The 57,671-nt window shown below is 68.7% G+C and carries 53 protein-coding genes (1 of these 53 cut by a window edge); 26 read left to right on the top strand and 27 right to left on the bottom strand.

Going from position 1 to position 57,671, the window contains the following annotated elements; all coding sequences use genetic code 11:
- Window positions 1–529 carry the final stretch of a glutamate--cysteine ligase 2 gene (locus G6N60_RS22630; protein ID WP_163744389.1) on the top strand. Its footprint begins 587 nt before the window's first position, so only the last 529 of its 1,116 coding nucleotides appear in the window; the start codon falls outside the window, past its left edge; it ends in the stop codon at window positions 527–529.
- Here the strand turns inward: G6N60_RS22630 and G6N60_RS22625 are convergent, their stop codons facing one another.
- Genes G6N60_RS22625 through G6N60_RS22600 form a run of 6 tightly spaced genes read right to left on the bottom strand, consistent with a single transcriptional unit; the run spans window position 530 to window position 5,924 of the window.
- On the bottom strand, window positions 530–1,258 hold the full coding sequence (locus G6N60_RS22625) for an anti-sigma factor (RefSeq protein WP_372510977.1): 729 nt from the start codon (window positions 1,256–1,258) through the stop codon (window positions 530–532).
- Complete coding sequence (locus G6N60_RS22620) at window positions 1,255–1,836, bottom strand: sigma-70 family RNA polymerase sigma factor (RefSeq protein ID WP_163741455.1); 582 nt, start codon at window positions 1,834–1,836, stop codon at window positions 1,255–1,257. Before G6N60_RS22620 ends, G6N60_RS22625 begins: the two co-directional genes overlap by 4 nt.
- On the bottom strand, window positions 1,833–2,618 hold the full coding sequence (locus G6N60_RS22615; RefSeq protein WP_163741452.1) for a DUF1295 domain-containing protein: 786 nt from the start codon (window positions 2,616–2,618) through the stop codon (window positions 1,833–1,835). Before G6N60_RS22615 ends, G6N60_RS22620 begins: the two co-directional genes overlap by 4 nt.
- Complete coding sequence (locus G6N60_RS22610) at window positions 2,615–3,886, bottom strand: class I SAM-dependent methyltransferase (RefSeq protein WP_163741450.1); 1,272 nt, start codon at window positions 3,884–3,886, stop codon at window positions 2,615–2,617. The genes G6N60_RS22615 and G6N60_RS22610 overlap by 4 nt, the downstream gene beginning before the upstream one ends.
- Entirely contained in the window at window positions 3,883–4,623 is a 741-nt protein-coding gene (locus G6N60_RS22605) for a DUF1365 domain-containing protein (protein WP_163741448.1), read from the bottom strand. Before G6N60_RS22605 ends, G6N60_RS22610 begins: the two co-directional genes overlap by 4 nt.
- Complete coding sequence (locus tag G6N60_RS22600; protein WP_163741447.1) at window positions 4,617–5,924, bottom strand: NAD(P)/FAD-dependent oxidoreductase; 1,308 nt, start codon at window positions 5,922–5,924, stop codon at window positions 4,617–4,619. The genes G6N60_RS22605 and G6N60_RS22600 overlap by 7 nt, the downstream gene beginning before the upstream one ends.
- Before the next feature lie 84 nt (window positions 5,925–6,008).
- On the opposite strand from G6N60_RS22600, the gene G6N60_RS22595 reads away from it, so the two are divergent.
- The 3 genes from G6N60_RS22595 to G6N60_RS22585 all read left to right on the top strand — a co-directional run bounded on the left by G6N60_RS22595 (window position 6,009) and on the right by G6N60_RS22585 (window position 9,582).
- A complete protein-coding gene (locus G6N60_RS22595; protein WP_163741444.1) occupies window positions 6,009–7,625 on the top strand; it encodes an amidohydrolase in 1,617 nt (538 codons plus the stop codon).
- Window positions 7,626–7,632: 7 nt separating this feature from the next.
- Complete coding sequence (locus tag G6N60_RS22590; RefSeq protein ID WP_197746959.1) at window positions 7,633–8,985, top strand: APC family permease; 1,353 nt, start codon at window positions 7,633–7,635, stop codon at window positions 8,983–8,985.
- 174 nt (window positions 8,986–9,159) lie between these two features.
- Window positions 9,160–9,582 (top strand): STAS domain-containing protein, encoded by a 423-nt coding sequence (locus G6N60_RS22585; protein ID WP_163741440.1) that lies wholly within the window; start codon window positions 9,160–9,162, stop codon window positions 9,580–9,582.
- On the opposite strand, the gene G6N60_RS22580 is transcribed toward G6N60_RS22585, so the two are convergent.
- From G6N60_RS22580 to G6N60_RS22545, 8 genes are all read right to left on the bottom strand, one after another.
- Window positions 9,568–10,629: a poly-gamma-glutamate hydrolase family protein gene (locus G6N60_RS22580; protein ID WP_163741438.1), complete on the bottom strand. Its 1,062-nt coding sequence runs from the start codon at window positions 10,627–10,629 to the stop codon at window positions 9,568–9,570. The two genes, G6N60_RS22585 and G6N60_RS22580, sit on opposite strands and share 15 nt — an antisense overlap.
- Complete coding sequence (locus G6N60_RS22575) at window positions 10,630–11,856, bottom strand: Nramp family divalent metal transporter (protein WP_163741436.1); 1,227 nt, start codon at window positions 11,854–11,856, stop codon at window positions 10,630–10,632.
- A 74-nt stretch (window positions 11,857–11,930) separates the two neighbouring features.
- A complete protein-coding gene (locus G6N60_RS28320) occupies window positions 11,931–12,290 on the bottom strand; it encodes a hypothetical protein (RefSeq protein ID WP_179969726.1) in 360 nt (119 codons plus the stop codon).
- Window positions 12,291–12,319: 29 nt separating this feature from the next.
- The gene (locus G6N60_RS22565; RefSeq protein ID WP_163741434.1) at window positions 12,320–13,396 is read right to left on the bottom strand and encodes an NAD(P)H-dependent amine dehydrogenase family protein; all 1,077 of its coding nucleotides are present in this window, start codon (window positions 13,394–13,396) and stop codon (window positions 12,320–12,322) included.
- 7 nt (window positions 13,397–13,403) lie between these two features.
- Entirely contained in the window at window positions 13,404–14,195 is a 792-nt protein-coding gene (locus G6N60_RS22560) for an SDR family oxidoreductase (RefSeq protein WP_163741432.1), read from the bottom strand.
- A gap of 114 nt (window positions 14,196–14,309) precedes the next feature.
- Window positions 14,310–15,251 carry a non-homologous end joining protein Ku gene (ku, locus tag G6N60_RS22555; protein WP_163741430.1) on the bottom strand — a complete coding sequence of 314 codons (942 nt, stop codon included), beginning with the start codon at window positions 15,249–15,251 and terminating at the stop codon, window positions 14,310–14,312.
- A 13-nt stretch (window positions 15,252–15,264) separates the two neighbouring features.
- On the bottom strand, window positions 15,265–16,188 hold the full coding sequence (locus G6N60_RS22550) for a carbohydrate kinase family protein (protein WP_163741428.1): 924 nt from the start codon (window positions 16,186–16,188) through the stop codon (window positions 15,265–15,267).
- The gene (locus tag G6N60_RS22545) at window positions 16,185–17,600 is read right to left on the bottom strand and encodes a mannitol dehydrogenase family protein (protein ID WP_163741426.1); all 1,416 of its coding nucleotides are present in this window, start codon (window positions 17,598–17,600) and stop codon (window positions 16,185–16,187) included. The genes G6N60_RS22550 and G6N60_RS22545 overlap by 4 nt, the downstream gene beginning before the upstream one ends.
- Window positions 17,601–17,841: 241 nt before the next feature.
- Here G6N60_RS22545 and G6N60_RS22540 point away from each other — a divergent pair, with 241 nt between their 5' ends.
- The 7 genes from G6N60_RS22540 (at window position 17,842) to G6N60_RS22510 (ending at window position 26,753) form a co-directional block, all read left to right on the top strand.
- Window positions 17,842–18,798: a sugar-binding transcriptional regulator gene (locus G6N60_RS22540; RefSeq protein ID WP_163744384.1), complete on the top strand. Its 957-nt coding sequence runs from the start codon at window positions 17,842–17,844 to the stop codon at window positions 18,796–18,798.
- 20 nt (window positions 18,799–18,818) lie between these two features.
- Entirely contained in the window at window positions 18,819–20,189 is a 1,371-nt protein-coding gene (locus G6N60_RS22535; RefSeq protein WP_163741424.1) for an ABC transporter substrate-binding protein, read from the top strand.
- On the top strand, window positions 20,189–21,163 hold the full coding sequence (locus G6N60_RS22530; RefSeq protein ID WP_163741422.1) for a carbohydrate ABC transporter permease: 975 nt from the start codon (window positions 20,189–20,191) through the stop codon (window positions 21,161–21,163). The genes G6N60_RS22535 and G6N60_RS22530 overlap by 1 nt, the downstream gene beginning before the upstream one ends.
- Before the next feature lie 2 nt (window positions 21,164–21,165).
- A complete protein-coding gene (locus G6N60_RS22525; protein WP_163741420.1) occupies window positions 21,166–22,035 on the top strand; it encodes a carbohydrate ABC transporter permease in 870 nt (289 codons plus the stop codon).
- 13 nt (window positions 22,036–22,048) lie between these two features.
- Complete coding sequence (locus G6N60_RS22520; RefSeq protein ID WP_163741418.1) at window positions 22,049–23,125, top strand: ABC transporter ATP-binding protein; 1,077 nt, start codon at window positions 22,049–22,051, stop codon at window positions 23,123–23,125.
- Window position 23,126: 1 nt separating this feature from the next.
- On the top strand, window positions 23,127–24,389 hold the full coding sequence (locus G6N60_RS22515; RefSeq protein ID WP_163744382.1) for a DUF4032 domain-containing protein: 1,263 nt from the start codon (window positions 23,127–23,129) through the stop codon (window positions 24,387–24,389).
- A gap of 102 nt (window positions 24,390–24,491) precedes the next feature.
- Window positions 24,492–26,753 (top strand): ATP-dependent DNA ligase, encoded by a 2,262-nt coding sequence (locus tag G6N60_RS22510; RefSeq protein WP_163741416.1) that lies wholly within the window; start codon window positions 24,492–24,494, stop codon window positions 26,751–26,753.
- A 5-nt stretch (window positions 26,754–26,758) separates the two neighbouring features.
- On the opposite strand, the gene G6N60_RS22505 is transcribed toward G6N60_RS22510, so the two are convergent.
- Window positions 26,759–27,337: a TetR/AcrR family transcriptional regulator gene (locus G6N60_RS22505; RefSeq protein ID WP_163741414.1), complete on the bottom strand. Its 579-nt coding sequence runs from the start codon at window positions 27,335–27,337 to the stop codon at window positions 26,759–26,761.
- Window positions 27,338–27,568: 231 nt separating this feature from the next.
- Between G6N60_RS22505 and G6N60_RS22500 the strand changes: the two genes are divergently transcribed.
- Genes G6N60_RS22500 through G6N60_RS22490 form a run of 3 tightly spaced genes read left to right on the top strand, consistent with a single transcriptional unit; the run spans window position 27,569 to window position 31,746 of the window.
- Window positions 27,569–28,003, top strand: coding sequence for an MmpS family transport accessory protein (locus G6N60_RS22500; protein WP_163741412.1), 435 nt, complete (start codon window positions 27,569–27,571; stop codon window positions 28,001–28,003).
- Window positions 28,000–30,909, top strand: coding sequence for an MMPL/RND family transporter (locus G6N60_RS22495; protein WP_163741410.1), 2,910 nt, complete (start codon window positions 28,000–28,002; stop codon window positions 30,907–30,909). Before G6N60_RS22500 ends, G6N60_RS22495 begins: the two co-directional genes overlap by 4 nt.
- A gap of 9 nt (window positions 30,910–30,918) precedes the next feature.
- Window positions 30,919–31,746 carry an SDR family NAD(P)-dependent oxidoreductase gene (locus tag G6N60_RS22490; protein ID WP_163741408.1) on the top strand — a complete coding sequence of 276 codons (828 nt, stop codon included), beginning with the start codon at window positions 30,919–30,921 and terminating at the stop codon, window positions 31,744–31,746.
- Between the two features lie 6 nt (window positions 31,747–31,752).
- On the opposite strand, the gene rnhA is transcribed toward G6N60_RS22490, so the two are convergent.
- From rnhA to G6N60_RS22470, 4 genes are read right to left on the bottom strand one after another with little or no spacing between them, the layout of a single operon-like run.
- Window positions 31,753–32,220, bottom strand: coding sequence for a ribonuclease HI (rnhA, locus tag G6N60_RS22485; protein WP_163741406.1), 468 nt, complete (start codon window positions 32,218–32,220; stop codon window positions 31,753–31,755).
- Window positions 32,217–32,849, bottom strand: a complete 633-nt coding sequence (locus tag G6N60_RS22480) for a VOC family protein (protein WP_163741404.1) — start codon at window positions 32,847–32,849, stop codon at window positions 32,217–32,219. Before G6N60_RS22480 ends, rnhA begins: the two co-directional genes overlap by 4 nt.
- Window positions 32,846–33,565 carry an alpha/beta fold hydrolase gene (locus G6N60_RS22475; RefSeq protein WP_163741402.1) on the bottom strand — a complete coding sequence of 240 codons (720 nt, stop codon included), beginning with the start codon at window positions 33,563–33,565 and terminating at the stop codon, window positions 32,846–32,848. The genes G6N60_RS22480 and G6N60_RS22475 overlap by 4 nt, the downstream gene beginning before the upstream one ends.
- Complete coding sequence (locus G6N60_RS22470) at window positions 33,562–34,956, bottom strand: NAD(P)-binding protein (protein ID WP_163741400.1); 1,395 nt, start codon at window positions 34,954–34,956, stop codon at window positions 33,562–33,564. Before G6N60_RS22470 ends, G6N60_RS22475 begins: the two co-directional genes overlap by 4 nt.
- A gap of 45 nt (window positions 34,957–35,001) precedes the next feature.
- Here G6N60_RS22470 and G6N60_RS22465 point away from each other — a divergent pair, with 45 nt between their 5' ends.
- Window positions 35,002–35,739 (top strand): acyl-[acyl-carrier-protein] thioesterase, encoded by a 738-nt coding sequence (locus tag G6N60_RS22465; RefSeq protein ID WP_163741398.1) that lies wholly within the window; start codon window positions 35,002–35,004, stop codon window positions 35,737–35,739.
- A gap of 97 nt (window positions 35,740–35,836) precedes the next feature.
- Here the strand turns inward: G6N60_RS22465 and G6N60_RS22460 are convergent, their stop codons facing one another.
- The gene (locus G6N60_RS22460; RefSeq protein ID WP_163741396.1) at window positions 35,837–37,066 is read right to left on the bottom strand and encodes an MFS transporter; all 1,230 of its coding nucleotides are present in this window, start codon (window positions 37,064–37,066) and stop codon (window positions 35,837–35,839) included.
- 135 nt (window positions 37,067–37,201) lie between these two features.
- Between G6N60_RS22460 and G6N60_RS22455 the strand changes: the two genes are divergently transcribed.
- Complete coding sequence (locus G6N60_RS22455) at window positions 37,202–38,395, top strand: ROK family transcriptional regulator (RefSeq protein ID WP_163744380.1); 1,194 nt, start codon at window positions 37,202–37,204, stop codon at window positions 38,393–38,395.
- Here G6N60_RS22455 and G6N60_RS22450 read toward each other — a convergent pair.
- Window positions 38,379–39,254 carry an LLM class flavin-dependent oxidoreductase gene (locus G6N60_RS22450; RefSeq protein WP_163741394.1) on the bottom strand — a complete coding sequence of 292 codons (876 nt, stop codon included), beginning with the start codon at window positions 39,252–39,254 and terminating at the stop codon, window positions 38,379–38,381. The two genes, G6N60_RS22455 and G6N60_RS22450, sit on opposite strands and share 17 nt — an antisense overlap.
- A gap of 75 nt (window positions 39,255–39,329) precedes the next feature.
- Complete coding sequence (locus G6N60_RS22445) at window positions 39,330–40,568, bottom strand: diiron oxygenase (protein WP_163741392.1); 1,239 nt, start codon at window positions 40,566–40,568, stop codon at window positions 39,330–39,332.
- Between the two features lie 117 nt (window positions 40,569–40,685).
- Between G6N60_RS22445 and G6N60_RS22440 the strand changes: the two genes are divergently transcribed.
- The 6 genes from G6N60_RS22440 (at window position 40,686) to G6N60_RS22415 (ending at window position 47,149) form a co-directional block, all read left to right on the top strand.
- Window positions 40,686–41,084 (top strand): phage holin family protein, encoded by a 399-nt coding sequence (locus tag G6N60_RS22440; protein ID WP_163741389.1) that lies wholly within the window; start codon window positions 40,686–40,688, stop codon window positions 41,082–41,084.
- Window positions 41,085–41,129: 45 nt separating this feature from the next.
- Window positions 41,130–41,723: a (2Fe-2S)-binding protein gene (locus G6N60_RS22435; RefSeq protein WP_372510976.1), complete on the top strand. Its 594-nt coding sequence runs from the start codon at window positions 41,130–41,132 to the stop codon at window positions 41,721–41,723.
- A 4-nt stretch (window positions 41,724–41,727) separates the two neighbouring features.
- Complete coding sequence (locus tag G6N60_RS22430; protein WP_163741384.1) at window positions 41,728–42,705, top strand: FAD binding domain-containing protein; 978 nt, start codon at window positions 41,728–41,730, stop codon at window positions 42,703–42,705.
- A complete protein-coding gene (locus tag G6N60_RS22425) occupies window positions 42,702–44,870 on the top strand; it encodes a xanthine dehydrogenase family protein molybdopterin-binding subunit (protein WP_372510975.1) in 2,169 nt (722 codons plus the stop codon). Before G6N60_RS22430 ends, G6N60_RS22425 begins: the two co-directional genes overlap by 4 nt.
- 9 nt (window positions 44,871–44,879) lie before the next feature.
- A complete protein-coding gene (locus tag G6N60_RS22420; RefSeq protein WP_163741382.1) occupies window positions 44,880–45,746 on the top strand; it encodes an Fpg/Nei family DNA glycosylase in 867 nt (288 codons plus the stop codon).
- Window positions 45,747–45,859: 113 nt separating this feature from the next.
- Window positions 45,860–47,149, top strand: coding sequence for an NtaA/DmoA family FMN-dependent monooxygenase (locus G6N60_RS22415; RefSeq protein WP_163741381.1), 1,290 nt, complete (start codon window positions 45,860–45,862; stop codon window positions 47,147–47,149).
- A gap of 51 nt (window positions 47,150–47,200) precedes the next feature.
- Here G6N60_RS22415 and pgi read toward each other — a convergent pair whose 3' ends face one another.
- On the bottom strand, window positions 47,201–48,868 hold the full coding sequence (pgi, locus tag G6N60_RS22410) for a glucose-6-phosphate isomerase (RefSeq protein ID WP_163741380.1): 1,668 nt from the start codon (window positions 48,866–48,868) through the stop codon (window positions 47,201–47,203).
- 49 nt (window positions 48,869–48,917) lie between these two features.
- Here pgi and G6N60_RS22405 point away from each other — a divergent pair, with 49 nt between their 5' ends.
- Entirely contained in the window at window positions 48,918–50,366 is a 1,449-nt protein-coding gene (locus tag G6N60_RS22405) for an NAD-dependent succinate-semialdehyde dehydrogenase (RefSeq protein WP_163741379.1), read from the top strand.
- 76 nt (window positions 50,367–50,442) lie between these two features.
- Here G6N60_RS22405 and G6N60_RS22400 read toward each other — a convergent pair whose 3' ends face one another.
- Complete coding sequence (locus tag G6N60_RS22400; protein WP_163741378.1) at window positions 50,443–50,748, bottom strand: chorismate mutase; 306 nt, start codon at window positions 50,746–50,748, stop codon at window positions 50,443–50,445.
- Between the two features lie 252 nt (window positions 50,749–51,000).
- Here G6N60_RS22400 and pcrA point away from each other — a divergent pair, with 252 nt between their 5' ends.
- Entirely contained in the window at window positions 51,001–53,322 is a 2,322-nt protein-coding gene (gene pcrA / locus G6N60_RS22395; protein ID WP_163744376.1) for a DNA helicase PcrA, read from the top strand.
- Between the two features lie 40 nt (window positions 53,323–53,362).
- Here pcrA and G6N60_RS22390 read toward each other — a convergent pair whose 3' ends face one another.
- Together G6N60_RS22390 and G6N60_RS22385 are read right to left on the bottom strand one after the other, a co-directional pair.
- Window positions 53,363–53,926, bottom strand: a complete 564-nt coding sequence (locus G6N60_RS22390) for a hypothetical protein (RefSeq protein ID WP_163741376.1) — start codon at window positions 53,924–53,926, stop codon at window positions 53,363–53,365.
- Between the two features lie 3 nt (window positions 53,927–53,929).
- Entirely contained in the window at window positions 53,930–54,985 is a 1,056-nt protein-coding gene (locus G6N60_RS22385; RefSeq protein ID WP_163741374.1) for a M23 family metallopeptidase, read from the bottom strand.
- A 232-nt stretch (window positions 54,986–55,217) separates the two neighbouring features.
- Between G6N60_RS22385 and sucC the strand changes: the two genes are divergently transcribed.
- Together sucC and sucD are read left to right on the top strand one after the other, a co-directional pair.
- On the top strand, window positions 55,218–56,381 hold the full coding sequence (gene sucC / locus G6N60_RS22380) for an ADP-forming succinate--CoA ligase subunit beta (RefSeq protein ID WP_163741371.1): 1,164 nt from the start codon (window positions 55,218–55,220) through the stop codon (window positions 56,379–56,381).
- A gap of 12 nt (window positions 56,382–56,393) precedes the next feature.
- Window positions 56,394–57,296, top strand: coding sequence for a succinate--CoA ligase subunit alpha (gene sucD / locus G6N60_RS22375; RefSeq protein WP_163741369.1), 903 nt, complete (start codon window positions 56,394–56,396; stop codon window positions 57,294–57,296).
- Between the two features lie 69 nt (window positions 57,297–57,365).
- On the opposite strand, the gene G6N60_RS22370 is transcribed toward sucD, so the two are convergent.
- Complete coding sequence (locus G6N60_RS22370) at window positions 57,366–57,548, bottom strand: hypothetical protein (protein WP_163741367.1); 183 nt, start codon at window positions 57,546–57,548, stop codon at window positions 57,366–57,368.
- Between the last annotated feature and the right edge of the window lie 123 nt (window positions 57,549–57,671).

The following is a 57,671-nucleotide window of genomic DNA, read 5'->3' as shown; positions in this document are numbered from 1 at the left end:
CGCCGAGTACGACGCCGCCGTCGCGATGCTGCTGCAGACCGAGACGATGCTCGACGACGGCATGGTCTATTGGGACGTGCGACCGTCGGCCAACTATCCGACGGTCGAGGTCCGCGTCGCCGACGTGCCCGCCACGGTTGCGGAGACGGTGCTGTTCGCGACGCTGGTCCGCGCCCTGGTCATGACCGTCGTCGAGGACGAGCACCGCGGTGTGCCGGTACCGACCCCGCCGCCGCACGCGTTGCGGGCCGCCTACTGGCGGGCCGCCCGCGACGGTGTGCAGGGCCACCTGATCGACCTCGCGGACACCCAGAGTCTGCTGCCCGCCCCGGTCGTACTCGACCGATTCGTCGAGCGTCTCGGGCCCGCGCTGACCCGGTCCGGCGACGACGACTACGCGCGGTCGGAGGTGACGCGCATCCTCACCGAGGGCAACGGGGCGGCACGGCAGCGCCAGGCGTGGCACGACCGCCGCGAGGTGGGCGACGTCGTCGCCGCGGCAGCCGCCGCAACGGTCGAAGGGCTCTGATCAGACCAGCGGCAACGCGGCGAACACCGGGCTGGTCGGCGCCGTCGAACCGCCCTTCGGCTCGACCGTGAAGGCCAGCGTCGTGGAGTCGCCGAGGTTGGGCAGCACCGCGGTCGTCGACGGGGAGACCGCCGCGGCGTCCATGATGCCGGCCGACTTCGGACCGTTCTTGTCGACCAGCCACATCTGGTAGACGGTGCCCGGTTTCGGCGGAGCGACGTCGTTCATCACCAGCACTCCCGCGTTGCGGGCATGGGAGAACACGACAGTCGCCGTGCCTCCGGTGGGGATGTCACCGGACACGGTCTTGACGTCGCGGGCGGCGAAGATCTGCTCGGCCTGAGTCGACGTGGGCGCGGGCCGCACGGCGTATCCGATGCCGAACGTCGCCAGTCCGATCGCGACCGCCGCCGCGGCGGCCAGGATCGCGGTCCGCCACCTGGTCGATCTGGGGTGCAGCGTGACGACGTCACCGTCGTTCTCCAGGACGGCCAGCAACCGACCGCGCAGATGCGCCGGCGGCTCCTGCGCCGTCGACGCGGACACCAGCGCCATCGCCTCGCGCACCGCGCGGACCTCGTCGGCGAAGGCGAGCGCCACCGGTGCGGGAGCGGTGGCCAGCTGACGGTCGACGTCGTCGAGCTCCGACTGCGGCATCGCGTGCAGCGCGTATGGCGTGGCCAGGACCATCAGATCGCCGGAACCGTCTCTTCCGGTTGGCTCGGTCACGGAACCCCCAGACACTTGCGCAAACCACGGATGCCATCTCGCATGCGTGACTTAATGGTGGCAAGGTTTGCCGACAAACGCTCGGAAACCTGCACATAGGTCAGGCCTTCGTAATAGGCCAGTTGGATGGCCTCCCGCTGCGGGTCGGTCAGCGATTCCAGGCAGGCCAGCACCTGTCGCTGTTCATCGCGTTGCACGACGGTCTCCGCCACGCGGTCGGCGGGCAGGTCGACGTTGGCCGCGCCGTACCGGGAATCGCGCTGACTCGCCGATTGCTCGGAGCGCACCCGGTCGACGGCTCGGCGGTGGGCGAGCGTCATCAGCCAGGCCAGGGGAGTGCCCGCAGCGGGGTTGTACGACGCCGCCGTGCGCCAAACCTGCAGGTAGACGTCCTGCGTGGTCTCTTCGCTGTAGCCGGGATCGCGGAGCACCCGCAACACCAGGCCGTACACCCTGGCGCGGGTGTCGTCGTAGAAGCTGGCAAACGCTTCGACGTCCTGCTGTGCGACCCGACGAAGCAATGCGTCGAGGTCGGCCGTCACGCCGCGTAGTGTACTGGCGAATTCGAGGGTAGTCACAATTTTGACGATCTGGGCGGCCTGGGCACGAAAAACGATGTGCGAGCGCAGTATTCGCGAAAACCCGGCCGGTCGGCCATGATGCGCTCGGTGAGGCGGGCCCCGGTGGCGTACACCAGGAAGTAGGTCATCACGACCGGCGACAGCACGGTCGCCAGCGACCACCACGCGGCGAGGGTGATCAGCCAGAGGCCCCACCACACCGCCGCATCGCCAAAGTAGTTGGGGTGGCGGGTCCACGCCCACAGGCCGCGGTCCATGACCTTGCCCCGGTTGGCGGGATCGCCCTTGAACGCCCGCAGCTGGTGGTCGCCCACGGCCTCGAAGGCGACGCCGAGCGCCCACGCGGCGATCCCCAGCACCAACACCGGCAGCAGCCCGCGCGGGGTCGGGCCCAGCGCGGCCGACAGCTGCAGCGGCAGCGAGATGAACCACGCGGCGGCCGCCTGGGTCAGGAAGATCTTGCGCAGGACGTTGGCGGCCGAGAAGTCGCCGTGCAGCAGCTCGTCGTACCGCGGATCCTCGCCCTTGCCCGCCGATTTGCCGACCATGTGCCAGGCCAGCCGCAGTCCCCAGACGGCGACCAGCACCAGCAGCAGGAGCCGACGGGTCAGATCGCCGGAACCGATGATCGCCGCTATCGCCGCGACCACGACGAAGCCGGCGCCCCACGTCACGTCGACGACGTTGTAACGGCCGATGCGACGCCCGACGAGGAAGGTGGCCCCGTAGACGACGAGCAGGCCGACCAACGCGGCGACCGAGACGGCGACGACGTTCACGAGGCACCCGTCGGGGCGAAGGTCCACTGGTACACGTCGAGGTAGCCCGAGCGGAAGCCGGCCTCGGAGTAGGCCAGGTACAACTCCCACATCCGCTGGAACACGGCGTCGAACCCCAACGCCGACACCGCGTCTCGGTTGGCGACGAAGCGCTCGCGCCACAGCCGCAGCGTCTCCGCGTAGTGCGGTCGCAGCGACAGCATGCCGACGGTGCGCAGTCGCGTCTCGCGCTCGGTCACGCCGACGATCGCCTCCACCGACGGGATCATCCCGCCGGGGAAGATGTACTTCTGGATCCACGTATAGGTGTTGCGGGACCGCAGCATTCGATCGTGGGGCATCGTGATGGCCTGGATCGCGACCCGACCGCCGGGGGACACCAGCCGGTCCAGGGTGTGAAAGTAGGTGGGCCAGAAGCGGTATCCGACGGCCTCGACCATCTCGACCGAGACGACGGCGTCGTAGCGTCCCTCGACCTCGCGATAGTCCTTGAGCTCGACGTTCACCGCCGCCGACAGCCCCGCGGCCGCGACCCGCTCGCGAGCGAGGTGCTGCTGCTGGGCCGAGAGCGTGATGGAGTCGATCTGCGCCCCGCGGGCGGCGGCGCGGATGCACAGTTCGCCCCAGCCCGTGCCGATTTCGAGGACGCGGCAGCCGGGACCGACCCGCGCCGCGTCGAGCAGTCGGTCGATCTTGCGATGCTGGGCGTCCTCGAGTGCCGACCACCCGGGTTGGGCATCTTCGAACAGCGCGCTGGAGTAGGTCATGCTGGCGTCGAGGAACTGAGCGAAGAGGTCGTTGGACAGGTCGTAGTGCTCGGCCACGTTGTCCCTGGCCTGCGTCAGGCTGTTGACCATCGTCCGCGGGTGTCGCACGACCGCCAGCGGCCGAAGCCATTGCAGCGCAGGGGGAACGAGGTCGGCCATCGAGTCGGCGAAGACGGTGAGCAGTCCCGCCAGGTCGTCGGAACCCCATTCGCCGGCCATGTAGGACTCGCCGAACCCGATCAGCCCCGACCTGCCCACGCGCCGGAACAGCGCGGCGGGCCGGTGGACGTCCATCGTCGGCAGGGTGGGATCGGCGGCGCCGACCACGGTGCCGTCCGGATAGCGCAGGCGCAGCGGCAGTCTCGCGGCCGCGCGCCGCAGGAAGGACTCGGCCACTCTGGCGGTCGCGATGCTGAGGGGCCCGCGCGGAACGCGTGCGACCGACGGCCAGAGGGTCGAATCCACCGCGGCGGTAACGCTTCCGGTGGCGTTGATCGTCACAGTTGATCGACCCTTTCGCGCTCGACCGACGGCGTGCGGGGAACGACGGGCACGCGTCGCGCCCACAGCGTGATGCCCTGAATGCGGATCCACATCGCGCCGGACAGCGGAGCCAGCGGCGAACTCAGCTGCAGCCGCAGGATGTTCAGGGTGGAGGGCTTGCGCCGCACGCCCTGCATGGTGGCGACGAACGCCGGCTTGTTCTCGCGGTGCAGCGAGATCGTCATGTCCAGTGCGACACCGGGTTTGGGCACCCGCACCAGGTAGTAGCCGTCGACGTCGTTGAACGGCGAGACGTAGAGCGCCTTCTTCACGGCGGCGGGCCGACCGCCCGTCGGCGGAAGCAGGTAGGCGTGCCTGCCGCCGTAGGTGTTGTGGACCTCGGCGATGACGTGGCGCAGCACGCCCTGTGCGTCGTGACACCAGAAGACGGTGAGTGGATTGAACACGTACCCGAGGACCCGGGCCTGAAGCAGCGCAGTGACGGTGCCGCCGGGCAGCGCGATGCCGTGCCCGGCGAGGTAGTGGTCGACCCTGGCCCGCAGCGAGTCGTCGTCGGTGCCGGTGGGTGAAAGGTGATCAATAGCTTCGAATCTCGCGAAGGGCTGTAACCACCGCGGCAGCGTCGGCAGGTCGTCGAGGTCGACGTACCAGCTGTAGCCGCGCTGCTCGAAGTAGTGCCGCACCGGTGCCCGCCGCATGTGCGTGACACGCGTGCGATACAGGGCGGTCAGCATGACACCTGCGCCTGACGGGAAGCGGCGGTCCACGCCGCACCGAGCCGTTGCGCGGCGCGCACGCCCGACGCGGCACCGTCCTCGTGGAAACCCCAGCCGTGATAGGCGCCGGCGAAGGCGAGCCGGTCGTCGTCGATGGTCGGCAAGAGCCGTTGGGCGGCCACGGACGCGCGGGTGTAGAGCGGGTGTTGGTAGGTCATCTCGGCGATGACCGAGGCGGGGTCGACGCGGTCGCGGCCACCGAGGGTGACCAGGAAGCGCTCGGGCCCCGGCAATCGCATCAGCCGGCTGACGTCGTAGGTCACCACGACCCCGTCGGCATCCGGTGCCGCCAGGTAGTTCCAGGACGCGCGGGCGCGAGTCCGTCGCGGCAGCACCGACTCGTCGGTGTGGAGCTGAGCGTGGTTGGTGGAGTAGGTGATGGCGCCGAGGACGGCCCGCTGGGCGGCGGTCGGCTCGGTGAGCATCTGCAGCGCCTGATCGGGATGGGTCGCGACGACGGCGGCGTCGAAGTGCCTCGGGGTGGCGGCGGCGGCGGTGACCTCCACGCCGTCGGACGTCCGCCGCACGGCGCGCACCGGCGTCGCCACCGCGATCTCGTCGATCCGCTGCGCGATGGCGTGGACGTAGGTCGCCGATCCGCCCGCCACCGTCCGCCACGTCGGCGAACCGAACACCGACAGCATGCCGTGGTGTCGAAGGAAGACGAACAGGTACCGCGCGGGGTAGGCCAGCGCGTCGGCGGGGGCGCACGACCACACGGCGGCGACGAGCGGGGTCATGAAGTGCTCCACGAAGTACGGCGAGAAGGCGAGCCGCGCCAGGAAGGCGTCGAGTGTCTCGTCGTCGTCCTGGCCGTCGAGCAGTCGCGTCGCCTCACGGTGAAACCGCTTGACGTCCAACAGCATTCGCAGATAGCGCGGACGCACGAGGTTGGTCGGCGCGGGGAACAGTCCGCCGATGCCCCTGGCGCCGGCGTACTCGAGGCCGATTCGGTCGTCGCGGACGGACATCGACATGTCCGTCTCGAGGGTGGCGATGCCCAGCTCGGCGAACAGCCGGCACAGCGTCGGATAGGTCCGGTCGTTGTGCACCAGGAACGCGGAGTCGACGGCGACGACGCGGCCGTCGCCGCGGTCGAGGACGTGGGTGTGGGCGTGGCCGCCGAGCCGGTCGTCGGCCTCGTAGAGCGTCACCCGGTTTCGGGCCGACAGGACGTAGGCCGCCACCAGGCCCGCAACGCCACTGCCGACGACGGCGACGGACCGTCCGCTGAGCACATCACGTTGCACGACAGGCATTCGATGCTGCCGGGACGACGGATGGGTGTCTTTTGCTCCGGTTACGCATTGCGTCGTAGCGGACCCCGCGTAAGGTGCCAACCCGTGGCGAGAACGCTGTTTCACGACGGAACCGTGTGGATGGGTAGCTCGGGGGCAACGGTCGGCGCACTTCTCGTCGAGGGTGACGTCATCGCGGCCGTCGGCGACGCTGCCCTGGCGTCGGCAGCCGAGCACGCCGACACCGTCGAGGTCGATCTCGGCGGCGGCTTCCTGATGCCGTCGTTCGGCGACGGTCACGCCCACCCGCTGCTCGGCGGGCTCGAGTTCGTCGGACCGGCGGTACGGCCGTGCAGTTCGGTCGAGGAGATCGTCGCCGAGGTGCGCAAGTACGCCGAGGCGAACCCCGACGAGGAGTGGATCGTCGGCGCGTCCTACGACGGCAGCCTCGCCGAGGGCGGCCTCTTCGACGCGCGCTGGCTGGACGAGGCCGTGCCCGACCGGCCGGTCGCCCTGCGCGCCTGGGACTACCACACGATGTGGGTCAATTCGGTCGCCCTCGAACGCGCGGGCATCACCGCCGACACCCCCGATCCGGTGCTCGGTGAGATCCCGCACCGCGCCGACGGTTCGGTGCTCGGCACACTGCGGGAGTGGGGTGCCGTCGACCTGGTGACGGCCGTGGTGCCACCCCGCGACGAGGACACCCGGATCGCCGCACTCGGCACCGCCGCCGACTACTACCTGGCCAGGGGCGTGACGTGGGTGCAGGACGCCTGGGTCGAGCCCGGTGACGTCGACACCTACCTCGAAGCCGCCCGACGGGGAGCACTGCGCATCAGGTTCAACCTGGCCCAGTACGCCGATCCGCGGCACTTCGACTCGCAGCTGGACGGGTTCGCCGAGGCGCACCGCCGGGTCGACGAACTCGGCTCACCCTTCCTGACCGCCAACACCGTGAAGTTCTTCGCCGACGGCGTCGTGGAGAACGAGACGGGTGCGCTGCTGGCGCCATACTGCTCGGGACTTCACGAGCACGGCATGCGGGTGTGGGAGGGCGACAGCCTGGCGCAGGCGGCCGCCCGGGTCGATGCCCTCGGCCTGCAGATCCACATCCACGCCATCGGCGACGCCGCGGTCCGCCAGGCGCTCGACGCCATCGAGCATGCGATCGAGAGCAACGGTCCGCGCGACCGCCGCCCGGTGATCGCGCACGTGCAGCTCGTCGACGACGCCGACCTCGCCCGCTTCGCCAACCTCGGCGTGATTCCGTGCATGCAACCCCTGTGGGCGCAGATGGATGCGTTGATGACGGTGCTGACCATCCCGCGCCTCGGCGTCGAGCGCGCGGACCGGCAGTACCGGATGCGGACGCTCGCCGACTCGGGTGCGCCCCTGGCCCTCGGCTCGGACTGGCCGGTGTCGTCGGGGGCGCCGCTGGACGGCATCGCGATCGGGGTCTCGCGGCGCACGCCGGAGGGCGAGCCCGAGGGTGGGTGGACCCCCGAGGAGATCCTCGGCATCGAACGGGCGCTCACCGCCTACACGGCGGGCGTCGCCGAGCAGGCGTTCGCCGAACGGACCTGGGGCCGCCTGGAGGTCGGCGCCAGCGCCGACCTGCTCTGGCTGGAGCGCGATCCGCGCCACGTCCCGCCCCATGAACTCCCCACCGTCCGCGTCCTCGGCACGTACGTGCGGGGCGAACTCGCCTACTCACCCTAGGAAGGGAATGCCAGTGTCGGCAGAAGTGACGACGACGACAGTCGAGACCGAAGGCCATCTCAAGCGCGCGCTCGGGGTGCCTGCCCTGGTGCTGTTCGGCATGGTCTACATGGTGCCGCTGACGGTGTACACCACCTATGGCATCGTCACCCAGCTCACGGGTGGTCGGCTGTCGGTCGCCTACCTGGTGACCCTCGCCGCGATGGTGTTCACGGCGAGGTCCTACGCCAGGATGTCGGCGGCGTTCCCCGTCGCGGGTTCGACCTACGCCTACACCCAGCGCACGTTCGGGGCGCCGGTCGGCTTCCTGGCCGGCTGGTCGCTGCTGCTGGACTACCTCTTCTTGCCGATGCTGAACTACCTGGTCATCGGGATCTACCTGGCGGCGGCGATCCCCGCCGTACCCGCCTGGGTGTTCGTGCTGGCCTCGATCGTCCTGGTGACGGTGCTCAACGTCGTGGGCATCGTGTCGGTGGCGCGGGCCAACTTCCTGCTGCTGGCGGTGCAGATCATCTTCATCGTCGTGTTCGTCGTGATGTCCTTCATGACGATCAACAAGCTGGGCAACGTCAACCTGATGGCCCCCTTCACCGGCGACGGCACGACGGCCGGGATCCAGCCGGTGTTCGCGGGTGCGGCGATCCTGTGTCTGTCGTTCCTCGGCTTCGACGCGGTCTCGACCCTGTCGGAGGAGGCGAAGGACCCGACCCGCAGCGTGCCAAGGGCGATCATGATCGCCACCGTGGTCTGCGGCGTCATCTTCTTCCTGCTCGCCTACGTCTCGCAGCTGGTGTTCCCGTCCAATCACTTCGCCGACGTCGACTCCGGGTCGCTGGACGTCATGACCGCGGCCGGCGGGCAATTCCTCAACACGTTCTTCACCGCGGCCTACATCGCGGGCGCGTTCGGCTCGGCGTTGACCTCGCAGGCGTCGGTGGCCCGGATCCTGTACGCGATGGGACGCGACGGCATCATGCCGCGTCGGGTGTTCGGCCACGTCTCGGCGAGGTTCTCCACGCCGACGTTCGCGATCCTGGTGGTGTCGGTTGTCTCCCTGGCCGCCATCTGGATCAAGCTCGACTTCCTGGCCTCGATCGTGAGTTTCGGTGCGCTAGTGGCGTTTTCGGCGGTCAACCTGACCGTCATCAAGCACTACTTCGTCGACGAGCGTCAGCGGAACGTCGTCAACAACCTGCTCCTGCCACTGATCGGCTTCGCGCTGACCGTGTGGTTGTGGACGAGCCTGACCCCGCTGACACGCGAGGTGGGCCTGATCTGGTTGGCGCTGGGCTTCGTCTGGCTGCTCGTCGTCACCAGGGCGTTCCGGCGCCCGACGCCGGTGCTGGCGATCGAGGAGTAACCACGGCGACGAAATCCGTCGCCGTCTGCCGTTTGCCGGCCCGTATTGACGTCACCGTCGAGCTTTGGTGCTGTTGGCGAATCCGGACATCGAGGTGCGGAATCCGTTGTAGGTTGCCCCTACGTCGAGCACCCGGCGGTCCACATGCCCGTTCTTCGAGGTCAGGGGGTCGCGATGACCACCATTGGCACGTGTCGGCTCTACCGCCCCGATCCCACGTCCGTCGGGGTCGACGAACAGTGGGGTCGAGCAGGCGTCACCGCCGTCCGCGCGCCTCGATCCCTGGTCCTGTGCGTGCATGGGGAGGTCGACGCGAGCAACGCCGGGCGACTGGCCGGTTACGTCGAGCGGCACGTCGCGATCGCGGGCACCCTGGTCCTGGACACCAGCACGGTCGACTTCTTCGGAGCGCCCGCGCTGGCGGTGCTGCACCGCGTCGACCACGGCTGCGCGCGCAACGGCGTGCGCTGGCGGCTGGTGGCGGGTCCGGCGCTGCGACGCGTCATGCGCGCGTGCGGCACGACCGGTCTGCCCCAGTCCGACGACTTGCCGTCGGCACTGAGCGAACTGGGTTCGACGCCGTCACCGCTGCGCTGACGGCCAGGTGCGCGCGGCATCGATCAGGCCGGCGACGAGCGCCGACGTCGCGGCGCACAGCCCGTCGTCGCCGACGGGTCCGCTGCGAGGGCTGATTCCGCGCACCCGCGGCGTCAACTCCAACTGGGCCCCACCCCGCCTGGCGCGGTTGACGGGGTTGTTCGGGTGCAGGCCACGCAGCTCCCTCGGGATGGCGTCGAGGTCGGTGACCACCTCGTAGCCGGGCACGGTCACGTGGGTCGCGAGGTGGGCGGCCAACTCCCGGTTGCCGCCACCGGCCAGCAACTGCATCGTGCGGCCGACGCGGCCGTACCCGTGCAGGGACACCACGACGTCGACGTGGTCCAGGAATGCGTCGAGCAGGTTGGACTCGCCCGCCCGGTACGCCGAGGACGACAGGTGGTGGGGGTAGTCCTTCGGGTGGCGCACGACGTACACCGACGCATCCGCCGCCCGTGCCGCGCGCTCGGCGATCACGTCGGTCATCCGCTCCAAACCGCCGCCGTGGATGGCGAGGAAGCCGAAGCGCGAGCGCAGCGTGCTGTCCTCGACGACGCCCGGCTCGTCGAGCAGCTCCGAAAGCGATTGCGGCGCAGGCAGATCCGTCGGTGGCAGCTGGCGTGGCCAGTGCACCGGGTCCCAGCGGCGGAGGAAGTCGAGCCAGCGCGGCGGCAGCCCGTGATGGCGCGCGCCGTCGATGATGCGCTCCAGATAGCCCTCGCGGGGTGGGCCCGGTTCGACGCGGTGGTCCACGTACACCCAGGCTTCCTGGGGGCCCGCGGCGGTCTGCACCGTCAGCCGGTCGCGGCGGTAGCGCACCGGCACGCCCTCGGCGCTGTCGAGCACGACGAGGTCGTCGTCGCTGACCTGCCACAGGACGCCGTGCACCTCGGCGCCGTCGAGGGGTTCGATGGTGGCGACGCCGCGTTCGTTGATGAGCCAGTCGTGGTCGGCCAGCGTTGCCGGCCGGGGATCCCTGGCGTCGGGACAGCGTCGCGCCATCTGCGTCACGTTCAGGTTCGACCCGTACGCGAAGTAGGGCTGCATTCAGCCGGTGACTGTCAGATAGATGAGGACCACGTTCAGCACACTAATGATTGCGGCGACGATCCATCCGAGGCCGGTGGTGATGCGCCCGTTGACGTCGGCGCCCATCAGCGTCCGGTTGCTGGTCAGCCGGATGAGCGGCACCAGGGCGAACGGTATGCCGAACGACAGCACCACCTGGGAGAGCACCAGCACCCGGCTGGCGTCGACGCCGAGTGCCAGCACGACGAGGGCCGGAACGAGCGTGACGAGCCGCCGCAGCAGCAGCGGGTAGGACCTGTGGAGCAGGCCCTGCATGATCATCGCCCCGGCGTAGGCGCCGACCGAGGTGGAGGCGAGCCCGGAGGCGAGCAGGCCGATGGCGAAGAACAGCGCGACGACGTGGCCGAGGGTGCCCTGCACGGCGGAGTAGGCGCCCTCGATGGAATCCGTGCCGCCCATGCCCTGCAGGTTGGTCGCCGCGACGAGCAGCATGGCCAGGTTGACCGCACCCGCCACCAGCATGGCGAGCCCGACGTCCCAGCGGGTGGCCCGCAGCAACCGCTGTCGCGGGGCGCCCGCCTCGGCGTGGCCATGGCGGTCGCGGGCGAGCGCGGAGTGCAGGTAGACGGCGTGCGGCATGACGGTCGCGCCGAGCATCGCGGTGGCGAGCAGGACGCTCTCCGGACCGTCGAAGCGCGGGACGACGCCGCCCAGCACGTCGCCCGCGGCGGGCGGTTCGACGACCACGCTGGCGAGGAAGCCGATGGCGATGACGAGCAGCAGTCCGGTGACGACGCGCTCGAAGACCTGCTGGCCGCGGCGGTTCTGGATCGCGAGCAGCAGCAACGACACCACGCCGGTGATGACACCGCCGATCAGTAGCGGCAGCCCGAACAACAGGTACAGCGCGATCGCGCCGCCCACCACCTCGGCGAGATCGGTGGCCATGGCCACCAATTCGGCCTGCAGCCAGTAGGCGACCCTGGTGCGGGTGCCGGTGCCCTGGGCGACGGCCTCGGGGAGCGTGCGTCCGGTCACCAGGCCGAGCTTCGCCGACAGGTACTGCACCAGGCCCGCCATGACGTTCGCCACGATGATGACCCACACCAGCAGGAAGCCGAACTGCGCGCCGGCGCTGACGTTCGCGGCCACGTTGCCGGGATCGACGTAGGCGATGGCGGCCACGAAGGCCGGACCGAGCAGCAGCGCGGTGGCGCGTTGCGGTGCCCTGATGGTGAACGCCAACTCCGCCCCTTCTATCCGGTGGGTCGAATAGAAAAGTTAGGTTAGCCGAAACCTAACGGGCGGGCTACTTGGGGCTAGTGATGCCCGCCACCGCCACCGCCACCGGTCGCACCGCCGCCGCCGCCAGCTGCACCGCCGCCGCCACCGCCGTGGAAGCCGCCGCCGTTGCCGCCGATGATGAAGGCCGGACCGAAGAAGTCGTCGTCCCAGGGGTACAGGGACGACGCCACGTCGGGTGCGCCCGCGGTGATCTGGACGTTGCCCGGCGACTGACAGGTCGTGAGGTTGGTGCCGGTGGTCGTGCCGCCGCCCACGCTCGTGCACGGCGGCGGATTGGAGCCGTCGCTGGGGTCGGCCGACGCTGCCGGAGCGGCGGAGAGCGTCACCAGGGCGCCCGTGGAAGCGACCACGACGAGCAGGCGACGCACGCGCATGACGGACCCCTAACTAGGTGAACAGACCATCAATGTCCAGCGTACAACCCATTTCCGGTGACCAGGGGAAGGTCGAGCGTCGTGCGGATTCCGGGGGCTGCGGCGATCACCTCGGGGATGGCGTTGACGACTCTGGCGGCGGTGGCCACCAGGCCCGCGTGGTTGTGGTCGCCGTGCGCGCTGCTCAGCCGGAGGTCGACCGCATAGCTGGGTTCGCCGGTGATCTCGATGCGGTAGGACCCGCCGGGCTGGGCGGGCTGCGGCCACTCCGGGCACAGATCGTCGCGTAGCCGGGTGACGTGTTCGAGCACGACGACGGGGGTGCCGCCGAGCATGCCGCGCACCTCGAAGCGCAGGGCCGCCGCGGTGCCCTCGGCGACGTGGCCCGACGCGATGTCGAAGGCTTCGGGCGCGGGCACGCGGGTGTACACCTCGGTCACCTCGTCGAGCGAAATGCCAAGGCCCGCAGCGAGTTGACGCACGACCGAGCCCCACGCCAGGCTCAGCACCCCCGGTTGCAACAGCATGGGGACTTCGTCCAGCGGCCGGCCGAAGCCCATGACGTCGAACATCACGGTGGCGCTGTCGTAGGTGTCGTAGTTGATGATCTCCATGCAGCGCACCTGCTCGATGCTCTGGCACGTGCCCGCCAGGGCCATCGGGAGCAGATCGTTCGCGAAACCGGGATCGATGCCGTTGACGAAGATGCTGGCCCCACCCTCGGCGGCGGCCTCCTCGATGGGGGCGATCATCTCGGGAGGCAGTGTGCCCCAGGGGTATTGCAGGAACACCGCGGCACTCGCGACGACGTTGACGCCCGCGGCGAGGAGGCGACGGTAGTCCTCGAGCGCCTCGACGAGCCGGTTGTCGGCCATCGCCGTGTAGACCACGCACTCCGGTGTCGCGGCGAGGATGGCGTCCAGGTCGGTGGTCGCCGCGACACCGGTCGAAACCCCAAGTCCGGCAAGCTCTCCCGCGTCCTTGCCGGCCTTGGCGTCCGAGGACACCCACACCCCGGTCAGCTCGAAGCGGGAATCGGTGATCAGCTGGGCCAACGCGTGCTTGCCGACGTTGCCCGTGCCGACGGCGGCTACCTTGATGCTCACGTGGTCCTCACAGATCCGGGATGGGGAAGCCGAAGTTGGGGTGGGTGATGCCGCCGTCGACCTCGAGGGTCTTGCCCGTCAGGTAGCTGCCGGCGGGGGAGGCGAGGTAGACGGCGGCCGCGGCGATGTCGAGCGGATCGCCGAGACGTCGCAGCGGCGTGGCCTCCTCCATCGGCTTTCGCAGCTCGTCGTTGCTGGCCAGGATGTCGAGCGCCGAGGTGAGAATCGAGCCGGGGGCGATAGCGTTCACCCGGATCCGCGGGGCGAGGTCCAGCGCCGACAGCCGGGTGTAGTGCGCGAGTGCGGCCTTCGCGGTGCCGTAGGCGGCAAAGCCCCGGCCGGAGACGCGGCTCATCGTGGAGGTGATGTTGACGATGCTGCCGCCACCGGAGTGCTCGAGCATCAGCGGAACGGCCGCGGTCGTCAGCGCGTGCGCCGTCGCGACGTTGAAGGCGAACGCGTCGCGCAGCTCCTTCGTCGAGGTGTCGAGCAATGGCGCGGGCATGGTCCCGCCGACGTTGTTGACGACGACGTCTAGTCGGCCGAACGCCTCCACCGCCTGCGCGGCCAGCGCGGCGGTGTCGTCCGGGTGCGCGAGGTTGGCCGCCACGACGTGGGCGCGGCGGCCGGTCGCGCGAATCTGTTCGGCCACCTCGTCGAGCTGGGATTGCGTACGCGCGGCGATCAGCACGTCGGCGCCCGCCTCGGCGAAGGCCACCGCCATCGCCGCCCCGAGGCCGCGTCCCGCACCCGTGACGACGGCGACCTGATCGTCGAGCCTGAACCTGTCGAGAATCACGCCGCAGACGCTACTAGAACACGTTCTATTTTTGTCCCGATTCCCCGCGAGCAGTCACAAATGTGCGCGACACGCCGCAGGTTTGCGCACTTTCGCGACTGCTCGCCGGGAGAATTACTTCTTGGCGGCGGCCTTCTTCGCGGGTGCCTTCTTGGCCGCGGTCTTCTTCGCGGGCGCCTTCTTGGCCGCGGTCTTCTTGGCTGCCGTCTTCTTGGCGGGGGCCTGCTCGGCGGGCTCGTCGTCGGCCGTGGAGCCGCCGCCGGCCTGGCGGGCCTTCACGCTGGCCTCGAGCTTGGCCAGCAGGTCGGACACGTCGTCGGTCTCGTCGAGGTTCTCCGGTTCGGGCTCCTCGGTCGTAAACGCTTCGCCGCCTTCGAGTTTCGCCTGCACCAGTTCGTGCAGCTGCTCCTGGTAGTCGTCGCGGAACTGATCGGGGTGGAAGTCGTCGGTCATCGACTCGACGACCTGACCGGCCATCTTCAGCTCGGCGGGCTTGATGTCGACCTTCTGGTCGAGCACGGGGAAGTCGGGGTCGCGGATCTCGTCGGGCCACAGCAGCGTCTGGATCACCATGACGTCGCGCTTGCTGAAGTCCTTGACGCGCAACGCTGCCAGCCGCGTCTTGTTGCGCAGCGCGAAGTGCACGATCGCGACGCGGTCGGTCTCGGCGAGCGTCTTGGCAAGCAGGACATAGGATTTCGACGACTTGGAGTCGGGCTCCAGGAAGTAGCTCTTGTCGTACATCATCGGGTCGAGCTGCTCGGCGGGGATGAACTCGATGACCTCGATCTCGCGGCTGCGTTCCTCGGGCAGCGTCGCGATGTCCTCGTCGGTGATGATCACCGTCTGACCGTCGTCGGAGTCGTACGCCTTGGCGATGTCGCGGTATTCGACCACCTCACCGCACACCTCGCACACCCGCTTGTAACGGATGCGGCCGTTGTCCTTGGCGTGGACCTGGTGGAACTTGATGTCATGGTCCTCGGTGGCGCTGTAGACCTTGACCGGCACGTTCACCAGGCCGAACGCGACGGAACCCTTCCAGATGGAACGCATGACCCAGTATGGCTCACAGCGACGACGCCGACGTGAGCGCGGCGCGATCGGGCAGGTCGGCCCCCGCGCGGGCAACGGTGATCGCCGAGGCGAGGGTCGCCGCGCGCAGCACGTCGGCGACCGTGTCGACGTCGATGCCGGCCAGATCCCTGCGCTTGTCGGCGCCCAGCAGGTTCAGTGACCAGAGCGCGTCGACGAGGCCCGCCATGAAGGAGTCGCCCGCACCGACGGTGTCGACGACCTCGACGTGGCGGGCCTCGACGCGCACCAACCCGGCCGCGCACACCGCGAAGGCGCCGTCGCCGCCCATCGTGACGGCGACGATCGACGGACCGAGCGACTGCCAGGCCGTCGCGACCTGCTCGGGGCTGCGGACCGGGTCGATCCAGCGCAGGTCCTCGTCGCTGGCCTTGACGACGTCGGCCTTCTCGACGAGCCGGTCGATGCGGGCGATGGCCCGCTCGCGGTCGTCGATCAGCGCGGGCCGCACGTTGGGGTCGAACGAGATCGTCGCGCCCAGCCGGTAGGCGTCGATCAGCGCCGCCGTCGCGAGGCAACCGGGGTCGAGGAAGCCGGCGATCGAACCGGTGTGTGCGATGAGCGGGGGAGCCACCTCTGGCGTGCCCGACAGCTGCCAGTCGATGTCGAACGTGTAGGTCGCCGCACCGGTGTCGTCGATCGACGCCGCGGCGGTCGGCGTGCGCTGCGCGCTGATGCTCCCCGGCGCGAGCCGCACGCCGGAGGCCTGCACGTAGTCGACGATGCGGCGGCCGCGCTCGTCGTCGGCGATGTGGGTGAGGAAGTCGACGTCGCGATCGAGCCGGCCGAGGCCGACGGCGACGTTGAGGGGACTGCCCCCGACGTGTTCGCCCTGCACGCGACCCTCGCGCTCGACGATGTCGATGAGCGCCTCGCCGATGACCAGTGCGCGGGTCACGACGTGCCTGCCACCAGTGCTTCGAGCGTCGCGCGGGCGCCGTCGCGGTGCAGCGAGTCCAGTGCCCACAGGTAGGCATCGACGAAGCGCTGCTGCGTGGCCAGGTCACCGAACAGCGCGGTGTTCTCGATGAAGGCGGTGGGGTGCTCGAGCTGTGACTTGGCAAGCGGGACAAGGGTATCCGCGAGCTGGTCCTGCACGTCGATGGGCTCGCCCTGTTCGTCGACGCCCTCGGCGTAGCGTGCCCAGCTGGCAACGACGGCCGCCGAGAGTCGCACGGGCGCACCGCTCTTCAGGTTCTCCCTGATGACGGGGACCAGCCACTGCGGGATGCGGTCCGAGGAGCCGTAGCAGAGCCGGACGATGGTGTCGCGCACGCTGGGGTTGGCGAAGCGGTCGATCGCCGTCTTCTTGAACTCGGGCAGGTCGATGCCCGGCACGGGTCGAAGTGTCGGCGTCGCCTCGTCATCCATGTACTGGCGCAGGAATTCGGCGAACAGCGGGTCGCCGGCGGCGTCGGCGACCAGTCGGTAGCCGGCCAGGTAGGCGAAGTAGCAGAGGGCTTGATGGCCCGCGTTGAGCAGGCGCAGCTTCATCAGCTCGTACGGCGTGACGTCCTCGACGAGGAGCACGCCCACGTCCTCGTACGGGGGACGGCCGTCGGAGAAGTCGTCGTCGAGCACCCAGGCCGTGAACGGCTCCGCGGCGACGGGCCACTGGTCGTCGACGCCGTATTCGGCGGCCAGACTCTCGATCACGTCGGGGGTGGTGACCGGCGTGATGCGGTCGACCATCGAGTTGGGGAAGCGCGTGTGTTCGGTCATCCAGTCGACGAGGTCGGGGTGCGCCGTGGCGGCGTAGGCGGTGAACGCCTGGCGTGCGACGTCGCCGTTGCCCTCGATGTTGTCGCAGGACACGATGGTCGGCGACGGCAACCCGCGCTCCCGGCGCCGCGCGAGGGCCGCGGTCACCAACCCGAAGACGCTGTCCGGGCCTGCGTTGTCGATCACGTAGCCGCCCTCGGTGATCGTCAGCGAGACGATGCGCGTGGTCGGCGCGGCGATCAGTTCGACGACGGACTCGGGATCCGCTGGCGCGTAGCGGTAGTCGACGATGGATCCGATGACGCGCGCGTCGCGGCTGCCGTCGGGGTTCATCAGGATGAGTGTGTAGAGGCAGTCCTGGTCGGCCATGACGTCGGCCATCCTGCGATCACCCGGCAGCACGCCGACCCCGCAGATGCCCCACTCGCGTGCCTTGCCCGCCTCGAGCAGGCGGTCGAGGTACATCGCCTGGTGCGCGCGGTGGAATCCGCCGACGCCGAAGTGGACGATGCCGATCCCGATCTCGCTGCGGTCGTAGGACGGCTTCGCGATGGGGATCTCGGCCAGGGACGCGTTGTCGAGTTTCATGACGGCTGCACCACCGTCGAGACGCTACCCGGCGCCGGGTGCGCGCCGAACGCCGTACCGGCGGCCGCCGCGCGCAATCGACCACGATCTCGTGGGGAAACTGACAGTGTTGTGTGGGTCACATTTAGATGTTAGCGTGATGATCATCTGCACGCACCCCTGAGCATTCGCTCACGATGGGACGGAAGGCGGTGGCGCGACGGTGGCGCTCTCGACCTCGACGACGACGTCGAACGGCCAGGTGGCCGAGTCGGCGGCCGACGCGGGCCCCCAGGGCCGGGTGACACCGGAGGACCTCCGCCTCGCGCTGCGGGCCGCCACCCTCTACTACCTCGATGGGCTGACGCAGGCGGAGATCGCCGGCAAGCTCGGCGTCTCGCGCCCGACGGCCGGTCGGTTGATCGCCAGGGCCAAGGCCAGGGGGCTGGTGCGCATCGAGGTCGTCGTGCCGCCGACGTTGAAGGACGACCTGCACGCCGACGAGGAACGGTTGATCGAAGAGCGGTTCGGTCTGACCGAGGCCGTCGTCAGTGGGCATCTAGGCCGCGCGGCGGGAGCGCTGCTCATGCGCCGCCTCTCCGAGAACGACGTCCTCGGATTCACCTGGGGGCCCGAACAGGTCGCCGCCGTCACCGCGCTCACCCCCGGCGTCGCGAGCTGCCGCACGGTCGTCCAACTCGACGGCGCGATGTCGACCGCCGCCTATCAGACCGGGATGGAGTTCATCCTCAGTCGCGGAGCAGATATGTTGCGCGCCAACGCAATGCGACTGCCCGCGCCGCTCTACGCCGACCCGTCGACGGTGGTGTCGATGCGCAGCGACTCGGTCATCTCGCGGACGCTGGAGGCCGGTCGGCGGGCCGACACCATGCTGTTCGGCGTCGGGTCGGTCAGCACCTCCACGACCCTGTTCGAGGGCAGCTTCCTGGATACCAGGATGCTCGACGAACTGGTCTCACTCGGTGCCGTCGGCGAGATCGGCGGCCGGTTCTTCGACGCCAACGGCGCGCCCGTCGTCACGGAGTTGGCGCACCGCGCGGTGTCGGTGCCACTGGAGGACATCCGCAACTGCGCCAAGACCATTCTGGTGTGCAGCGGACCGCCCAAGCACCAGGCGACCCTGGCTGCGTTGCGCGGCGGGCTGGCCAAGCTGTTGGTATGCGACATCGATTGCGCACGTTGGCTTGTGAATCAGTGATCAGGAGGAGTGGGGTGAAGATGAGAGCGACACGAACGGTGCTACGCAAGCTGGGGGTATGCACCGCCGCCGCCGGTCTGCTGGTGACGGCGGGCTGTTCGGGGGCCGGCAGCCTGGGGACGTCGGCGAACGAGGTGACCATCGCGCTGGTGTCCAACTCGCAGATGACGGATGCGCAGAAGCTGTCACCGGAGTTCGAGAAGGCCAATCCCGGCGTCAAGCTGAAGTTCATCTCGCTGTCGGAGAACCAGGCGCGGGCGAAGATCACCATGTCGACCGCGATGGGGGGCAGCCAGTTCGACGTCGCGATGATCAGCAACTTCGAGACCCCGCAGTGGGCGAAAGATGGCTGGCTGCTTAATCTCTCGGACTACGCGAAGAACACGCCCGGCTACGACCTCGACGACTTCATCCCGTCGCTGCGGGACTCGCTGTCCTACGAGGGCAACATGTACTCGGTGCCGTTCTACGGCGAGTCGTCGTTCCTGATGTACCGCAAGGACATTTTCCAGCAGGCCGGCATCACGATCAATCCGGATCCGAGCTACCAGCCCACATGGCAGGAGGTCGCCGGCTGGGCCGACAAGCTGAAGACGAGCAACCGCGCGGGAATCTGCCTGCGCGGCAAGCCCGGCTGGGGGGAGATCCTGGCACCGCTGGACACCGTCATCAACACCTTCGGCGGACGGTGGTTCGACGACAAGTGGAACGCGCAGCTCAACAGCCCGCAGGTCAAGAACGCCGTCAACTTCTACGTCGACACCATCAAGAAGTCCGGTGAATTGGGCGCGTCGTCAACGGGTTTCCAGGAGTGCGCCAACCTCTTCGGTCAGGGCCAGACGGCGATGTGGTACGACGCGACGTCGGCGGTGTCGGTCCTCGAGGATCCCAAGACTTACCCAGACCTCGTCGGCAAGATCGGGTACCTGCCCGCCCCGATCGTCGAGAAGCCCAACTCGGGTTGGCTCTACACCTGGGCGCTGGGCATCCCCAAGGCGGCCAAGAACCCCGACGGCGCATGGAAGTTCATCTCGTGGATGACCAGCAAGGAGTACATGAAGCTGGTCGGTGAGAAGCTCGGCTGGGCCCGGGTGCCACCGGGCAGCCGGACCTCTACGTATACCCAGTTGCCGCAGTACGAGGCGATCTCGAAGTCCTACGGCCCGTTGACGTTGCAGTCGATCACCAATGCGACGCCGAACAAGCCGACGGTGCAACCGGTTCCGTACACCGGCGTGCAGTTCGTGGGCATACCCGAGTTCCAGGATCTCGGCACCCGGGTCAGCCAGCAGATCAGCGCCGCCATCGCCGGACAGCAGTCGGTCGACGCGGCCATGGATCAATCGCAGAAGTACGCCGAGGTCGTCGGCAAGAGCTATCAGGAGAAGTGATGACACTGACTGCTGAAACCGAATCGGACGCCGGTAGGGGAGCGGTGGCCGAACGGGTCCGCAAGATCCGGGCCGCGCAGGAGGTCGGCGTGAGCCGCGCCGAGGGCTGGCGCCGGCGCGGACCGCTGCTGCCGGCGCTGATCTTCATGATCGCCGTCACGCAGGTGCCCTTCCTGTTCACCCTCTACTACTCGACGCTGTCCTGGAACCTGGTACGTCCCGGGTCGCGGCAATTCGTCGGGTTGAGCAACTACGTCGCCGTGGTCCAGGACAGCCAATTCTGGTCGGTGGCAGGCAATACCGTGATCCTGATCGTCGGCACCGTACTGATCTCGGCGCTCATCGGCCTGCTGGTCGCGCTGCTGCTGGATCGCGCGTTCCTCGGCCGCGGCGTCGTCCGGACGCTGTTGATCACGCCGTTCCTGATCACCCCCGTTGCGGGAGCCCTGATCTGGAAGACGACGATCCTCGATCCCAACAACGGCATCCTGAACTGGCTGCTCTCACTGATCGGCATCAGTCCGGTCGACTGGATCGGCCAGTTTCCGCTGACGATGGTGATGGTCGAATTGATCTGGCAGTGGACGCCTTTCATGATGCTGCTGATCCTGGCGGGCCTGACGTCGATGCCCCGCGACCAGCTCGAGGCGGGTCGGGTCGACGGTGCCACCGCGTTCCAGCTCTTCCGCGAGTTGACGCTGCCCCACCTGCGGCGCTTCATCGAACTCGGCGTCGTGCTCGGCGCGGTCTACCTGGTCAACACCTTCGATGCGATCTTCATGATGACGCAGGGCGGTCCGGGTGTCGCCAGCGCGAACCTGCCGTTCTACATCTACCAGCGCGCGTTCCTCGGCTTCGACATGGGCCAGGCCGCGGCCATGGGCGTGGTGGTCGTCATCTTCACGATGATCATCGCCAGCTTCGCACTCCGGTTGATCTTCAAGTCGTTCAGTGGCAAGGAAGAGGCGGTCTAGACATGACGACGACAGCGCAAAGGGCAACGGCGACAACCGATGCCGCGCCCAAGACCAAGAAGAAGTCGAGGAAGCTCAGTCCGTGGGGGGTGGTGGCCTGGCTCGTCGGACTCGGGTTCTTCTTCCCCGTGTTCTGGATGGTGCTGACGTCGTTCAAGCAGGAGAGCGACGCGGCGACGAACCCGCCGAAGCTGTTCTTCGCGCCGACGCTGGACCAGTACTCCGCGGTGTTCGCCCAGGGCATCGGTCCCGCGATGCTCAATTCGCTCTTCGCCACGGCGATGTCGACGATCCTGGTGCTCCTGCTCGGCGTGCCTGCGGCGTTCGCCCTGTCGCTGCGACCGGTGCGCAAGACGTCGGACGCCCTGTTCTTCTTCATGAGCACGAAGATGCTGCCCGTCGTCGCCGCGATCCTGCCGTTGTACGTGATCGTGTCCAATCTCGGTCTGCTGGACAACATCTGGGCCCTGGTCGTCCTCTACACCTCGATGAACCTGCCGATCGCCATCTGGATGATGCGGTCGTTCTTCCTCGAGGTGCCCGGTGAACTGCTCGAGGCGGCCAGCCTCGACGGCGCGAGCCTGGGGCGGTCGGTGCGCGAGGTGATCCTGCCGCTGGTCTCACCCGGCATCGCGGCGACCGCACTCATCTGCGTGATCTTCGCGTGGAACGAGTTCTTCCTTGCGGTCAACCTGACCGCGGTGAACGCCCAGACCATGCCGGTGTACCTCGTCGGCTTCATCGCCGGTGAGGGGCAGTACTGGGCCGTGCTGTCCGCGGCCGCCACGATGGCCGCGCTGCCCGTCATCCTGTGCGGTTGGTTCGCGCAGAACAAGCTCGTCCGTGGTCTTTCCTTCGGCGCCATCAAGTAAAGGGGTAAACGCAATGGCTGCAATCACGTACAAGAACGCGTCCTGCATCTACGAGGGGTCGGACAAGCTCGCGGTCGACAACCTCAACCTCGACATCCAGGACGGTGAATTCATCGTCCTGGTCGGTCCATCGGGCTCGGGCAAGAGCACGGCACTGCGCATGCTGGCCGGACTCGAGGACATCGACGAGGGCAGCATCGAGATCGGTGGCAAGGACATGACGGGCGTGCCGTCCAAGGACCGCGACATCGCGATGGTGTTCCAGAACTATGCGCTGTACCCCAACAAGACGGTCGCGGAGAACATGGGCTTCGCGCTCAAGCTGCGCGGGGTGCCCGCCGACGAACGGCGCAGGAAGGTCGAGGAGGCCGCCAAGGTCCTCGACCTGACCGAGCACCTGGACCGCAAGCCGGCCAAGCTGTCCGGCGGTCAGCGTCAGCGCGTGGCGATGGGGCGCGCCATCGTCCGTGAGCCACAGGTGTTCTGCATGGACGAGCCACTGAGCAACCTCGACGCCAAGCTGCGCGTGCAGACCCGCACCCAGATCGCCGCGCTGCAGCGCCGCCTCGGCACCACCACCGTCTACGTCACCCACGATCAGGTGGAGGCGATGACGATGGGCGACCGGGTTGCGGTGCTGCGCTTCGGCAAGCTGCAGCAGTTCGCCTCGCCCAACGAGCTCTACGACCGCCCGGCGAACTCGTTCGTCGCCGGCTTCATCGGATCGCCCGCCATGAACCTGTTCACCGCGCCGATCACGTCCGACGGCGTCAAGCTGGGGGACTCGACGTTCGAGCTCGAACGCGACCACCTGTCGACGCTGAGCGGGCTGGGACTGACCGAGGTCACCGTCGGCGTCCGCCCCGAGCAACTCGAGATCGCCGACTCCGGTGGCGTCGAAGTCGTCGTCGACCTGGTCGAGGATCTCGGCAGCGAGGCGTACGTCTACGCGCATGCCAGCGGTGTCGAGCTGGTGGCCCGGTCCAACCCGCGCACGGCGCCCAGGTTGGCCGACACCGTGCGGCTGCGTCGGCACCCCGACGGCGCGGTGCACCTGTTCCACCCGCAGTCGGGTGAACGCATCAACTGACATGCGCCCGCCCGAGTTGCGGCTTCGGGCACCGACCCCGGGTCTGCTCGGATTGCCTTGGGACCGGCCACTTTCGGAGTGGGTGGTGCCCGAGGTGCCGCTGCGGGACATCGCGGTCGGCGCGAGTCGGCACCTGGTGAAGTTCGTCGACGCCGACGGTCTGCTCTGGGCGGTGAAGGACATGCCGCCACGGATCGCGGCCAAGGAGTACGACGTCCTGCGGCGCCTGGAGGAGATGGGCCTGCCCGCGGTACACCCGGCGGGCCTGGTGCTGCAGCCCGAGTTCGAGACGGCGATCCTGGTGACGCGCTACCTCGAGGGGTCCTGGCAGTACCGCCGGCTGTTCATGCGGTTGCCGCCGGACCAGCCGCGCCACCGGGCCCGGCTGCTCGACGCGATGGCCGGCCTGCTGGTGGAGCTGCACCGGCACGGGGTGTTCTGGGGTGACTGCTCGCTGGCGAACACCCTGTTCTCGCGCGACGGCCAGCTGCTGCAGGCCTGGCTCGTCGACGCCGAGACCTCCGAGATCCATCCGACGCTGAGTCGCGGCCAGCGCAGGCACGATCTGGAGATCATGGTGGAGAACGTCGCCGAGGGCCTCGTCGACCTCGCCGAGCGGCTGGGCCTCCCCGAGGAGATGCATCAGACGTTGATCGCGGAGGCCGAACAGGTCCAGGCCCGGTACGAGACGCTGTGGGAGCTACTGCACGCCGAGCCGGTGTTCGGTTTCAACGACCGCTACCGCGTCGAGGGCACCATCCGTCGGCTCAACGAATTGGGTTTCGCCGTCGACGAACTCGCGCTTCGACCCGACGCCGCCGACCCCAGCCGGATGCGGGTGCGCGTCGCGGTCGGCGACCGCCGCTACCACGCCCAGCACCTTCGGGACCTCACGGGTCTGGACGTCGGTGAGGGACAGGCGGCGATCCTGCTCGGCGATCTGCACGCGTATCAGGCGCAGCTGTGCCTCGAGGCGGGCCACGACGTCGACGAGTCGACGGCCGCGCGGCTGTGGGTCATCGAGGTGCTGACCCCGTATGAGCAACTGGCACACCAGGCCGTGCGCCATGCCGGCACCCCGATTCAGGCGTACTGCGATCTGCTGGAAGTGCGCTGGCTGCTCAGCGAGCAGGCCGGCCGCGACGTCGGCACCAACAAGGCGCTCGCGGCGCTGGCCGGCGACGTCATTCCGACCGACTCGGCGGCGAAGATGGCCGTCGCCGAGGTGCCCACCGCGCCGTTCCCGGTACTCGACCCCGATTGACCCCCCGCGAGATCCCCCGCGAGCAGACGTAAACGGCCCTGAAATAGGCCAATCGAGGGCCCTTTGCGTCTGTTCGCGGGGAAGGGGGGGTAATACGGACGGGTGGATCGCTGCGGTCGCGTCAAGCTGACCAACCCCGACAAGGTGCTCTACCCCGCCACGGGCACCACCAAGGCCGAGGTGTTCGAGTACTACGTGGCGATCGCCGACGCCATGGTCCCGCACATCGCCGGGCGGCCGGTGACCCGCAAGCGGTGGCCCAACGGCGTCGGTCAGCCCGACTTCTTCGAGAAGCAGTTGGCGTCGTCGGCGCCGCAATGGTTGGACCGCGCGTCGATCGTCCACGGTTCGGGGACCACCACCTACCCCATCGTCGACACCCGCGAGGGGTTGGCGTGGATCGCGCAGCAGGCGTCGCTGGAAGTGCACGTGCCGCAGTGGCGTTTCGTGGAGGGGGAGCAGGGACCCGCCACGCGCATCGTGTTCGACCTCGACCCCGGTGAGGGCGTGACGTTCCGTCAGCTACGCGAGGTGGCGCACGAGGTCCGCGGGTTCATCGGCGACATCGGGCTGACGACCTACCCGCTCACCAGTGGCAGCAAGGGTCTTCACCTCTACGTCCCGCTGGCCGACCCCATCAGCTCGCAGGGCGCCTCGGTGCTGGCCAAGAGGATCGCCCAGCAGCTGGAGAAGTCGATGCCCAAGCAGGTCACCGCGACGATGACCAAGAGCCTGCGCGACGGCAAGGTGTTCGTCGACTGGAGCCAGAACAGCGCGGCCAAGACCACGATCGCGCCCTACTCGATGCGGGGCCGCGACGAGCCGACCGTGGCCGCGCCGCGTACCTGGGAGGAGATCGAGGATCCGGAGCTGCGGCACCTGCGCTTCGACGAGGTGTTCGAACGCGTCGAACGCGACGGCGATCTGCTGGCCGGTCTCGACGAAACCGTCGTCCTCCCAGACAGATTGACGACCTACCGGAGCATGCGCGATGCGGGCAAGACACCGGAGCCCGTTCCGCAGAAGGCGCCGGCCGTCGGGAACGACGACACCTTCGTCATCCAAGAGCATCACGCGCGGCGGCTGCACTACGACTTCCGGTTGGAGCGCAACGGCGTGCTGGTGTCGTGGGCCGTGCCGAAGAACCTGCCCGAGACCACCTCGGTGAACCACCTCGCCGTGCACACCGAGGACCACCCCCTGGAGTACGCAACCTTCGAGGGCTCGATTCCGAAGGGGGAGTACGGCGGTGGCGAGGTCATCGTGTGGGACTCGGGCACGTATGAGACCGAGAAGTTCAACGACCATCCACCCGACGGCGAGCCGAAGGGCGGCGAGGTCATCGTCACGCTGCACGGCGCGAAGGTCTCCGGGCGCTACGCCCTGATCCAGACCGACGGCAAGAACTGGCTGGCGCACCGGATGAAGGAGCAGCCGGTGCGGACCGCCGCCGACGTCGCGCCGATGCTCGCGACCCACGGTTCGGTGGCGAAACTCACGGCGGGGCAATGGGCGTTCGAGGGCAAGTGGGACGGGTACCGGTTGCTGGTCGACGCCTACCACGGCACGCTGACGCTGCGCTCGCGCAGCGGTCGGGACGCCACCGGTGACTTCCCCCAATTGCAGTCGCTCGCAGCCGATCTCGCCGATCACCATGTCATCCTCGATGGCGAGGTCGTGGCGCTCGACGCCGAGGGGGTGCCCAACTTCGGGTTGATGCAGAACCGTGCGGCCGGGGCGAACGTCGAGTTCTGGGCGTTCGACGTGCTGTCGCTGGATGGTCGATCGCTGGTGCGCGCCAAGTACTCCGACCGTCGCCGGGTGCTCGAGATGCTGGCCGCCGACGGTGCGCTCATCGTCCCCGACCAGCTGCCCGGCGACGGATCGCAGGCGTTGGCGCAGGCGCGGAAACGGCGGTGGGAGGGGGTCGTCGCCAAGAAACGCGACTCGACCTACCAGCCGGGCCGACGGTCCGCGTCGTGGCTGAAGGACAAGCTGTGGCTGACGCAGGAGGTCGTGATCGGCGGATGGCGGGCCGGTGAGGGCGGCCGCTCCAGCGGGATCGGCGCGCTGCTCGTCGGGGTGCCCGACGGCGACGGGCTGGTGTTCGCCGGCCGGGTCGGGACGGGCTTCTCCGACAAGGATCTGGCGAAGCTGAAGCAGACCCTTCAACCCCTGCACACCGACCAATCTCCGTTCACCGCAAGGCTTTCCGGACCGGACGCGAAGGGCGTGACGTTCGTGCGGCCGGAGCTGGTGGGCGAGGTCCGCTACAGCGAGCGCACGTCCGAGGGCCGGCTCAGGCAGCCCAGCTGGCGCGGCATGCGGCCGGACAAGAGCCCGGCCGACGTGGTGTGGGAGTAGGCGCGCTACCCCGCCGCGGGCTCTTCAAGCGGTGCGAGGATTCGGCCCGACACGTCGAGCAGCGCGCCGCGCAATTCGGCGTCCTCGACGTCGGCCAGCTCGGGATCGGTGGCGGCCTTGCCGATTCCGGCGAAGAACACCGAGGAGGCGACCCGGTGGGCGACGTCCGGGTCGGGCCCGTCGAGCAGTTCGCGCAGGCCCACGGAGATGGCCTTGAGGTCGGCATCGTTGAGCACGAGCTGATCGATGGCGGGGTCCTTGTAGAACATCACCGCCAATTGCCGGTTCCTGACGGCCATTTCGACCAATCCGCTCACGGCCACGGCGCGCCGCTGACGCGGATCGGGAAGCGCCTCGGCGATCCTGATGACTCGGGCCGCGTCCTCCATGGACGGACGAATCACCTCGAGGGCGATGTCCTCCTTGGAGTGGAACTGGTAGTAGACCGCGGCCTTGCTGACCCCGATGCGGTCGGCGATCATCTGCAGCGAGGTGCCGTGGACGCCGTGCTCGGCGAACAACGCCAGCGCGGCCTCCAGTACGCGGCCGCGGGCGGCGCCACGCGGTGCCGTGGGTCTGGCCAACCGACCGCCCTCCCCCCGCGCATCGAAGTCGCGACACGAAACAGGCCCCGCGTCCACGATGGGGCTGATCGAACGAGTTGAACGTACATGACATTAGAGTTAGCCGTTCGGCTTGCCCGACACCGGCAGACCACCTAATGTTTGATCGACTAATCAATCGTTTCGCGCCGCGGCGTTCCCACGGCGTCACCTACGCCGCGGCGAGCGCGATCGATGCAACGGAGGGCCTCAGTGGTCGGGATTCTCAAGCGGGGCTGGATACCGCTGCTCATCGTGGTGGTGGCCGCCGTCGCCGTCGTCGTGGTGTACCGCGTGCACGGCTACTTCGGCTCGAACAACGAGGTCACCCGTCCGGGCGCCGGGCTGGCGCAGGACGCCGCGCCCTTCAACCCGAAGGTCGTGACCTATGAGGTCTCAGGAATGGAAGGCGCCGTGGCAACCATCAACTACCTCGACCTGGATTCGAATCCGCAACGGGTCGACAACGCGCCTCTGCCCTGGTCGATCACGCTGACGACCACCAAGCCGTCCGCCGGTGCGACCATCATCGCCCAGGGTGACGGCAGCAGCATCAGCTGTCGCGTCATCGTGGACAACACGGTCCGCGACCAGCAGACGTCGACGGGCGTGAACGCGCAGACCTCCTGCCTGGTGAAGTCGGCATGAGCACGACCGACCCCAGCCTCGACGCCACGTCCCCGGCCGAGGCCACGACCCACCGGGCCCGCATCCCGCACATCCTGCGCATCTTCTGCGTGCCGGTCCTGCTGGGTTGGCTCGCGCTGACCGCACTCCTGAACGTCGTGGTGCCCCAGCTGGAAGTCGTGGGGGCGGCGAACTCGACCTCGCTCACGCCGAACGACGCGCCGTCGCTGCAGGCGACGAAGTTGGTGGGCCAGCTCTTCCACGAGTACGACTCCAACAGCTCGGCGATGATCGTCCTGGAGAGCGACCAGCCGCTCGGTGCGCAGGCCCACCAGTACTACGACGGTCTGGTCGCCGACCTGGAGAAGGACACGACCCACGTCGAGCACGTCCAGGACCTGTGGAGCGACCCGCTCACCTCGTCCGGGTCGCAGAGCGCGGACAACAAGGCGACCTACGTTCAGCTGTACATCGCGGGCAACCAGGGCGAGACGCTGGCCAACGATTCGGTGCAGGCGGTGCGCGACATCGTCGCCAAGCACCCGCCGCCACCGGGGCTCAAGGTCTACGTCACCGGACCCGGACCGCTCAACGCCGACCTGCAGCACGCCGGTGACAAGAGCCTTGCGCTCGTCACCGCGTTGACCTTCGGCGTCATCATCGTGATGCTGCTGCTGGTCTACCGCTCGATCGTCACCGTGCTGTTCGTGTTGTTGATGGTGGTGCTCGAGTTGGCGGTCTCGCGCGGCGTGGTCGCCTTCGCCGGTTACTACCACCTGATCTCGCTGTCGACCTTCGCGGTGAACCTGCTGACCCTGCTCGCCATCGCGGCGGCCACCGACTACGCGATCTTCTTCGTGGGCCGCTACCACGAAGCGCGCAACCTCGGTGACGACCGCGAGACCGCGTTCTACGTCATGTATCACGGCACGGCTCACGTCGTGCTGGGGTCCGGGTTGACCATCGCGGGCGCGACGCTGTGCCTGCACTTCACCCGACTGCCCTACTTCCAGAGCCTGGGCATCCCCCTGGCCATTGGGATGTTCGTGGTGACGATGGCCGCGTTGACCCTGTTGCCGGCCCTGTTGACCGTCGCCTCCAGATTCGGCCTGCTGGAACCGAAGCGCCAGACCAAGACCCGGGGGTGGCGGCGCATCGGGACGGCGATCGTGCGGTGGCCCGGACCCATCCTGGTGGCGTCGACCGCGGTCACCCTCGTCGGTCTGCTCGCTCTGCCGTCCTACACCACCAGCTACGACGACAAGCGCTACATTCCGGCCGACGTCCCGGCCAACGTCGGGTATGCCGCTGCGGCCCGCCACTTTCCGCAGTCCCGGCTCAACCCCGAGGTGCTGATGCTGGTGGCCGATCACGACCTGCGCAACTCCACCGACATGCTGATCATCAACCGGGTCGCCAAGGACGTCTTCCACCTGCCCGGCATCGCCCGCGTGCAGACGATCACCCGGCCGCTCGGCACGCCGATCGACGGCACCTCGATCCCGTACATCGTCGGCCAGCAGGGCGTCAATCAGAAACTGGGACAGTCCTATTCGCAGGCGCGGACCTCCGACCTGCTCACCCAGGCCGCCGACATCGCCAACCAGATCGGGATCCTGCGCCAACAACTGCAGCTGCAAAAGCAGAGCGCCGCCGCCACGCAGGAACAGACCAACGACCTCAAGCAGACGGTCGCCGTCACCAACGACCTGCGGGACAACATCGCCAACTTCGACGACTTCTTCCGCCCCATCCGCGCTTACTTCTACTGGGAACCGCACTGCTACGACATCCCGGTCTGCTACACCATCCGGTCGCTCTTCGACGCGCTCGACGGGGTCGACGAACTGTCCGATCTGCTCCAGCAGACCACGGTCAGTCTCGACAAGCTCAACGCGCTGCAGCCCAAACTGCTGGCGCTGCTGCCGCCGCAGATCGCGAGCCAGGAGACCAACCGCAACCAGATCCTGACCAACTACGCGACGCAGGAGGGCCAGCAGAGCCTGCAGGACCGCCAGCAGTCGGACCCCAACGCGATCGGCCGGGCGTTCGACGACTCCAAGATCGACGACTCGTTCTACCTGCCGCCCGAAGTGTTCGACAATCCCGACTTCAAGAGGGGCCTCAAGCAATTCGTGTCACCGGACGGCAAGGCGGTCCGGTTCATCATCACCCACCAGGGCGATCCCGCGACGCCCGAGGGCATCTCGCACGTCGACGAGATCAAGAACGCGGCGTTCGAGGCGATCAAGGGAACGCCGTTGGAGACCTCGAAGATCTATCTTGGTGGCACCGCCGCGACGTACAAGGACATGCGCGACGGCTCCAACTACGACCTGATCATCGCCGGGATCTCGGCGCTGTGTCTGATCTTCGTCATCATGCTCATCATCACCAGGGCCGTCGTCGCCGCACTGGTGATCGTCGGCACGGTGGCGCTGTCGCTGGCCTCGTCCTTCGGGCTCGCAGTGTTGTTGTGGCAGCACATCATTGGCCTCGAACTGCACTGGCTGGTGCTGGCGATGTCGGTCATCATCCTGCTGGCGGTCGGGTCGGACTACAACCTGCTGCTGGTGTCGCGGTTCAAGGAGGAACGCGATGCGGGCCTCAAGACGGGCATCATCCGCGCGATCGCCGGCAGCGGCAGCGTGGTGACCTCCGCGGGTCTGGTGTTCGCGTTCACCATGATGTCGTTCGCCATCAGCGATTTGAAGGTCATGGCTCAGGTCGGCACCACCATCGGGCTCGGCCTGCTCGTCGACACCCTGGTGATCCGGTCCTTCCTCACCCCGTCGATCGCCGCGCTGCTGGGTCGATGGTTCTGGTGGCCGCAGGTCATTCGGACCCGACCCGCCCGCCGGGTGCGCCCGCTGGTCTCGGCAGCCGGTCCGGGCGCCCGCGACGACGACCCGCCGGGTGCGACCTAGGCTCCGGCGGTGACGCGCGCGACGCTCGACCGGGTCGCCTACGGGCCGTGGGCGCTCGTCGTCGGCGCCTCCGACGGCGTCGGCGCGGCGTTCGCGGAGGCCGTCGCCGGCAGCGGTATCGGCGTCGTCCTGCTGGCCCGTCGTGGCGAGGTGCTCGACCGCGTCGCCGATGGCATCCGGAGTCGCACCGGCGCCGAAACCCGGGTCCTGGTCGTCGATCTCGGCACGCCGGATGCGGCGAAGTCCATCGTCGCCGCCACGTCCGACCTCGAGATCGGACTGCTGATCTACTGCGCGGGCGCCGACACCGACTACCAACCGTTCCTGAGCAATTCGATCGACGCCGCCGAGACGATGCTGCGGCGCAACTGCCTGATCCCCATGCAGCTCAGCCACCACTACGGCCGGGCGATGGCGCAGCGCGGGCGCGGCGGGATCGTCATCCTGAGTTCCGGTGCGGCATTCGTCGGGGCGCCGAACATGGCCGTCTACGGGGCGACCAAGGCGTTCGACATGATCTTCGCGGAGTCCCTGTGGTCCGAACTGCGGGGGCACGGCGTCGACGCCCTCGGCGTCGTGCTGGGGGTGACGGACACGCCGTCGCTGCGCCGCACGCGCGAGCAGCGCGGGCTGGCCGGCGCGGACGAGCCGGTGCCCGGGGCGACCGCGCCCGAGGAGGTGGTCCACGCGGCGTTCGCGGGCCTCGGCAGGGTCCCAACGGTGATGGCGGGCAAGCAGATTCGTCGCGGGGCGCGGTTCATCACGCCGATCCCGCGCAGTCTCCTCGTCCGCATCATGGTGCGGGCGAGTCGCCGCGCGATGGGACCGGACGAGTAAGCACGCTCACCGCGACGCGGCGATCGCCTCCTGCAGGCCGCGGGTCGCGAGGACGTCGGCCAGCTCGTTGTCGGGCACGCCGGAATGCCCCTTCACCCAGAACCATTCGACGCGGTGGCGCGCGCACGCCGCCTGCAGCCGCTGCCACAGGTCGACGTTCTTCACCGGCTGCTTGGCCGAGGTCAACCAGCCGTTGCGTTCCCACCCCATGACCCACTTCGTGATGCCGCTGCGGACGTACACGCTGTCGGTGTAGAGGTGGACCACCACGGGCCGCTTCAGCGCCTCGAGCGCCATGATCGGCGCGGTCAGCTCCATGCGGTTGTTGCTGGTGGCACCGGGCTCGCCGCCGCACATCTCGCGGACGTGCCCGCGCTGGCGCAGCACCGCACCCCAGCCGCCGGGGCCGGGATTGGGGCGGCATCCGCCGTCGGTGTGGATGACCACGGGCTCGTCGAGGGGCTCGGCCGTCATGGGCCGAGGATAGGTGCCGAGATGAACGCCGTCCGAACCGACATGCCGTACTCGCGGTGGTGCAGCGTCATGATGCGGCGCCCCGGCTGCACGGCGTCCTTGACGCGTGTGGCGCGGTCGCCGTAGAACGCGGCCGTGGCGTCGACGTCGGCGACCACGTAGGTGATGCCCCAGAGGTGCGACGGTCCGTCGTCGGCCGCGTCGGGCGAGCCGACCACCTCGACGATCACCTCGCCGAACCGGAAGAAGACCTGGCGGACACCTCGGCCGCCGATCTCGGCGTCCCGGTGGCGCCGCGGCTGGGCGCCGACGCCGGCGAAGGCTCGCAGCGTGCGGTCGAGGTGGGGTGACAGCAGCACGACGTGGTCGATGGCCAGGACGCCGTTCGGGTGGGTGCCCGGCGCGCCCGCATCCGGGTCCGCGCGCAGGGTGGGGATGCCGTCAAGGGTGGTGTCGGACCCGTCCGGCAGACCGCGCAGCGACCAGCCGAGGATGCCGGCGCCGCGACCGGTCGGTCGGATCGCGACGCCGCCGACGCGGCAGAGGTCGGGCGACTCGACGGTGAACCCCGCCGAGGTCCACGCCTGCGCCGGATCGCCGACGTCGATGGCGGTGACGGTGAGGCTCATCGAGCGTCCACGTGCTCGCGCACCAGTCGCGGATAGCGTTCGCGGTCGGGGCGGAAGACGTCGTGGGGAGAGTCCTCGAACTCGACGAGCGTTGCGTCGGGGTAGAGCCGACGGTAGCGCGCCCAGTCGTCGTCGGGGACGATGACGCTGTTGCCGCTGCGCACCGCCAGCAGCGGTATCTGCAAGCGGGCCAACGGTTCCCACAGCTGTCGGTCGCGGGCCTGCCGGAAGGTCTGCATGGCGGCCCCGGCGTCGAGGCGGTCGCGCACGGGCGTGCCACGCCAGCGGCCGTCGACGAGTGTCCGAGCCTGCTCGTCGGTCAGAGTCTTCTCCTCGGGCACGTAGTCGCCGATCGAGATCGTCCTGGCGCGGCCGGGATGCTCCACCGCCCAGTGCACGGCGTAGGTCGTGCCCCGCGAGAACGTGACGACGTGTACGGGGCCGTCGGTCACCGCGTCGACGACGGCGCCGACGTCGCCGCTGCGGTCGGCGAGGGCATACCCGGTCGCGGGTGCGCTGCTGCGGCCGTGGCCGCGCAATTCCACGACGATCGTCCGACGGCCGAAGACCGGCAGGATCTCCGCGTAGTCGGCGGCCACGTCGGTCATGCCGGGCACGAACACGATCGGGGCGCCGCGGTCGTTACCGCCGGAGTCGAGGTAGTGGAGGCGGACGCCGTCGTGGGAGACGTAGCGCGAGAGCGGCGTTGGAGTCATGCCGGACCGGCGGCGGCGAGCAGCGCCTCGAGCTTGTCGTTGGATTCCCGTAGCCCCTTGCCCACCATGCCCAGCAGTCGGTCGCGACTGCGCGGGCGGGCCAGCATCGGTGCGAACATCTCGCGCAGCAGGTTCAGCCGCGACGTCGCGAGCCAGTCGAGCAGTTCGGGGTCTGCGAGCCAACGGATCTCGTTGCGCTGCTCGGCCAGCGTCATCGTCAGCCAATCGAGGTCGGTGCTGGGGTGCGGCACCGGTGCGCACAGTGCGTTGCGCGCCGCGTCGTCGGCGCGGCGGTTCTCCAGATGGGCGATGAGGGCCGCGCTGAACACCTGCTGGCAGCCGCGGACGCTCTGCAGGGTGATGCGGTCGCCATCGAAGACGTCCACGGTGGGGCGGCGCTCGAGGCCGTCGGCCGTGCAGTCGACGTACAGCGCGGCCGGCGGCGCGGAGACCGTGCCGTCGGCGAGTTCGATTGCGCCACCAGCGATTCGGAGGACGTGGCCCAGCCGGACCACGTCGCCGATGGTGCGCAGCCGCGTCAGCTCGGCGCGCGACACCGTCGCGCACCGGTACCTGGTCGGACGCACCGAGGGATCGAGCCGCAGTAGGTTGCCGCTGGCTTCGAGCCGGGCGAATAGATCCTCGATGGAGGTGGCGTCCGAGATGCTCTGCAGCCGAGCGGCGAAGCTCGCCTTGAAGCGGGGGAGGAAGTCCGCTCCGGGCTGGATGTTCTCGCGGTCGAGGAACCAGGAGTCGCGCGGCATCACCCAGGTCAGCCGCTCGGGCGCGATGCCGGCGTCCAGCGCCCACAGGCAGGCGTCGATGCCCGTCTTGCCCGCCCCGATCACGATGACGTGCTCGAAGTCCCCTGCGAGAGTGGGTAATTCGTTGGGTGGCACGCACGTGACGCCCTCGGCCACCTCGTACTCCGGCGGACGCATCGACGGGACGACCGCCTGCAGGCGGGTGGCGTCGACGAGACGGCGCGCCACCACCGCGGTCGTCTCGCCGTCGCGACCGCGGATGCGTCCGTCGCCGAGGTACTCGCTGTCGGGCAGGTAGGTCACGCGCCCGGTGGGGAGGAGGTCGTGGTTCATCACGCGGTCGAAGTACGCGCACACCTCGTCACCGGTGGCCAATTCGTGCAGTCCGGCATTGCCGCCGGACGTGTCGAGCCGGCCGCTGCCGAGGGGGCGCGAGTTGACGCCGTAGTAGGCCGAGGGCTGGTGCAACCGGACGAAGGGATAGGCGCGAATCCAGTGACCGCCGGGACGGGGACCGCGATCGCAGACGACGATTCGCGCGTCGCCTTCGCTGACCAGCGTGTCGGCGAACGCCAGGCCCATGGCCCCCGCGCCCACGACGAGGTAGTCGGTCTCGATGGTCCGCACGTGCGGACCCTATCGAAGACCAGGCCATGCGTTACCGTCGGTTCCGTGCAGGAGCCGCTGAGCCCGGTGCCCGACCAGGGGTACGTCTTCCGAACCGGCTGGCGGTTGCTCACCAGCGACGTCGATGCGAGTCTTCGGTTGCGGCTCGACGGGGTGGCGCGCAACGTCCAGGAGGTCGGCGCCGAGCACCTGAACGACTGCGGGTATGCCGACGTCCACCCGCATTGGATCGTGCAGCGCACGGTGATCGACGTCCTCACCCCGATCACGCTGCCCAGCGACATCGTCTTCCGGCGCTGGTGTTCGGGGATCTCGACGCGCTGGTGCTCGATGCGGGTCCGCCTCGACGGGTCCGACGGCGGTCGGATCGAGACCGAGGGCTTCTGGATCAACATGAACGAGGACACCGCCACGCCGTCGCTCATCTCCGAAGGCCTCTTCGAACGGTTTGCGACGACCACCGACGACCGTCGGCTGAAGTGGCGGCCGTGGCTGCCCGGGCCGGCCAGCTCGGAGTCGGTGACGCCATTTCCGTTGCGCCACACGGACATCGACCTCTTCAAGCACGTCAACAACACGATCTACTGGCAGGGCGTGCACGAGATCCTGGCGCAGTACCCCGACGTGGTGTCGGCGCCGTACCGGGCGGTGGTGGAGTACCGCAAACCCATTCAGCCGGGCGAGCCGGTACGGATCCACTCCGCCCTCGGCAACGGCGAGGTGCGACTGTGGTTCGTCGTCGACGACGAGGTCCGCGCGGCCGGACTGCTCGCCGCGCTGTGACGCTCAGCCGGCGTAGGCGAGCTGTCGCGTCCGCCGCCACGGCCGCCAGGCGAAGTCCAGCCGCAGGCCGAGGACGTGCAGGTGCACGTGCCAGGTGTCAGCGTCGCGCATCGCGCGCTCCCGTCCAGCGCTGCAACAGCACCGAGATGGTGAGGACGCCGAGACCGGCCACCGCGAGCCCGGCACCCGAGGCGGCGGGGGCGGTGTAGCCGTACCCGGCGATCACGAGACCGCCGATCCAGGCGCCCGTCGCGTTGGCGATGTTGAGCGCGGAGTGGTTCAGCGCGGCCGCGAGCGTCTGGGCGCCGTGCGCGACGTCCATCAGCCTGGTCTGCAGCGCGGGCCCGATCGCCGAACCCGATGCGCCGATGAGGAACAGGCCGAGCATCGCGGTCCACGGATCGTGGGCGGCCCAGACGAACAGCGCCAGCACGGCGGCCAGCGCGGTGAGCGAGGCGTAGAGCCCCTTGATCACCGAGACGTCGGCCATCTTGCCGCCGACCAGGTTGCCGACCACCATCCCGATGCCGAACGTCATGAGCCCGAGCGGCACCATGGCGCGGGACACGCCGGAGACGTCGGTGAGCGTCGTCGCGACGTAGGTGTAGACCGCGAACATGCCGCCGAAGCCGACCATGCCGGTCAGCAGCGCGAGCCAGACCTGAGGCCGGCGCAGCGCGCCGAGCTCGGTGAGCGCGCTGGTGACGTGCATCGCGCGCAGGTCGGGCACCCAGTGCCAGATGGCCACCAGGGTGGCCGCGCCGATGACGACGACGAGTGCGAACGCGCTGCGCCAGCCGAACGTCTGACCCAGGAAGGAGGCCATGGGCACGCCGAGCACGGTCGCCAGGGTGAGACCGCTCATGACGTGCGCGACGGCCTTCGCCCGGTTCTTCGGACCCATGAGATGGGACGCCACCAGCGCGGCGACGCCGAAGAAGGCGCCGTGCGGAATGCCGGAGACGAAGCGGGCGGCCATCAGGGTTTCGTAGCTGGGTGCCAGCACGCTGGCCAGGTTGCCGATCGTGAAGACCGCGATCAGGCCCAGCAGGAGCCGCTTGCGGGGCATCCGCGCGGTCAGCGCCGCAATCACCGGCGCGCCGACGACCACGCCGAGCGCGTACGCCGAGATGACGTGCCCGGCGATGGGCTCGGTGACGCGCAGGCTCGAGGCGATCTCGGGCAGCAGGCCCATGGCGACGAACTCGGTGGTGCCGATGGCGAAACTGCCGATGGCCAGCGCCAGCACGGCGAGCCACCGCACGGACGGGGGCGGTGCCACGACGGACAGCGGGACGGAGGTGGGTCGTTCGAGTGAGCTGGTCACGCGTCAACGGTAGACGTACTTACGCCCTTCCTCAAACCGACTTTTGTCTTCTGGGACACAAAAGTGGCATGGCTTACGTTTCTCGGGTTCAATCGAACCGTGTCCAGCAAGGGTGAGCGGAGCGACGCCGGCAACGTGAGCAGTGCCGGCAGCAACGTCGGCACCGCCACCGTGGGGGACGTCTTCACCCTGATCCGGGATCGTCGCGACGTCACGCGCACCGAACTGGGCCATCTCACCGGGCTGTCCCGCACGGCGATCGCGTCGCGGGTCGCCGCACTGACCGCGCTGGGCCTGGTCGTCGAGCGCGAGCAGGCGCCGTCGACCGGCGGCCGGCCGCCGACGCTGCTGTCGTTCGACGCCGCCGCGGGCATCGTGCTGTCGGTCGCGGTCGGCATCAGCCGGACCCGGCTCGCCGTGTGCGACCTGGCGGGCGAGGTCCTCTCGATCGGTGACATCGATCAGGAGGTCGCCCTCGGGCCCGACGACCTGATGCCCGACGTCGTCAAGCGGCTCGACGTGATGCTGCAGGACCATCCCGGCGTGCCGATCTACGGCGTCGGTCTGAGCCTGCCGGGAACCGTCGACCGCGAGCGCGGATGTAGTCGCGACTCGCCGATCCTGCGCGGTTGGGACGGTGTCGAGCTGCGGCCGTACTTCGACGAATTGCCCCGGCTCGCGGGCGTTCCGGTGGTCCTCGACAACGACTCCAACGCCATCGCGGCCGTCGAGAGCCAGGGCTATGACGACGTGCTGGTGATCAAGGCGTCCAGCGGCCTCGGCGCGGGCATCGTCGCCGGCGGGGTGCTGCAGCGCGGCGCGGCGCAGGCAGCCGGGGAGTTCGGGCACAACAAGATCGCTGCGGCACAGGGACTTCCGTGTCGCTGCGGAGATACCGGATGCGTCGAGGCGATCGCGGGCGGCTGGGCGGTGGTGCATGCGCTGCAGCAGCAGGGGCATTTGGTGCGCCACCTGCGCGACGTGGTCGAGCTCGCCCACGGTGGCGACGCCGAGGCGCGCCGGATGATCAGGGACAGCGGCCGTTACGTCGGGGAGGTCCTCGCGTCGGCGGTGAACCTGCTCAACCCGGCCATCGTCGTCGTGGCCGGGGACATGGCGGGCGCCTACGAGATCTTCGTCGCCGGATTGCGAGAGACGTTGTACGGCAACGCCACTGCGCAGGCCACCCGCACGCTGGAGGTGGTGCCCGCGGCGCACGGCGCCAGGTCGGGCACCGTGGGCGGCGCCGTCATGGTGCTCGACGAGGTGCTCAGCGCCCGCGCCGTCGACGAGTTGGCCGCAACCCGATCGGTCACGCCTTCGCGATGACGTTCTCCGCGAACCACTCCAGGTTGCGGATCTTGGCGTCGAGGGGCTCGGTGTCCTGTCCCATGATGTAGGGGATCCGGAAGCCGACGATGACGTCGGTGACGCCCTTGTCCTCGAGCCGCTTCACGCCGTCGAGGGTGAAGCCGTCGACCGAGATCACGTGGATCGCGAACTCGTCGGCCAGCCCGATCCGCTCCTCCTCCTCGCGGAACTTCGCGAGCTTGGCCAGTAGCGGATCGAGTTCCTCCGGGTCGCCACCGCCGTGCATCCAGCCGTCGTTGCGGGCGGCACGGCGCAGAGCGGCGTCGGCGTGGCCGCCGATCAGAATCGGCAGGGGCTTCGTCGGCGCCGGCGTCATCTTGAACCGGGGGAAGTCGTAGAACTCGCCGTGATATTCGAAGTAGTCACCGGAGGTCAGACCGCGGATGACGTCGATGCACTCGTCCATCCGCTTGCCGCGCTTGGCGTACGGCACGCCCATGATCTCGTAGTCCTCGGGCCACGGGCTGGTGCCGACGCCGAGGTTGAGGCGGTTGTCGAACATCGCAGCCAGCGACCCGGCCTGCTTGGCGACCAGGGCCGGCGGGCGGATGGGCAGCTTGAGCACGAAGACGTTGAACTGCAGCGTGGTGGTGACGGCCGACAGCGCGCCGATCAGCGCGAAGGTCTCGATGAACGCCTTGCCGTCGAGGAACTCGCGATTGCCGTCCTCGGTGTAGGGATACTTCGAGTCCGACACCTCGGGGTAGGCGACGCTGTCGGCGATCGTCATCCCGTGGTATCCAGCCTCGTCGGCCGCCTTGGCCAACGGGACGTAGTACTTCGGGTCGGTCATGGCTTCCGCATAGGTGAACCGCATGAGCCGAATACTAGAACGTGTTCTAGTTCGTCGTGGGGCATCTCGCAATATCGGCGCGGAAGCCGTCCCGCGGCGTCAGGCGAACGGGGGAGCGCCCTCGCCCACGATCGAGTAGGTGCCCCAGGGCGTCTTCTCGGTCAGCCGCGCGTCGCTGATACGCGCACCGATGGCGAGCGTCACGCGCGGCGTGCGGAGCACGTCGTCGGGTAGCGCCTCGAAAACCGTTCCACGCCAATGGTATCGACCGTCGGTGGGGTCGAGGTGTCCCATCAGGCGGACGCGCACCGCGTGGTCGGTGCCACCGACCCGCAGGGTGGCCGGACCGTCGTACGCGTCATCGCCCGCGTCGTCGGACGGGGCGGGAATAGCAGCGGGAGCGGGGGACGCCGACGGGGTCGCCGGCAGGAAGTGGCTGCGGCGCCACATGCGGCGCGCGATCGGACCCATCAGCCCGACCTCCTCGAGGAACGCCGCCAGCGGCGCGAACCCGGAGATCTGGACGTCGTGGCGGTGCGCACTGGCGCGCGCCAGGTCACGGCTCGCGCCCCCGGGCAGCCCGACGCGGCGGTACTGGGCGGGATTGCTGAACAGGTGCCGGAAGAAGTAGCCGCCGACGCCGTGCAGATTGGCCACCCACAGCCGCTGCCACCACGCCATGTCGCCGACGTGCTTGCGCAGACCGTCGCGGGCGAACTGAATGTGGCGGGCCTCCTCGGTGACGTGAATGCGCATGAGCCGTTGCACGGCGGGCTGCAGTTGCGGGTCGTCCATCATCTGCCGCTGCAGCGAGTCGAAGATCTCCTCGCCGACGAGCGCGGCCACCCATAGCAGCGGCCCCTTGAACACCAGCGGCAGTCCGTTGATGATGACGCGCTGAAAGCGCTTGGGCCGCATGGGCTTGGCGCCCACCTTCTCGATGGTCCTGCCGAACATCACCATGTGGCGGGTCTCGTCGCCCATCTCGGTGAGCGCGTAGTGCGTGGCGCGGGCGGTCGGATCCGCATGCATCAGATCGCGCAGCAGCGCCTGGTTGAGGATGTTCTCGAACCAGATGCCCGCCGACAGCGTGTTGACCAGTTCCTGGCGCGAGAGTTCGATCTGCTCCTCGCGCGTCATGGCGTCCCACGCCGGCGTGCCGTAGAGCGACACCGTCTTCGGCGGCAGGAAGAACTTGTCGGGTTCCAGCGGTGCGTCCCAATCGATGTCGACGATCGGCTCGTAGGACTTCTTGACCGAACCGCGCAGCAGGCGCTCGGAGAATTCCTCACGGGTGGGGTTGCCGGCACGGCGGACGGCTTCGGGGGACAGCGTCATCGTCGACAGCCCTTCGCTGGGTGGTGCCCCAAAAGTAGGTGACGCCACGGGCAGTAGTCAATACCCCGGGTACCGCATACTCACGGTTCCGCCGACGGGGCATGGCAGGATCGGCCCGTGCGCCCGTTCCTGTTCCGCGCGGCCGTGACCGGGGTGGCGCTGTGGATCGTGACGAGGATGGTGCCCGGCATCGCGTTCATCGGCGGTGACTCGCCGCTCGCACGGGTCGCGATCGTCTTCGCCGTGGCGGTGGTCTTCGGCATCGTCAACGCCGTCGTCAAACCGATCGTTCGGCTCATCTCGACGCCGCTGTACATCGTGACGCTCGGGCTCTTCCACGTCGTCGTCAATGCGCTGATGCTGTGGATCACCGCGCGCGTCACGCAGCGGACCACCCACTGGGGCCTCTACATCGACGCATTCTGGTGGACGGCCATCAAGGCGGCGATCGTGCTGTCCGTCGTCGGCTGGTTCCTGTCGCTGGTGCTGCCCGATGGCAAACGAACCCGCCGTTAGCTGCGCGGACCGCGGTCGATGGCGAGTCGGCGTACGCTCGAAAACGTGGCCTCCGAGATCAATCGCCGCACCTTCGTCGGCGCCTCGATCACCGTTAGCGGGGCCGTCGCGGCCGCATCGATTGCCGCCGGGTGCGAAAGCGACACCAAGACCGACGCTCCGCCCGCCGAGGGCCAGACGACGCGCGTCCACCTGCGCATCAACGGCGAGGAGAAGGACGTCGACGTCGACACCAGGACGTCGATGCTCGACATGCTGCGCGAGCGGGTCGGGCTGACCGGCACCAAGAAGGGGTGCGATCAGGGTGCCTGCGGCGCATGCACCATCCTGCTGGACGGCAAACGGGTCAACTCCTGCCTGACGCTCGCGGTGATGCACGACGGCGCCGAGGTCCAGACCATCGAAGGCGTCGCGGACCACGGTCGGCTGCATCCCCTGCAGCAGTCGTTCATCGACACCGACGCGTTCCAGTGCGGCTACTGCACCTCGGGTCAGATCATGTCCGGACTCGGTTGCATCGCCGAAGGACACACCGGCTCTCCCGAGGAGATCCGAGAATGGATGAGCGGCAACATCTGTCGCTGCGGGGCCTACACCAACATCGTCGCCGCCGTCGCGTCGGCCGCCAAGGAGGCGTGAGCCGGTGTATCCGTTCACCTTCACCAAGGCCGCCGACGAGAAGGCAGCCCTGGACGCGGGTCGGTCCGGTGCCCGGTACATCGCCGGCGGTACCACGCTCATCGACCTCATGCGGGTCACCGTCGAGCGACCCAACGCCGTCGTCGACATCAACGCGCTGCCCTACCGCAGCGTCGACCTCGACGGTCGGTCGCTGCGGATCGGCTCACTGGTGCGCATGTCCGACCTTGCCGCCGACGACCGGGTGCGCCGCCAATTCCCGGTCATCGCACAGTCCTTGGACCTCAGTGCCTCGGCGCAGCTGCGCAACATGGCCTCGATCGGCGGCAACCTCATGCAGCGGCCGCGCTGCCTGTACTTCCGCGACGTCACGGCCAACTGCAACCGTCGCACCCCGGGAGCGGGATGTGCCGCGGTCGGAGGGCTGAACCGCATGCACGCCATCCTCGGCGCGAGTGACGAATGCGTGGCGACCCACCCGTCGGACCTCGCGGTCGCGCTCGTCGCGCTCGACGCCGTCCTGCTCCTGCGGGATGGCAACGGAGACAGGCGCATTCCGCTGGCCCAGTTCTTCCGCGAACCGGGCAGCACGCCCGATCAGGAACACGACCTGCGCCCGGGCGAACTCATCGTCGGCGTCGAGGTGCCCACCGGGCCGCAGACCATCCGGTCGGGTTACCTCAAGGTGCGCGACCGCCAGTCCTATGAGTTTGCGCTGACGTCGGCGGCCGTGGCGCTCGACATCGCCGGGAACACCGTCAAGACCGCGCGGGTCGCCGTCGGCGGCGTAGCGACCGTGCCGTGGCGGCTGCCCGCCGTCGAACAGGCCCTCGTCGGCAGGCCGATCACCCCGGGGCTGTGGCACGACGCCGCATCGCACGCGGCCGATGGTGCGAAACCGCTGTCCGACAACGGTTTCAAGATTCAACTGGTCCAGCGCGTCGTCGAACGGCAGCTGAGCGCGGTGGCGGCGCTGACGTGACGTTCCCGCTGCGGGCGCCCGACGTCGCCGTCGGCAATCCCATGACCCGCGTCGACGGACCGCTCAAGGTGACCGGAGCAGCCCGCTACGCCGCCGACAACCCGGTGCCCGACTTCGTCCACGCGGTCCTGGTGTGCAGCACCGTCTCCACGGGAACGGTCGACCGCATCGATCCGACCGCGGCGGTGAAGTCGCCGGGCGTGCTGCGCGTGCTCACCGAGTTCGACGGCGTGAAGCTGCCCTACGACATCCGGCACGTCGCGTTCTTCGGTCAGCCGGTGGCGGTGGTGGTCGCCGACACGCTGGAGGCCGCCATGCACGGCGCCTCGCTCGTCGCGGTGACGTTCACCGCCGGACCGCAGAACACGAACATCGATGCGCCGCAAGCCGTTCCGCAACCCGGCAAGGGCCAGGGCGACTACTCCCGGGGCAATCCGGAGGCCGCCCTGCGCAGCGCCGCGGTGGTGATCGACGGGACCTACGGCATCGCGCGCAACAACCACAACCCGATGGAGCTGCCCTCGACCGTCGCGAAGTGGGACGGCGACCGGCTGACGGTGTGGGACAAGGTGCAGTCCATCGTCGGGGCGCAGGAGGCGCACGCCGACGCCCACGGCGTGCCCGTCGCCAACGTTCGCGTGATCTCGCCGTTCGTCGGCGGCGCGTTCGGCAGCGCGGGCCAGGTCTGGCCCCACCAACTGCTGGCGTCGTTCGCGGCCAGGAAGATCGGTCGGCCCGTCAAGCTGGTGCTCACCAGGGAGCAGATGTACGCCGGGATCGGCTACCGCCCGATCAGCCGACAGCGCCTGGCGATCGGCGCGGACGCGGGCGGCCGCATCAGTGCGATCGTGCACGAGGGCCGCACCGAGACGGCGCGCTACGGCCTCTACGAGGACGGCCTGACCGCGTCGCCGAAGTTCATGTACACCAGCCCGAACATGCGCTCGACCTACCGGGTGGTGCCGCTGGACGTCAACCTGCCGACCTACATGCGGGGACCCGGCGCCACGACGGGGACGTTCGCGCTCGAGACGGCGATGGACGACCTCGCGCACCGCGTCGCCGTCGACCCCATCGAGTTGCGGGTGCGCAACGAGCCCGACCACGACCAGTCGGACGGGTTGCCGTTCTCCACCAGGAGGCTCGTCGAGTGCATGCGCCGCGGCGCCGACGAATTCGGCTGGGCGCGACGCAATCCCACGCCCCGCGTGGTCCGCGACGGCAACCAGCTGATCGGCATCGGCATGGCCGCGGCGGGCTACCACACCAGCCGTAGCGAATCCGACGCGCTGGCGATCGTCAACGCCGACGGCACCGCCGACGTCCAGACCGCGACGTCCGACATGGGGCCGGGCACCTACACGTCGATGACCCAGGTCGCGGCCGACGCGCTGGGCCTGCCCGCCGATCGCGTACGGTTCGCACTCGGCGACAGCAATTACCCCAAGGCGCCGTCGCATTCGGGCTCGCGGACCATGGCCAGTGTCGGGTCGGCGGTGTTCACGGTGTGCAACACGTTGCGCGACAAGCTGATTCGCACGGCCGTCGTCGACCCGGGGTCGCCCTTGAACGGCGTCGCCCCCGGGGCCGTCACGGCCAGCGGCGGGCGGATGTTCGTCACCGCGGACCCCTCGCGCGGGGAGAACTACCGCGACCTGCTGCGCCGACGCGGCTGGCCGAGCCTGGACAGCCGCGGCAACTGGACCCCCGACGACGCCGACAAGCGCTTCTCGATGTACGCCTACGGCGCCGTGTTCGCCGAAGTGGCCGTGGACGAGTCGCTCGGCAGCGTGCGGGTGCGCCGCATCCAGGCGTGCTACGACGCCGGCCGGGTGATCAACCCGCGGCTGGCACACAGCCAGGCCATCGGCGGCATGGTCGGCGGCATCGGCATGGCCCTGCTGGAGGGCACCGAGCTCGACTACCGCGACGGCCGGGTCGTCAACGCCAATCTGTCGGACTACCTGGTGCCGGTCAACGCCGACGTGCCCGCACTGGACGCCACCTTCCTGCCCGCCCGCGACGACATGGCCGACCCCCTCGGCGTGAAGGGGCTCGGCGAGATCGTCATCGTGGGCGTGCCCGCCGCGATCGGCAACGCCGTGTTCAATGCGACCGGCAAGCGCGTCACCGAGCTGCCGATCCGGCTGGAGAATCTCCTCTAACCTGGAAGGATGCCGGAACTCCCCGAGGTCGAAGCCCTCGCCGACCACCTCCGTCGTCACGCCGTCGGCCTGCCGGTGGGGCGCGTCGACGTCGCGGCGCTGTCCGTGCTCAAGACCTTCGACCCACCGATCACCGCGCTGACGGGCCACACCGTCACCGGCGCCCACCGGTGGGGCAAGTACCTGGGCCTGCAGGTCGGTGACCTGCACCTGATCACCCACCTGTCGCGGGCGGGCTGGCTGCGGTGGTCCGACGCCCTGTCGGCGACGCCGCTGCGGCCCGGCGGCAAGAGCCCCATCGCGATGCGCGTCCACCTCGGCCCGCCGGGGCAGGCGCCGGGCTTCGACCTGACCGAGGCCGGGACCCAGAAGCGGCTGGCCGTCTGGCTCGTCGACGATCCGTTCGCGATTCCCCAGATCGCCTCGCTCGGCCCGGACGCGCTGTCGCTGAGCCCCGACGACCTCACCGCGGTGCTCAAGGGCAACACCGGTCGCATCAAGACCGTCATCACCGACCAGAAGGTCATCGCGGGCATCGGCAACGCCTACAGCGACGAGATCCTGCACGTCGCGAAGATCTCCCCGTTCGCCAGCGCCAACAAGCTGACCGACGCGCAGCTGGGCGCGCTGCACGACGCGATGATCACCGTGCTCACCGACGCGGTGTCGCGGTCGGTCGGCCAGGGCGCCGCGACGCTCAAGGGCGAGAAGCGTTCGGGGTTGCGGGTGCACGCCCGCACCGGGATGCCGTGCCCGGTGTGCGGTGACACCGTCCGGGAGGTGTCGTTCGTCGACAAGTCGTTCCAGTACTGCCCGACGTGTCAGACCAACGGACGCATCCTCGCCGACCGGCGCATGTCGAAGCTGCTCAAGTAGCGGCGATTCGCGTCGTTTCAGGAGCGGCGGGCGCTCCTGCAGCGACACGAATCGCGCATCGGGAGTAACCATGCCGACACAGTCGTGAAACACGGGTCGGGTTGTCTTGACGCGTGTTTCACCTGGGATGGTTTCTGAACTTCGTGGCCGACGAGTGGAATGGCACGTGGGGCGACGGTGGCCGCGACTTCACCGGCGACTTCTACGTCGAGGTGGCGCGGTCGCTCGAGCGTGCCAAGTTCGACTACGTGCTGCTCGAGGACAAGCTCATGGTGTCGACGGCCTACGGCGGCACCATGGAGTACGACCTCAAGCACGGCGTGAACCCCAAGCACGACCCGGTCCCGCTCGCGGTGGTGATGGCGACCGCCACCACGCGACTCGGCGTCGTGCCGACGATGTCGACGAGCTTCTATCCGCCGTTCCTGCTCGCCCGGCTCGCCAGCACCATCGACCACATCGCCCGCGGGCGGTTCGGCTGGAACGTGGTGACCTCCGCCGAGGACCGCTCGGCGCAGAACTTCGGGCTCGACAAGCTCTACGAGCACGACGAGCGGTACGCCCGCGCCGCCGAGTACCTGGAGCTGGTCACCAAGCTCTGGGAGTCGTGGGAACCCGACGCCATCGAACGCGACTACGCGACGGGCACGTACGCGAACTTCGAGAAGGTCCACACGATCGACTTCGAGGGCAAGTACTTCAAGTCGCGCGGTCCGCTGAACACCGCGCCCTCACCGCAGTACCGTCCGACCATCGCGCAGGCCGGCGCCTCACCGCCCGGGCGCGAACTGGCCGCCCAGCACGCGGACACCATCGTCACGCCCGCCAACGGCGTCGCCGAGATGAAGGCCTACCGCGACGACATCCACGAACGCATGAAGCACAACGGGCGCGACCCCGCCGACTGCAAGGTGCTCTACCTGGTGTCGCCCATCGTCGCGGACACCCACGAGGAGGCGCTGGCCAAGCGGGAGCGCTGGTTCACCGATCCGCTCTACATCGAGTACATGCTCGCGGAGATCTCGTCGATCACCGAGATCGACTTCGCGCAGTTCGACCTCGACGAGCCCCTGCCCGAGCTGACGACCAACGGCGAGCGCGGCGCGCTCGCCAGCTTCGTGGCGGGCGGCAGGGACAAGACGCTGCGCGAATTGGTTACGGGCAGTGGGATGTCCAGCAACATCCCCTTCGTCGGGACGCCCGCCGAGGTCGCCCAGGAGATGGGTGAGGTGATGGAGGAGGTCGGCGGCGACGGGTTCCTCATCACCAGCCCGGTGATGCGGCTCAACCGCCGCTACGTCACCGAGATCACCGACGGGCTGGTGCCGGAGTTGCAGCGGCGTGGCCTGACGCGCACCGAGTACACCACCACGATGCTGCGCGAGCACCTCCGCGAGTTCTAGTGATTTCGGCGCGCTTACGACCGCTATACGTCCGTAAGCGCGCCGAAATCGCTAGGCGGAGCGGCCGCGCTCGGCGCGGTAGTGACGCACCAGCGCGTCGGTCGAGCTATCGGACTGCTCGCTGGGCGCGGCGTCCTCGGTGAGCACCGGCAGCAGTGAATTCGCCTGTGTCTTGCCGAGTTCCACGCCCCACTGGTCGAACGAGTCGATGCCCCAGATGATGCCCTCGGTGAACACCTGGTGCTCGTAGAGCGCGATCAGCTGGCCGACGACCGACGGCGTCAGCTTGGTCGCCAGGATCGACGTGCTCGGCCGGTTGCCGGGCATCACCTTGTGCGGCACGACCTCGGGCTTGGTGCCCTCGTCGGCGATCTCCTCGGCGGTCTTGCCGAACGCCAACACCTTGGTCTGGGCGAAGAAGTTGCTCATCAGCAGGTCGTGCATGCTGCCGGTGCCGTCGCGGGTGGGTAGGTCGTCGGTCGGCTGGGAGAACCCGATGAAGTCGGCGGGGATCAACCGGGTGCCCTGGTGCAGCAGTTGGTAGAACGCGTGCTGGCCGTTGGTTCCCGGCTCGCCCCAATAGATTTCACCGGTCTGGGTGGTGACGGGTGAGCCGTCGGCCCGCACCGACTTGCCGTTGGACTCCATCGTCAGCTGCTGCAGGTAGGCCGCGAAGCGCGCCAGGTCGTTGGAGTAGGGCAGTACGACGCGCGACTGTGCGTCGAAGAACTCGTTGTACCAGAGGCCGATGAGACCAAGCAGCACAGGCGCATTCGCCTCCAGCGGCGTGCTGCGGAAGTGTTCGTCGACGACGTGGAAGCCGGCGAGGAACTCCCCGAAGCGCTCCTTGCCGATGACCGCCATCACCGACAGCCCGATCGCGGAGTCCACCGAGTAGCGGCCGCCCACCCAGTCCCAGAAGCCGAACATGTTGGCGGTGTCGATGCCGAACTCGTCGACGAGCTTCTCGTTGGTCGAGACCGCGACGAAGTGCTTGGACACCGCGTCATCACCGAGGGCGTCGGTCAGCCAGCGGCGGGCGGCCGTTGCGTTGGTCAGCGTCTCCAGCGTCGAGAACGTCTTGGAGGCGACGATGAACAGCGTTGTGGCATGGTTCAATCCGTCGAGTTTGGCGACCAGGTCGGCGGGGTCGACGTTCGACACGAACCGCGCCGAGACGCCGGCGTCGGCGTAGTGCCGCAGCGCCTGGTACACCATGACGGGCCCGAGGTCGGAGCCACCGATGCCGATGTTCACCACGGTCGTGATGCGCTCACCCGTCGCCCCGGTCCACTCGCCGCTGCGGAGCTTGTCGGTGAATTCGCCCATCCGGTCGAGCACCTCGTGCACGTCGTGGACGACGTCTTGGCCGTCGACCGTCAGCGTCGCATCCCTGGGCAGCCGCAGCGCAGTGTGCAGCACCGCCCGGTCCTCCGAGGTGTTGATGTGCTCGCCGGCGAACATCGCGTCGCGCTTGCCCTCGAGGTCGGCGGCCTTGGCGAGGTCGACGAGCAGCCCGAGCGTCTCGCGCGTGACCCGGTGCTTGCTGTAGTCGACGTACAGATCGCCGACGGTCAGCGTCAGTTCGCGGCCCCGCGCCGGGTCCTCCGCGAAGAACTCGCGCAGCGTCGTCGCGCCGATCTCGTCGTGGTGACGGGCCAGTGCGCTCCACGCCGGTGTGGCGGTGATGTCGGGAATCTCAGCGGGTTGGGCAGGCATATCTCGACCCTAGTGCGGCGGCGCTGGAGAGGGTGTAAATGATGGACGTATGGACATCGAAGAACTCCTGTCATCCGTCCCGACCGGGCTGTGGATCGGCGGCGAAGAACGACCCGGGTCGTCGACGTTCGACGTGCTGAACCCCGCGACCGACGAGGTGCTGGTGTCGATCGCCGACGCGACGCCCGAGGACGGCATCGCCGCGCTCGACGCGGCCGCCGCGGTGCAGAAGGAATGGGCCGCGACCGCGCCGCGCGAACGCGGGGAGATCCTGCGCGCGGTGTTCGAGGCGATCACCGCCCGCGCCGAGGAATTCGCGACGCTGATGACCCTGGAGATGGGCAAGGTTCTTCCCGAGAGCATGGGTGAGGTCAAGTACGGCTCGGAGTTCTTCCGCTGGTTCGCCGAGGAAGCGGTCCGCATCGACGGCCGCTACACCCGCAGCCCCGCGGGCACCGGGCGCATCATCGTCACCAAGCAGCCGGTCGGCCCGTGTCTGGCGATCACCCCGTGGAACTTCCCGCTGGCGATGGGCACCCGCAAGATCGGTCCCGCGATGGCGGCGGGCTGCACGATGCTGATCAAGCCCGCGGCCGAAACCCCGCTGACGATGCTCCTGCTGGCCAAGCTGATGGACGAGGCCGGGCTGCCCAAGGGCGTGCTGTCGATCCTGCCGACGTCCAAGGCCGGCGAGCTGACCACCGCGCTGATCGACGACGGCCGGCTGCGCAAGCTGACGTTCACCGGCTCCACCGGCGTCGGCAAGCTGCTGGTCAAGCAGAGCGCCGACAAGTTGCTGCGACTGTCGATGGAGTTGGGTGGCAACGCACCGTTCGTCGTGTTCGACGATGCGGACGTCGACGCCGCGGTCGAGGGCGCGTTGCTGGCCAAGATGCGCAACGGCGGCGAGGCCTGCACGGCGTCGAACCGGTTCCACGTCGCCAACGCGGTCCGCGAGGAGTTCACCGAGAAACTCGTCAAGCGAATGAGCGAGTTCACCCTCGGCAACGGTCTCGAGGAGTCCTCGAAGCTGGGCCCGCTGATCAGCGCCAAGCAGGTCGCGACCGTGGAGGACCTGGTGTCCGACGCGGTGTCCAAGGGCGCGACGGTTGCCGTGGGCGGCGTCGCCCCCGACGGGCCCGGCCACTTCTACCCGGCGACCGTGCTGTCCGACGTCCCGTCGAGCGCCCGCATCTTCAAGGAGGAGGTGTTCGGCCCGGTGGCTCCCGTCATCGGCTTCGACACCGAGGAGGAGGGCATCGCCGCGGCCAACGCCACCGAGTACGGGCTGGCGGCCTACATCTACACGCAGGGATTGGACCGTGCGCTCCGCGTCGCCGAGGCCATCGAGGCGGGCATGGTCGGCGTTAACCGCGGCGTCATCTCCGACCCGGCCGCGCCGTTCGGTGGGGTCAAGGAGTCCGGGTTCGGCCGCGAGGGCGGGACCGAGGGCATCGAGGAGTACGTCGAGACCAAGTACATCGCGCTGACGAACTAGCCCGTCCCGCGAGCAGACGCAAACGGCCCTCAAATGGTCCATTTCAGGGCCGTTTGCGTCTGCTCGCGCGGAGACCCTAGTGGCCGAGGCGGCCGCGGCCCAGGCGCAGCAGGATCATCGCGAGATCCTTGCCCTCGGGCCCGAGCGCGCTGTAGCGCTCGATGACCTTCATCTCGCGGCTGTGCACCAGCCGGGTTCCGCCGGAGGCCATCCTGGCCTTGCCGATCAGCTGGGACACCTCGCGGCGCCGCTGCACCGCGGCGAGGATCTCGGCGTCGAGCCGGTCGATCTCCAGGCGCAGCTCGTCGATGTTGGGGGTTGGTTCGGTTTCGACACTCATGTCTGACTCCGCGTCGTCGTCTCGGGTGGGTTCTGGTCTCATCCGAATACGGGCCTCACGAGAGAAAGAGCCCCGGATCCGGATGCGGACCGCGGGGCTCTGCGAAAGCAGTTAGACCACGGACACCGGCGGCCGGTATCCGTACGGAAATCGTTCCTGCTGATCGAGCACCAAGTGAGTGTGCCACCGAGGGCCGCGTCCATGCAAAAGACGGTCCCATGCGCGGCACCGCCGCATGGCCTGATGCGCGGCACCGCCGCGGTGTCCGCCTCCGGCGGTAAGTTGAAACCCGACATGACCTCAGAAGTCCTCGCCACCGAAACCGATCAGCTACTCGACGGGCTCAACCCTCAGCAGCGCAGCGCCGTCCTGCACGAGGGCTCCCCGTTGCTGATCGTCGCGGGCGCCGGCTCCGGCAAGACGGCGGTGCTGACGCGCCGCATCGCCTACCTGCTCGCGGCCCGCGACGTCGGCGTCGGGCAGGTGCTGGCCATCACGTTCACCAACAAGGCCGCCGCGGAGATGCGCGAGCGCGTGGTCCACCTGATCGGTCCGCGGGCCCGGTCGATGTGGGTGTCGACGTTCCACTCGACGTGCGTCCGGATCCTGCGCAACCAGGCGTCGCTGCTGCCCGGCCTGAACTCCAACTTCTCGATCTACGACTCCGACGACTCCCGTCGCCTGCTGATGATGATCGCCAAGGACATGGGCCTCGACACGAAGAAGTACTCGCCGCGGTTGTTGGCCAACGCGATCTCCAACCTCAAGAACGAGCTCATCGATCCCGACAAGGCCACGTTCGAGGCATCCGAGGGTGACGACGACCTGGCCCGCATCGTCGCCGAGGTGTACGGCGAATACCAACGCCGGCTGCGCGCGGCCAACGCACTGGACTTCGACGACCTCATCGGCGAGACGGTCGCCGTGCTGCAGGCGTTCCCGCAGATCGCCCAGTACTACCGGCGGCGGTTCCGGCACATCCTGGTCGACGAGTACCAGGACACCAACCACGCGCAGTACATGCTGGTCCGCGAGCTCGTCGGACACGACCTGGCCGACGGCGACGTACCGCCCGCCGAGCTCTGCGTCGTCGGTGACGCCGACCAGTCGATCTATGCGTTCCGCGGCGCCACCATCCGCAACATCGAGGACTTCGAGCGCGACTACCCCAACGCGACGACGATCCTGCTCGAGCAGAACTACCGGTCGACGCAGAACATCCTGTCCGCGGCGAACGCCGTCATCTCCCGCAACGCGGGCCGCCGCGAGAAGCGGCTGTGGACCGACGCCGGCGAGGGCGAGCTCATCGTCGGCTACGTCGCCGACAACGAGCACGACGAGGCCCGCTTCATCGCCGAGGAGATCGACGCGCTGACCGACCGCGGGGAGATCAACTACAGCGACGTCGCGGTGTTCTACCGCACCAACAACTCCTCACGCGCCGTCGAGGACGTCTTCATCAGGGCGGGCATCCCGTACAAGGTCGTCGGTGGGGTTAGGTTCTACGAGCGCAAGGAGATTCGCGACATCGTCGCCTACCTTCGCGTGCTCGACAACCCCGGTGACTCGGTGAGCATGCGGCGCATCCTGAACACCCCCCGGCGCGGCATCGGCGACCGGGCCGAGGCGTGCGTCGCGGTGTACGCGGAGAACACCGGCGCCAGTTTCAACGACAGCCTGCAGGCCGCCGCCGAGGGCCGCGTCCCGATGCTGAACACGCGCTCGGAGAAGGCGATCGCTGGTTTCGTGGCGCTGCTCGACGACCTGCGCGGCAAGCTCGACGGCGAGCTGGGCGAGCTCGTCGAAGCGGTGCTCGACCGCACGGGATACCGCCAGGAACTCGAGGCCTCCAGCAACCCGCAGGATCTGGCGCGGTTGGACAACCTCAACGAACTCGTCAGCGTCGCACACGAATTCAGCATCGACCTCGCCAACGCGGCGGCACTCCGCGAGGAGTCCGACGAGCCCGTCGACGAGGACGTGCCCGACACCGGCGTGCTGGCACAGTTCCTGGAACGCGTGTCGCTGGTGGCCGACGCCGACGGCATTCCCGAGCACGACTCCGGCGTCGTGACGATGATGACGCTGCACACCGCGAAGGGCCTGGAGTTCCCCATCGTGTTCGTCACGGGGTGGGAGGACGGCATGTTCCCGCACATGCGTGCCCTCGGCGATCCGCTCGAACTGTCCGAGGAGCGGCGGCTGGCCTACGTCGGCATCACCCGCGCGCGCCAGCGGCTCTACCTCAGCCGCGCGAAGGTGCGGTCGTCGTGGGGCCAGCCGATGCTCAACCCCGAATCCCGGTTCCTGCGCGAGATTCCGCAGGAGCTCATCGACTGGCGACGGGTCGAGGCGCCGCAGTCGTCACTGAGCGCGCCCGTCGGCAACGCCGGCCGGTACGGTGCGCCGCGCCCGTCGCCGGCCCGCACGACCGCCGCTCGCAACCGCCAGGTCATCACGCTCGAACCCGGCGACCGCGTCAACCACGACAAGTACGGCCTCGGCCGCGTCGAGGAGGTGGCCGGGGTCGGCGAATCCGCCATGTCGCTCATCGACTTCGGCAGCGCGGGGCGGGTCAAGCTGATGCACAACCACGCGCCCATTCAGAAGCTGTAGCGAAAGACGTTCTCGCCGAACGGCTTTCGGCGGGACGGGCTCAGCGGCACCAGCGACCGGTCGCGGGGAGCAGCGCGAGCACGATGCTTGCGATCGGCAACACCGGAATGGCGTAGACGATCTGCGGTAGCTCGGCGCCGGCGACGAACAGGCCCGCGAAGATCATCGCCGCGACCACGGAGCCGACCACGATCAGCAACCGCCCGATGCGGCGCCGCAGCAGCAGCGAGATGAGCCCGCCGATGGTCGCGGCCGCCGACACCGCGGACAGGAAACCTATTGCGATGCAGAACAACTGGTCGGTGTGCCACCAGCCGGAGATCAGTGACGTCGCGATGACCGCGGTGGCCCATCCGCTGACGATGCTGACCGCGGCCGCCGCACACGCTGCGGCGGGGGACGGGCGAGGGGCGCCGACGCTGACCGGGGTCGCGCGGGGGACGTAGCTGGTTCGGGTGTCGGACGGGGCGGGCGACACCGGGAACGAGCCGGTGGGGGTCCGGCGGATGATGCCGGTCAGCTGCTCCGAGTCATCTGACGGGACGGCGCCGGGCTGCCGCCGGATGATGCGGGTTTCGTCGGATGGTGGTCCGCCGGAAGTCACCGGTCAGCCGACGTAGGTGCCGGGGCTCAGGCCCTTCGCGGCCAGCCACGGCACGGGGTCGATGTAGGTGGTGCCGTTCTTCAGCACCCCGAAGTGCAGGTGGGGTCCGGTCGAGTCGCCGCGGTTGCCGATGGTCGCGATCTGGTCGCCCGCCATGACGCGTTCGCCGACGCTGACGAGCCAGGTGTTGACGTGGCCGTACAGCGTGACCGTGCCGTCGGCGCCGCGCACCTTGACCCAGGCGCCGAAGCCCGCGGCCGGTCCGGCGTCGGTGACCACGCCGTCCTCGGCGGCGTAGATCGGGGTGCCGATCGCGTTGGCGATGTCGATGCCCGCGTGCAGGACGCCCCAGCGGAAGCCGAAGCCCGACGTCCACACGCCCTTGGCCGGGAAGACGTACTCGGGCCGGACCAGGCGGGCCTCGCGCTGCGCGCGGTCGGCGGCAAATGCGGCGCCGTTTGCGAGTTCCTGGCTGTGCACCGACTCGCTGGCGGCGGGTTCCACCGAGACGACCTGCATGCCGTCGGAGGCGCCGGCATCGGCGGGCCCCGCGGCGATCATGTGGTGGGCCGGCGCCCCGTCGGCGTTGCCGACCATCGTGTACGCGGCGGCCGCCGCGGCTCCGGCGGCCATCGCGAGCGCGACCAGGCGGGCCTTGACCGCGCCGTCGCCGAGTGTGCGGTGCAGGCCGCCGCGGCCGGAGATGTCGATGACGTCGGTGTTCTGCATCCCGTCGCTGACATCGGTGTGGCTATGGCGGTAGGCGTGGGCCAGCGGACGGTCGTCGTCGGCGGTGGCGCGGAACTCCGAGGGGACGGCCAGCCGCAGCGGGGCCAGGTCGTCGGTGTCATGGAGGTCGTCGAGCTCGGGAGCGCGAATGACCAGCGATTCGCGGTCGAAGGCGCATGTGTTGCTGAAGTCGAGGTCGTCGAGATCGCCGAATTCGTTGAACGGGATGATGTCGGTGATGGTGGCGTCGTAGGGGGTCGCCGAGGTCGCACGTGAAGCGCGTGTCGAACCTTGCTCAGCCAAACCAGATGTCCTTCGCGCCGTGACCATACCGTTACTCAGACCCCGAGCACGTTAACCAAAATCCAATGTGAACAGCAACCCGTATGCGCGAGCAGCCTCATATTGTGACTTGTATCACTATCGAGCCTCGGTGAGATGTGCCACATGAGCGGTAGGCGGTGTCGGCGGTATCCGCGCGTGTGGATAAAGTCCCAAGAGCCGGTTCGGCGCAAGCGTAGATAGCGAATCCCAACAGTCAAAGCAGACAGACGGTGAGCCCATGGACCTCTTCGAATACCAGGCGAAGGAGCTGTTCGCCAAGCACGACGTACCCACCACACCGGGCCGGGTGACCGACTCCGCGGACGACGCGAAGGCCATCGCCGAGGAGATCGGCAAGCCGGTCATGGTCAAGGCGCAGGTGAAGGTCGGCGGGCGCGGCAAGGCGGGTGGCGTGAAGTACGCCGCCACCCCCGACGACGCCTACACCCACGCGCAGAACATCCTCGGGCTCGACATCAAGGGCCACGTCGTGAAGAAGTTGCTGGTCGCCGAGGCCAGCGACATCGCCGAGGAGTACTACATCTCGTTCCTGCTCGACCGCTCCAACCGGACCTACCTGGCGATGTGCTCGGTCGAGGGGGGCATGGAGATCGAAGAGGTCGCCGCCACCAAGCCCGAGCGGCTGGCCAAGGTTCCCGTCGACGCCGTCAAGGGCGTCGACGTCGCCTTCGCGCGGTCGATCGCCGAGCAGGGCCACCTGCCCGCCGAGGTGCTCGACGCCGCCGCGGTGACCATCCAGAAGCTGTGGGAGGTCTTCATCGGCGAGGACGCCACGCTCGTCGAGGTCAACCCGCTGGTGCGCACGCCCGACGACCAGATCCTGGCGCTCGACGGCAAGGTCACCCTCGACGCCAACGCCGACTTCCGCCAGCCCGGCCACGCCGAGTTCGAGGACAGGGACGCCACCGACCCGCTGGAGCTCAAGGCCAAGGAGAACGACCTCAACTACGTCAAGCTCGACGGCGAGGTCGGCATCATCGGCAACGGCGCCGGCCTGGTCATGTCGACGCTGGACGTCGTTGCCTACGCCGGGGAGCGGCACGGTGGCGTGAAGCCCGCGAACTTCCTCGACATCGGTGGCGGCGCGTCGGCCGAGGTGATGGCCAACGGCCTCGACGTCATCCTCGGCGACAGCCAGGTCAAGAGCGTGTTCGTCAACGTGTTCGGTGGCATCACCGCCTGTGACGCGGTGGCCAACGGCATCGTCGGCGCGCTGCAGAAGCTTGGGGACAGCGCCAACAAGCCGCTCGTCGTGCGTCTCGATGGCAACAACGTGGACGAGGGTCGTCGCATCCTCGACGAGGCCAACCACCCGCTGGTGATCCAGGCCGAGACCATGGACGCCGGCGCCGACAAGGCCGCCGAGCTGGCGAACAAGTAAGGGGCGCATCCAATGTCGATCTTCTTGAACAAGGACAACAAGGTCATCGTCCAGGGCATCACCGGCGGCGAGGGCACCAAGCACACCGCGCTGATGCTGAAGGCGGGCACGCAGGTCGTCGGCGGGGTGAACGCCCGCAAGGCCGGCACGACCGTCGCGCACAAGGACAAGGATGGCAACGACGTCGAGTTGCCGGTGTTCGCCAGTGTCGCCGAGGCGATGAAGGAGACCGGCGCCGACGTGTCGATCGCCTTCGTCCCGCCGGCGTTCTCCAAGGACGCGATCATCGAGGCCATCGATGCCGAGATCCCGCTGCTGGTCGTCATCACCGAGGGAATCCCGGTGCAGGACAGCGCCTATGCGTGGGCCTACAACGTGGAGAAGGGCGAGAAGACCCGCATCATCGGGCCCAACTGTCCCGGCATCATCACCCCCGGCGAGTCGCTGGTCGGCATCACACCGAACAACATCACCGGCAAGGGCCCGATCGGCCTGGTGTCCAAGTCGGGCACGCTGACCTACCAGATGATGTACGAGCTGCGCGATCTCGGCTTCTCGACCGCGATCGGCATCGGCGGTGACCCCGTCATCGGCACCACCCACATCGACGCGATCGAGGCGTTCGAGAAGGACCCCGAGACCAAGATCATCGTGATGATCGGCGAGATCGGTGGCGACGCCGAGGAGAAGGCCGCGGCCTACATCCAGGCCAACGTCAGCAAGCCCGTCGTCGGCTACGTCGCCGGGTTCACCGCACCGGAGGGCAAGACGATGGGCCACGCGGGCGCCATCGTCTCCGACGGTGCCGGCACCGCCGACGGCAAGAAGATCGCCCTGGAGGCAGCGGGCGTCAAGGTCGGCAAGACGCCGTCCGAGACCGCCAAGCTCGCCAGGGAGCTCCTCGAAGCTCGCTAGATCCGCGCGAGCAGACGCGAAGATGCCCGGCACAACGGCGTGTCGGGCATTTTTGCGTCTGTTCACGGGTCAGACGGAGTCCTGCAGCGCCATCAGGCCGCCGATGAACCCGATCACGGCCGCCGCGACGTAGATGACGGCCGAGAGCCAGCCGACGTGGACCGACGCGGCGACCCAGCACGACAGAAAGGCGATCGCCGACAGGCAGACGCCGATGAACACCGTCCGTCGGGGGTGATCGCGCAATGCCATGTGAGGGGAGTACCCGAAGGGCGGCGTTCTAGCGTCCGGAGGCGACATCGCGCGAGCATCCGTCAACGAATGATGACGATCGTCAACGAATGATGACGCTTCCCGTTCGGTAGTCCCCGCCAG

This window comes from Mycolicibacterium madagascariense, from assembly GCF_010729665.1.
Taxonomy (GTDB): Bacteria; Actinomycetota; Actinomycetes; order Mycobacteriales; family Mycobacteriaceae; genus Mycobacterium; species Mycobacterium madagascariense.
This window is presented reverse-complemented; position numbering and strand designations above follow the sequence as displayed.

Excerpts from the sequence above, each read along its gene's own strand:
- ku (WP_163741430.1), bottom strand. The coding sequence starts at position 15,251 with ATGCGTTCCATCTGGAAGGGTTCCGTCGCGTTCGGCCTGGTGAACGTG.
- G6N60_RS22515 (WP_163744382.1), top strand. The coding sequence starts at position 23,127 with ATGCGCCCGCCCGAGTTGCGGCTTCGGGCACCGACCCCGGGTCTGCTC.
- G6N60_RS22445 (WP_163741392.1), bottom strand. The coding sequence starts at position 40,568 with ATGACGCTGTCCCCCGAAGCCGTCCGCCGTGCCGGCAACCCCACCCGT.
- G6N60_RS22530 (WP_163741422.1), top strand. The coding sequence starts at position 20,189 with ATGACACTGACTGCTGAAACCGAATCGGACGCCGGTAGGGGAGCGGTG.
- sucD (WP_163741369.1), top strand. The coding sequence starts at position 56,394 with ATGTCGATCTTCTTGAACAAGGACAACAAGGTCATCGTCCAGGGCATC.
- pgi (WP_163741380.1), bottom strand. The coding sequence starts at position 48,868 with ATGCCTGCCCAACCCGCTGAGATTCCCGACATCACCGCCACACCGGCG.
- G6N60_RS22405 (WP_163741379.1), top strand. The coding sequence starts at position 48,918 with ATGGACATCGAAGAACTCCTGTCATCCGTCCCGACCGGGCTGTGGATC.
- pcrA (WP_163744376.1), top strand. The coding sequence starts at position 51,001 with ATGACCTCAGAAGTCCTCGCCACCGAAACCGATCAGCTACTCGACGGG.
- G6N60_RS28320 (WP_179969726.1), bottom strand. The coding sequence starts at position 12,290 with ATGCGCGTGCGTCGCCTGCTCGTCGTGGTCGCTTCCACGGGCGCCCTG.
- G6N60_RS22605 (WP_163741448.1), bottom strand. The coding sequence starts at position 4,623 with ATGCTGACCGCCCTGTATCGCACGCGTGTCACGCACATGCGGCGGGCA.
- G6N60_RS22600 (WP_163741447.1), bottom strand. The coding sequence starts at position 5,924 with ATGCCTGTCGTGCAACGTGATGTGCTCAGCGGACGGTCCGTCGCCGTC.
- G6N60_RS22535 (WP_163741424.1), top strand. The coding sequence starts at position 18,819 with ATGAGAGCGACACGAACGGTGCTACGCAAGCTGGGGGTATGCACCGCC.
- G6N60_RS22520 (WP_163741418.1), top strand. The coding sequence starts at position 22,049 with ATGGCTGCAATCACGTACAAGAACGCGTCCTGCATCTACGAGGGGTCG.
- G6N60_RS22590 (WP_197746959.1), top strand. The coding sequence starts at position 7,633 with ATGCCAGTGTCGGCAGAAGTGACGACGACGACAGTCGAGACCGAAGGC.
- G6N60_RS22480 (WP_163741404.1), bottom strand. The coding sequence starts at position 32,849 with ATGAGCCTCACCGTCACCGCCATCGACGTCGGCGATCCGGCGCAGGCG.
- sucC (WP_163741371.1), top strand. The coding sequence starts at position 55,218 with ATGGACCTCTTCGAATACCAGGCGAAGGAGCTGTTCGCCAAGCACGAC.
- rnhA (WP_163741406.1), bottom strand. The coding sequence starts at position 32,220 with ATGACGGCCGAGCCCCTCGACGAGCCCGTGGTCATCCACACCGACGGC.
- G6N60_RS22525 (WP_163741420.1), top strand. The coding sequence starts at position 21,166 with ATGACGACGACAGCGCAAAGGGCAACGGCGACAACCGATGCCGCGCCC.
- G6N60_RS22420 (WP_163741382.1), top strand. The coding sequence starts at position 44,880 with ATGCCGGAACTCCCCGAGGTCGAAGCCCTCGCCGACCACCTCCGTCGT.
- G6N60_RS22400 (WP_163741378.1), bottom strand. The coding sequence starts at position 50,748 with ATGAGACCAGAACCCACCCGAGACGACGACGCGGAGTCAGACATGAGT.
- G6N60_RS22385 (WP_163741374.1), bottom strand. The coding sequence starts at position 54,985 with ATGGTCACGGCGCGAAGGACATCTGGTTTGGCTGAGCAAGGTTCGACA.
- G6N60_RS22580 (WP_163741438.1), bottom strand. The coding sequence starts at position 10,629 with ATGCAGCCCTACTTCGCGTACGGGTCGAACCTGAACGTGACGCAGATG.
- G6N60_RS22450 (WP_163741394.1), bottom strand. The coding sequence starts at position 39,254 with ATGCGGTTCACCTATGCGGAAGCCATGACCGACCCGAAGTACTACGTC.
- G6N60_RS22495 (WP_163741410.1), top strand. The coding sequence starts at position 28,000 with ATGAGCACGACCGACCCCAGCCTCGACGCCACGTCCCCGGCCGAGGCC.
- G6N60_RS22545 (WP_163741426.1), bottom strand. The coding sequence starts at position 17,600 with ATGAAACTCGACAACGCGTCCCTGGCCGAGATCCCCATCGCGAAGCCG.
- G6N60_RS22475 (WP_163741402.1), bottom strand. The coding sequence starts at position 33,565 with ATGACTCCAACGCCGCTCTCGCGCTACGTCTCCCACGACGGCGTCCGC.
- G6N60_RS22585 (WP_163741440.1), top strand. The coding sequence starts at position 9,160 with ATGACCACCATTGGCACGTGTCGGCTCTACCGCCCCGATCCCACGTCC.
- G6N60_RS22370 (WP_163741367.1), bottom strand. The coding sequence starts at position 57,548 with ATGGCATTGCGCGATCACCCCCGACGGACGGTGTTCATCGGCGTCTGC.